Here is a 53,679-nt window from a genome sequence, read left to right as displayed (position 1 = left end):
CCGTCTCCGGACAACCCCCTGGCACTCATATTATCTGGAGTGAAATCATGGAAAACCGAAGGAAACCTGCGCCTACCGCCGCCACGCTCGACATAAACTGCGACTGCAAAGAAGCCGTGTAATGTTGAGCTCAACATTAACCTCGTTCGCGCGGTGTGATGTCGACGCGGACGTCGCCCCATTCCTCGGTCGGGATCTCGGCCAGGCGTCGTTCCATCAGGGCCTCGCCGGTGGAGACGATCTGGATGACGGCGGAATGGCCGGCCGCTAGGTCCTGCTCGATCGAGCGGACCAGCGTCGGCGTCTTCATACTGGTCAGCAGATGGCCGAAGAAGCGCTGCTTGGCGCTCTCGAAGGCCGAGCGCGCGGCCGACTTCGCCTGCCGGTTCAGCGTACCGCTGTCGCCGGTGATGTTGGCGGCCTGCATCGCCGCATCGAGATGATTGTGGATGATGGCGAAGGCGCCAGCATAGGCATCGTAGATGCGCGTCTGCTCGGGGGTGAGCTGGTGTTCGACCAGTTCGTATTCGACGCCGTCATAGGAGAGCGAGCGCGCCGTGTAGAGGCCGAGCGCGCGCAGGTCGCGGGCCAGCACCTCCATCGCCGCAACGCCGCCATTGTCGACGGCCTCGACGAATTCGGCCCGGTTGGCGAAGGGGAAATCCTCACCGCCCCACAGGCCGAGGCGCTGGGCATAGGCGAGATTGTGGACGGTGGTGGCGCCGGTCGCCGAGACGTAGACGACGCGGGCGTTCGGGAGCGCGTGCTGGAGCCGAAGGCCCGCACGGCCTTGCTGCGACGGGGCGACGTCACCCCGTTCTCCTTTGCCGCCACCGGCGTTCTGCATCGCGTGGGACTCGTCGAAAATGACCACTCCATCAAAGTCGGAGCCCAACCATTCGACGATCTGCTTGACCCGCGAAAGCTTCTCGCCGCGGTCGTCGGACCGTAGCGTGGCATAGGTGGTGAATAGGACGCCTTCGGGCAGCCGGATCGACGTACCCTGAGGGAAGCGCGACAGCGGCGTGACCAGCAAGCGTTCCATGCCGAGCGCCGACCAGTCGCGCTGGGCGTCCTCGCGGCCGTTCTCGGCCATTAAGGCGGCGTAGATGTCGAAAGCCCGGGCGACATTAGCGGAGGTGCCGACGTCGAGCAGGCAGGAATAGCGGGTGAAGAAAGCGGTCATAGCGGGCTCCGGAAACGAAAAGAGCCCGGCGCTCGGGCCGGGCTCGGAGTGGGTTCGGGGTGGTGCGGCTAGTAGCCGAACTGCCAGGATGGCCATGCTTGGCCGTCGTCGGCGGCGCGGATGGCGTCGGCGAGATAAGCGGGATCGCCTTCGACGACGACGGGGTCGCGCACCGGGGATTCGTCGATGATCGTCACGCGGCCGACGATCCCGTCCTCGATCTCGACAAGCACGGCAACGAGGTACTGGAAGACGACGCGGCGGGGCGACGGGTCGGATCGCGACATGGCGATGCTCCTTCGATCTGAGAAAGGACCGGAGCGGCCGAAGCCGCTCCGGGTGCTCGTCATTCGGCTGCGACAAGGTGCGGTTCGTCGTCGTTGGCCTCCGCCGTGACGTCCTCGTCGTCGCCGGCGAGGAATGCGGGCAGCGCCGCATCGTCGTCCTCGCCGCCAGCCTCGACCTCCGGCGTGGACGCCTCGGCATCGTCGATCGGGCGCAGCGGCTCGGGCAGCCAGCCGGTCTCGGCGAGCAGCCGCTCCGCCTCCTTGGCCATGTCGCCCTTCTTCAGGTGGTCGATGAGCTGCGCGGCCTGCTCGCCGACGCCCTCGCGAACCGCCTGCAGGATGCGGGGCTTGGTGACACGGTTGAGGTAGTTGCCGAAGGTCGGGCGCCAGCCGGCCTCCACCAGATCGAGCCCCGTCGCCTTAGTCAGGCGGTCCGCCTGGGCGAGCCGCATGTCGAGCGTGTGCTGCGACACGCCGCCGGCGCTGTGCGGGTTCGGCCGCTCATAGAGCGCGTTGACGCCGTAGCTGACGCAATGCGCCAGCAGCGCCATCCGGCTGGCGTCGTCCAGGCCCGCGAGCCAGTCCCACAGGGCATCGTCGTCCTTCGGGATGTCGCCGGCCCAGGCGGCGTGACGGTCCTGCACCGCGCGGGCGGACGGGCTGTCCTTCAGCCCATCGTCCTGCGCCGGGAAGAAGACGTGCTTCACCCCGGCCTCCATGGCGCCCGTATACATGCGGGTCATGAAGGTGTCCGACACCAGCTTGTGGAGCAGCGCGGTCATGGCGACGTGCGGGTTCTCCGCGACGGCGTTGCGCAGCGCCAGCGTGCGATAGGCCGTCAGCTCGATGATCAGGCGCTCGGGGAGCGGCTTGATCGCGTCGTCCTCGTCGTCGTCCGCCTCGACGGGCTGGCCGCCGATCGTGATGACGGCGCGCTGCACGGCCGGCGCACCCGGCTCGCTCGCGCGGCCTTCGGTCTCGCCCCCGTCGGCCCCGATGTCGGGTTCGGGAACCTCGTCTTCGGCCCGGACATAGCCGCGATCGATGGCGATGCTGCCATCGTGGGCGATGCTGATGAACACGCCCGCGCGGGCGATGTCGTCGGCCTCGAATCGCACGGGACGGGTTTCGAAGACCGACAGCGCCGTCTCGATCTCGCCGAGCCGCTGGTCGATCTCGTCGGGCAGCTCGTCGGCGCCTTCATATTCCGCCTCGAGCTTCTGGTATTCGGCGTTGAGCGCCTCGATCGTGGCCTGTTCCTCGGCAGTCAGGTCCAGCGGTTCGCCCTGCAGCTCGCGCAGGCCGCGCGTAGCGTCATAGGGGAAGCCGACCGCGACCTCGATCCACTTCCAGCCCTCGGCGGCGATCGTCTCGGCCGTCGCCTTCAGCTTTTCGCCGACCAGCCGATCGAGCAACGCCGCATCCTGCAGCCAGCCGCCATCGTCGGACTGGAACAGATCGCGCATGACGATGCCGCCTGCCAGCTCATAGGCCTCGACGCCGACGAAGACGGCACGCTTGTCCGAGGCGCGCACCGTCGTCTCGGTCAGCATGCGGCGGATCTGATACGGCTCCTTCGACCAGGCGTCCTTGATCGCGTCCCAGACCTTTTCCTGGCGGGCGTGGTCGTCAGTGACGGTGAAGGCCATGAGCTGGTCGAGCGTCATGCCGTCCTCCGCATAGACCTCATGCAAGGTGGGCGATGCGGCCGCGAGGCGCAGGCGCTGCTTGACCACCTGCACTGGCACGAAGAGCGCTGCGGCGATCTCCTCCTCGGTCTTGCCCTTCACCCGCATGTCCTGGAAGGCGCGGAACTGGTCCAGCGGGTGGAGCGGCGCGCGGTCGATGTTCTCGACCAGCGAGACTTCCTCGGCCAGGACCCCGTCGTCGCGCTTGCGCACGACGCACGGCACCGGCGCGATCTTGGCGAGGCGCTTCTGCTTGACCAGCAGCTCCAGCGCGCGGAAGCGGCGGCCGCCGGCCGGCACCTCGAACATGCCGGTCTCCTGGCCCTCGGCATCGACCACGGGGATGACGCTGAGGCTCTGGATGAGGCCGCGACGCGCGATCGAGGCCGCCAGGTCCTCGATCGAGACACCGGCCTTCACGCGCCGGACGTTGGACTGGCTGAGCACCAGCTTGTTGAAGGGGATGTCGCGCGAGGACGACAGGACGATCTTCTGAATTGCAGTAGCCATCGGGATTACTCCGCGACGGGCGGCCGAGAACCTCTCTCGACCTCCAACCCGTCACGAAAATCCGGTCCTCCCTCTCACTCTCTTCTGGCCGTCGCCCCGGGGCGCGGCGACCGGGCCGATCTGGATGCGTTCGCCGCGCAAAGCCTCTGGCATTGACAAAAGACGACTATAATAGTCGCCCTTGGCGGTGTGGCTGGAGAGGAAGACACGCGCGCCAGGTTCGCGTGTGTCCGGATCGCCCGGCGCTCGGGGCGATCGGAGGAAACGATGAACACGGCGGTGAAGGACGGCGCGCGGACGCCGTGGCGCGATTGGCTGGCGATGCTCGGCCGCAGGCGATCACGGCCGAGATTGTCGAAGGTCGAGCGCGCGCTGATCGGCGCCAACGGCAAGGCCCTGACGATGCTGGCGACCGCGCTGCAGGCGCGCGGCCATCTCGACGTCCGGGAGTTCTCCGAGCTGCTCGGCATTTTCAGCGTCGTGGTCGGCGAGGATGACGACCTGGAAGGCATGATCCTCGCCGTCTGGGCGGGCCTGCTGAAGGACAGCGTCTCGTCGTAAACGAGAGAAGCCGCAAAGCCGCAGGCCCGCCTCCACGGATTCACGCCTTTACGGATGGTTCGGGCCTCGCGCGGTGGACGGCGTGAAGCACGCGTTCGGCCGCGCGGATGCCGCCGGTTCGACGGGCCGCTTCGGCCCAGGCCGAGATCGGATAAAGGCCCTCGAACAGGATGTCGCGCTCGATGCCGAGGCCCATCGGCAGGCGCACGGCGATCATTTCGGCGAGGCTGAAGGAGCCGAGTTCGGGGTCGCCGAGATCGGCCAGGCCGAACAAGGTGTCGCCGTCCTCGTCAAGTTCGGTCGCCAGCCAGACGCCTTCGCCGAGCGGGTTGAAGAATTTGACCACGGGGATGTGGTCGGCGTCGCGGTTCCGGCCGTTGGCTAGGAGCTGCTCGCGCAGCTCTTCCGTCAGGAGGATCATGCGGCCCTCCTGTCGATCGCGGGTTCGGCCGACAGCGCGGCCCCGTCGGCCGGCACGAAGCCGAGCAGCCAATCGGCGGCTTTGCTCGCCTGGCTGGCGGCGCGGACGATGGCGCGATTGTCCTCGCGCAGCACCTCCAGCCAGGAGCCGATGTAATCGGCGTGCCGTACGGTCGGCACGATGCCGAGCGAGGCGCAGCAGAAGGCGGCGTTCATTTCGGCGACCAGCTCCTCGAACGCGTATTTCTTGGTGCCGAAGCCGCCGGTCATGTCGCGGCCGAGACGGGACGGATGGCCTGTGGCGTGACCCAGCTCGTGCAGCGCGGTGCGGTGCCAGTTGATCGGTTCAAAATAGGCCTGGGGCGGCGGGACCTGCACATAGTCGAGCGCCGGCACATAGAAGGCGCGATTGCCGCCGATGCGGAAATCGATGCCGGTGGCGCGGATCAGCGCCTCGACCTGCGGCTCGATCAGGCCTGGCGCCGGTGGCGGCGCGACAATCGCGACATCCTCCGGCAGGCCCTCGCACTGCGCGGCGTTGAACACCGTGAAGCGCTTCAGGAACGGGATCGCCTGGGCCTCGTCGCCGGTCTCGCGGGCGCGCCGCTTCTCGTCGTCGGGCACGAAGCGGTCGGCATAGACGACGGTCGTGCCGCGCTCGCCCTTGCGGACATTGCCGCCGAGCGCCAGCGCCTGGCGGAAGGTGAGCCAGCTCTGGCCGGCAAAGCCGTGCTCGATGACGGCGCCCCAGAGGATCAGCACATTGATCCCCGAATAATGCCGGCCGGTGGCGGCGTTCCTCGGCATGGCGAGCGGCGCCTTCGCCGCGGCGGTCCCCCAAGGCTGGACCCAGGGTACGCGGCCGGCCTCCAGCTCGCCGATGATCTTACCGGTGATTTCGTCGTAAAGGCTCGTCCGGTCCTGGCCGGCGCGAGCGGGTGCGGCTTTTCTGGACATCGCGGATCTCCGCGACGGGCGCCGGAAGCTCTCTCCCAGCTCTCAACCCGTCACGGCAAAGCCGGTCCGCACTCTCGCTCTATAGGGGGCGTTGCGGGGTGTCCCCGCAGAAGGGGTCGGCCGAGACCAAAGGCTCGGCCGCAGGGGAAGGCTTTCCCCTCCAGCGAGGATTACCTCCATGTTTATCTTGTTGGGTAAGCCGAACTTCACATCTAGCGACTATTATAGTCGCATCCCTAAGTGTCAGTTGAGTTGGGCGACGACCGTGTTGTTGCATATCCAGAACAAGATATTGCGGATGATCGCCAACAGCGAACCTGTGGCTGACACGGCGCGCGAACTCTGTGCCGAGATAGAGACACTGATGTCTGGCGTGATCTGCTCGATCCTGACGGTCGATCAAGCCGGACTTTTGCATCCGCTCGCGGCACCGAGTTTGCCTGCGGACTATTCTTCTGCGTTGGATGGGATGATGGTCGGCCCGGAGGTCGGGTCCTGCGGCGCGGCTGCTTATCTGCGCGAACCCGTCATCATTGAGGATATCCGACGTGATCCGCGCTGCGCCCGCTCCATGGGACTCATAGAAGGCCTTGGCGTGAGCGGATGCTGGTCCTTCCCTGTCGTGAACGCGGGCGGCGACGCCATTGCCGTCATCGGCTTTTACAGCGAGCAAGCGCGCTCGCCGAACGCTTCTGAGCGCGCGCTGGCGGAAGCCTGCGTCGATCTCTGTGGTCTTGCGCTTCAGCGGCATGAGCGAGCGGTCGACCGCGAGCGCCGCGCGAACATAGACGCGCTGACCGGACTGCCCAATCGTTCGGCCTACAACGGCGCGATGGCGCAGATTCCGTGTGACGTCCCGGGGGCCTGGGCCCTCTTCATTATCGACCTCGATAATCTGAAGATCGTAAACGACACGTTCGGCCACCTGGCCGGTGATGCGCTCATCAAGGCGGCGGGGACCCGGATCGCGCGGGCGATGGCGCCCGATGTCAGCTTCCGGCTGGGCGGCGATGAATTCGCCGTCATCATTCAGAACCCCGGCTCGCTCGCCGATCTGAATGCGGCGGCGGAACGCGTGCTGACAGAATTGGAGCGCAGCGCCGATTGCGAGGGGCATGCCGTGGCGCCTCGCGCGACGATCGGCGGTGCCGTCCTCGGTGCCTCCGAACGGACTGCCGTGGCGGTCAACGAGGCCGCGGATTTCGCGCTCTATCACGCCAAGGAGACCGGTCGCGGCGGGTTTGTGCGCTACTGGCCGGGGATCGGTACGCGGATCACGCGGCGTCGTGACGCGATACGCGATGTGGCCGATGCGCTCGCCGATGAGCGCATGGAAACGCACTACCAGCCTATTGTCGCTCTCGATACGGGCGAGATCGTCGGGCTCGAGGCGCTCTGTCGCATGCGCACCGTGGCGGGTGAACTCGTAAGTGCCCTCGCTTTTCGCGAAGCGACCAGTGACGCCCATATCGCTGCGGAGCTTACGCAACGTGTTGCGGTAACAGTTGCGCGGGACATCGCATTCTGGCGGGATCAGGGTCTGCTCGTCCAGCAGGTCGGACTCAATGTTTCGACTGCCGATTTCTACACGGGCAGCCTGGCTCAGAAACTCGAAGATGCCTTTGGTCGTGCTGGCGTGTCGCTCGGCGGCTTGGTCGTCGAAGTGAGTGAGGATGCTTGCATCGGGCGAAGTGATCGCGTCGTAACGCGAGAGATAGAGGCGTTGCGCGCCGCCGGCGTCCGCGTCGCGCTTGATGACTTTGGAACGGGACATGCGTCGCTGACGCATTTGCTGAACGTGCCGGTCGACATCATCAAGATCGATCAGGCCTTCATCGGCCGACTATGGCCGGACGATCCAAGCATGGTGATCGTCGAGGGGTTAATCGATATCGCGCGGCAGCTCGGCATTGAGATCGTGGCCGAGGGGATCGAAACAGAAGTTCAGGCGAGCCAGCTTTGGTCGATGGGCTGCAAGGTCGGGCAAGGCTTTGCGTTTGCCCGTGCGGCAGACCGCGACGCGACGTCGGCGTTGCTACGCCGCCATGCGAGCGGCTGTGAAGGTGCGACGCCGATCTTCGCCCGAAGTCCGTTGGATGCTTCGACCAGTCGTTTACGAACAGTGCGCAGCGCTTGAGCGCGGGAGGCTCGGCGCAGCCTAGCGGAAATCGCGCGTTTTGACTTTGATCGTGTCGATGTGAAGGTCGGGGATGTAGATATCTCGGGTCCGAAGCCCCTTTGGCGGTAGGCCGCGCGGGTCAGGCGTCGGTGAGCCGTGGTGAAACTCGTCCCCGCGACCATGTGGCAGCGGAAAGGCCGTGTCGCGCTCGCCCACGCTGACCAGTTCGGCGGAGAGATCGGTCAGCCTCTGGGCGACAAGGTGGACCACTTCACCCTCGCGCTGGACGCGCCCGCGGATCGCGATCATGCCGGCTGACAGGATGGTCCGGCGGTTCTGCTCGAAAACTTTAGGCCAGACGACGAGATTGGCGATGCCGCTCTCGTCTTCTAGCGTGATGAACATGACGCCCTTCGCGCTGCCGGGCCGCTGCCGCACCAGCACGATGCCGGCCGCCTCCAGCCATCGGCCGTCCTTTGCGTCCATCGCCTCTTGGCAGGAGACCATACGACGGCGGCGCAGCTCCGGCCGCAGGAACGAGACCGGATGGTCGCGCAGCGAAAGGCTGACATGGCGATAGTCCTCGACCACTTCGCCGCCGGCTGTCATCGGGCGCAGGATGACGGCCGGCTCGGCGACCTCGGGCACGATCTCCGCTTCGCGGGCCGACGCGGCGGCGAAGAGCGGCAGCGGCTCGTCGCGCAGAGCCTTGATCGCCCACAGGGCTTCACGCCGCGCAAGAGCGAACGGCTGGCGAAAACCGTCGGCTTCGGCGATCTGCGTGAGCGCCGCGACGGGTACGCCGGCCCGGCGCCACAGATCGTCGATGGAGACGAAGGGCTGGTCCGCCCTGGCCGTGACGATCGCCGCGCCGTGAGCGTTGGCGAGCCCTTTGACCATGCGCAGACCAAGGCGAACGGCGAACCGCTCCTCGCTGCCGGTGGGCTCGAGTGTGCAGTCCCATCGGGAGGCGTTGGCGCAGACCGGACGGATCTCGACGCCGTGATCGCGCGCGTCGCGGACGATCTGAGCCGGTGCATAGAAGCCCATGGGCTGGCTGTTCAGCAGCGCGGCGCAGAAGATTTCCGGGTGCCAGCATTTCAGCCAGGCCGAGGCGTAAGCGATCAGCGCAAAAGAGGCTGCGTGGCTTTCCGGAAATCCGTAACTGCCGAAGCCCTCAAGCTGCTTGAAGGTCTGCTCGGCGAACTCGGCCTCGTAGCCGTTGGTGACCATGCCGGCGATGAGTTTGTCGCGGAAATGCGAGACGCCGCCGGTGAATTTGAAGGTGGCCATCGACTTGCGAAGCATATCGGCCTCGCCGGGCGTGAAGCCGGCGCATTCGATGGCGACCCGCATCGCCTGCTCCTGAAAGAGCGGCACGCCGAGCGTCTTGCCGAGCACCTTCTCCAGTTCGGGCTTCGGATAGTGTACGGGCTCAAGGCCCTCCCGGCGACGAAGATAGGGATGCACCATATCGCCTTGAATCGGGCCGGGCCTGACGATCGCGACCTGGACGACGAGATCGTAATAGGTGCGCGGCTTCAGGCGCGGCAGCATCGACATCTGCGCCCGGCTCTCGATCTGGAAGGTGCCGAGCGTGTCGGCCTTGCGGATCATCGCGTAGGTGCGCGGGTCCTCGGCCGGAATGGAGGCGAGATCGAGATTGACGCCCTTGTGCTCAGCCAGAAGGTCCAGCCCCTTCTTCATGCAGGCCAGCATCCCAAGCGCCAGGACGTCGACCTTCATGAACTTCAGGGCGTCGATGTCATCCTTATCCCATTCGATGACCTGCCGGTCCTTCATCGCGGCCGGCTCGATCGGCACGAGGTCATCGAGCCTATCATGGGTTAAAACGAAGCCGCCAGGATGCTGGCTGAGATGGCGCGGCGCGCCCATGAGTTGGCGCGCGAGATCGAGCGTCAGGCGAAGGCGGCGATCGGCAAGATTGAGGTTCAGCTCTTCGACGTGCTTCTGTTCGACGCCTTCCTCCGACCAGGCCCAGACCTGAGACGACAGGGTGCCGATCAGATCCTCGGGCAGGCCTAGCGCCTTGCCGACATCCCGTAGCGCGCCCTTGGTGCGATAGCGGATGACAGTCGAACAGAGCGCGGCGTGGTCGCGGCCGTAGGTGTCGAACACCCATTGCATGACGATCTCACGCCGCTCATGCTCGAAATCGACGTCGATGTCGGGCGGCTCGCGCCGTTCCTCGCTGACGAAGCGTTCGAAGAGAAGGTCGTTGCGGCCGGGATCGATCGACGTGATGCCGAGGACGTAGCAGACTGCGGAGTTGGCGGCTGATCCGCGGCCTTGGCAAAGGATGTCCTTTGAGCGGGCGAAGCGGACGATCGAATTCACGGTCAGGAAATACGGCGCGTAGTCGAGCTTCTCGATCAGCCGCAGCTCATGCTGAAGCGCGGCAGCCACGCTGTCAGGCACGCCCTCCGGATAACGCTCGGCGGCGCCTTCCCAAGTGAGCTTTGCCAGCGTCTCCTGCGGCGTGAGTGCCGGATCGTCACGCTCCTCGGGATATTGATAGGCCAGCTCGTCGAGATTGAAACGGCATCGGTCGGCGATCTGCAGGGTTCTGGCAAGCGCCTCGGGGTAGCGGCCGAAGAGACGGTGCATCTCCTCGGGCGGCTTGATGTAGCGATCGGCGTGACGCTCCCGGCGGTCGCCGATCGTGTCGATCGTGACGTTGTGCCGAATGCAGGTGACGACGTCCTGAAGGATGCGGCGGGCGGGCTCGTGGAAGAGGACGTCGTTCGTCACCACGGTCGCGACCCGCATCTGGGCGGCCAGGTTCGACAGCTCGTGAAGGCGGAGCTGGTCGTTGGGCCGACGGCGCAGCGTCAGTGCCAGGTAGGCCCGATCGCCGAACGCATCGCGCAGGCGGCGCAGCCGAAGGCCGCATTCCTCATCGGCGAGATCCGGCACGAGCACGGCGATCAAGCCTTCGCCGTAGGCGACGAGGTCCTGCCATTCGAGCACGCACTTCGCCTTTCCGCCGCGCCGCTTGCCGAGCGACAGCAGCCGGCAGAGTCGGGAATAAGCTGATCGGTCGGTTGGATAGACCAGCACCGACATGCCGTCGCTGAGGTCGAGACGGCAGCCGACAATCAAGCGAACCCCGGTTGTCTTCGCCGCTTCATGAGCCCGGACGATGCCGGCGAGCGAATTCCGGTCCACCACGGCCAGGGCTTCGATCCCGGCAAGCGCGGCCTGGGCGAACAGCTCCTCGCAAGACGAGGCCCCCCGCAGAAAGCTGAAATGCGAGGTGACCTGAAGTTCAACGTAGCCGGGCTGGCTCATCCGAAGACCCCGTGAATGAACCAGCGGTGCGAGCCTGTGGCGGTGTCCTCGCCGTCGCCGGCGCGAAACAGCCAGTAGCGTTCGCCGGCGTCGTCCTCGACCCGGAAATAGTCGCGGACGGCGGCCAGCTCAGCATCACGCTTCCACCATTCGCCGAAGACACGCTCAGGTCCGTCGCCGCGCCGAAGGCGGCGGCGGATTCCGCGCCAGGTGAACGACACCGGCGGATGGTCGGGGAGCAGCGCCACGGTCTCGACCGGCTCGGGTGCCGGGAGGAGGCGCGACGGTCTCGGCCAATGACCGGGCCAACCCGCTCCCGTGTCGGCCGCCATCGCCGGGATACGACAGACAGACCGTTCCGGAACGTCGCTGGCGACGGGGGCAAGCCGATAGAGGGCGCGCTCGCCAACGCGGTTCATCAAGGTGTCGATGAGATCGGAGACGTCCGGGGTGCTCTCCTCGACCAGCGAACTGACGATCTGCTTGCGTTCGAGCGGCTCGGCGACGCTTGCGGCAAGCGTCATCACCTCGATGCCGAAGCCGGGCGAGATGGTCTCGATCTTGTCGCACAGAAGGCGCGTCAGCCGCTTCGCGTCGCGCACCGGCGTGGCCATGCCGACCCGCACCGCCTGGGCCCGGCTATCGACGCGGTGGCAGATGAGATCGAGCCTGCGTGCGCCAAGCCCGCTTTCCTCAAGGCGTTCGCAGAGCTGCGCAACAAGCTTGCCGATGTAACGGGCGATTGTCTCGGCTGCGCCGATCGGCTCGGCGAAGGCGCGGCGCACCTCGATGAGATCGGCAGGCCGAACCGGCTCAATGAGTTCGGCCGCAATGCCCAAGGCCTGGTCCAAGCGTCGGCCGAGTTCCGGGCCGAAGCGAAGCGTGAGCGGCGCGCGCGGCTGCGCCAGAAGATCGCCGACCGTTCGGAAGCCGAGCGTGCGCAGCGCCGCGACGGTGGAGGCCGGAATGCGTAACGCCTCAAGCGGCAACCGCTCCAAGACGGACGGGCCATGCCCCTCGGGCGCGATGACAACCGGCTGCGCTGAAAATCGGGCCAGCGCATGGGCCGCTCCCCAGGTGTCGGCGATCGCGCCTCTCGCGAAGATCCCGGACATGGCGAGGCGCCCGATCAAGCCGTCCAGCATGACAGTCTCGCCCCCGTGGAGATGATCAGCGCCGGTCGAGTCGATGATGAGGCCGTCGGGCGGATCGGGGGCGACGATCGGTGCATAGCGGAGAAGCCACACCGCGAGACGCTCAAGCGCCTCGGCGTCGGCAGCGGGATCGGCATCCTGCACGATGAGGCCAGGCACCAGCACTTGCGCCTTGGTGACGGGCATGCCGGCGCGCAGGCCGGTGGCCTGGGCCGCTGCATCCGCCGCCAGCACCACCCGCCTGTTCCCGTCGCGGCCAATCAGGACGAGCGGCGCCTCAGCCGGAGGCGCCGCGTCGCCAGCCTTCCGCCGCAGCCTGTCCGTGGACCAGCTCGGCAGGAAGAGCGAGACGACCCGTGTCATCGCACGCCTCCAACTCGAAATCTGCACTTTCGCCCGCTCGCGCGCGGATGAGTTCAACCAGCCAGCGGGCGCGGCCCACGCCGGGAACGGGTAGCGGCGTTGAGGGCATTACGGAGACGCGCCAGCGCGTCATCGCAGAGGTCGGTTGGCCGAAATCCGTCGCCTCTGTCTGTCGCCGCCAGCGCCGCAAAGCGATCCCGAGCGAGCCGGCGCCTTCGGCCGCCAGTTGCAGCCGTCTTGATGCTGTCATCGAAAGGCGGGCGACCTCGCCGATGACGGCCCCGAGGCCGCCGTGGCGCAATCCTTCTTCCATGCAGGCGAGGACGGTCTTGTCGTCCCCAGCTTCGAGGTAGATGACGCGGTCGCTCGCGAGCCCTGCCTGGGCAATGGCGGGCGCGAATAGGTCGGCACGCGTGATACACCAGAGGATTTTGCCTTTGGTGCGGGCCGCGAGGCCCGCGCTGAAGGAAGCCGCTGCGGCTCCGTCGACCGCTCCGTTGCCGCCGCCGGCTATTTCATGCAGCGCGCCGAGGGCAAGGCCGCCGCCGGGGAGTCGCGAATCCACCTCGGTGATCCCGAAAGGAAGGACCGATTTGGCGCGCCGGCTCCGGCCTTCGATCTTCTCGATCTGCGCGCGCAGGGACTCTATGGCGGGCTGGGGCCGCAAGTGCGTTCTTGACCTCCGAAGGCGGTGTAGTCATGTTCGCTATTTGTTCTGATTTTCGGGTCGTAGAGTCAAGAATGATTCTGCGGTCTTGCCAGCGCGGCGATAACGTGAAGCGGAGCTTCCGAGCCCCGGCGGGGGATCAGGCCAGGTGCGCTTTGCGGCGCCGCAGGATGGGAGCGAACTCCGCCAGCCCCTGCCGTTCGAGAATGTCTATGAATTCCGCAATGGATGGCGTCGTGCGTCTGAGGTTTTCGCGCGCTCTCGCGATACTACTGAGAAGGGCTTTCGGATAGGCTCGGTGCAGGGCCGAAAGGAAGGCGTCGGGCGACACAGCGGCGATTCCGTGAGGGGCGATCTGCGAAGCGGGGAAATCCTTCAGGTTCCAAGTGACGATCGTCTCGGCACCGCCAGCGATCGCGGCCGCAAGCACATGCCGGTCATCCGGATCGGGCAAGGAAAGGCTCGGAATCAGGCTCCGATGGTTGGCGACATTGGCGTCAGGCAGGACGGCTTTCATCATGTCGCGGGTGTTCTCGAAGCGCGTAACCGGCGTGCTGGGGGAATTGGCGGCCAGATTGCGTATCCATTCCGCGTGAATGTCGTCGGTCCAGCGCGCGGCGACTAAGCCATCGAAGGCGCACTGGATCAGGACATTGCGCAGATGGAAGGGATAAAGGACGCAGGCGTCGTAGACCGCGATGGGCGGTCTAGAGGCCATGGTTGACGACAAGATCCTCTGTGTCTTCGGCCAAGGCGTCCATCGCCTTCTGGCGAGCGTCCAGCATCTCCTTCAAGGCCAGCACGTCCTTCAGCGATGCCCGGCGGTGCTTTCCGACATAGCGGAACGGCAGATCGCCGATGTCCATCCGATGGACGACGAGCGGACGCGAGATGCCTAGGATCACCGATGCGTCGGTCGGGCTCAGCTCTTGATCTTCCGTGAGCACGGCGACCCTCTCGCCGTTCAGCAGGCGAGACAGCAGCGTCTCGACGGCGCTGATGGCGGCCGGCGGAAGGGACAGGGTCTGCTCCCGTCCATCGCGACGCCGCACATGCACCTCCACGTGATCGCCCTCTGCCAAGGATGGCAGAGGCGTCACGGTCTTGCGGTCGCGGTCGGACAAACCGGCGAACTGCACCACTTGGCTGGCCATGATCGTGTCTCCTGACCAGCCAATATAAGGGTTGCGGGGCTTAACTGCAATAACTGAAACCCCCATCGCGCGATCAAACTGCAAGCAACTGCTCCGAGTCCTCGGCCGTGTCCTGTTCGGTAGCGGCGGCCTTCTGCAGGAACCGCGCGAGGGCGGCTTTCCGGGAGTCGCGGTCCAGGGCGTAGGCCGTCTGTTTGAACTCGATCCCATCCAGAAGCCCCTGAATGTAGCCCGAGATAGTGTCGGCGGCCATGATGAGCGCGGTATCGAGCGTATGGATGTAGTTGCTCGTGACCGATCCCTTCGCATGCCCGACCAGCGCGGCGATCGTGACTTCGGTGAAGCCGAGATCGTTGGCGATACTGGCGAAGCTGTGCCGCAGGACGTGTGGCGTGATGTCGGCGAGCGCGGTGTCCGCGAATATCTGCTCCCAATGGTTAGGGAAGCTCCCGAACGCATTGTCATCACCCTGGCCGGGAAAGACGTAGGTGCCGGCCTGCTCCTTCCGGCGGTTTTCGAGATACTCCACGACTGGCAAGCCGATCGGACGGATCGAGCTTCCTTCCTTACTGTCGATCAGCCGGAGACAGCTTGAATCGGTGTCAGCCTCGCTCCAAGCCAAGGTGATCATCTCGGTCCGACGGCATCCGGTGAGCGCGAGCTGCCGGATGATGTCGACCGACAACTCATACTTCTCGTTCTCAGCAGCCTTGGTCAGGATGTCGCCGAGCAGGCGATATTCGGCCTCGGTCAAGCGCCGTCCGCGCACATTGTCCTTCGGGCGCCGGACGCCGTGGACGGGATTGAGGTCGATGATGCCTGCTTCAACCGCGTAGGTGAGGATGCCGCCGAACAGTCCGATCGTCCGGGTAGCCGTTCCGGCACCGCCGCGTACGATGGCGCGGCCGCGGAGCTTCTTCGTCTTGACGCTGCAGCGGGTCTTGCCGGCCATGATGTCTTTCAGGGCTTTCGTGATGTCGGCCTTCACGAGGTCCTTGACCCGTCGAGTGCCGAGCAAGGGCACGATGTGGCGCTCGATGCGTCCTGTATCCGAGAGGATCGTGCTCGCCTTCTTTGGCCGGCCACCCTTACCCAGGATGAGGCCAGCCTTGAGATCAGCGACGTAGAGGTCGCACAGCTCCTTGACGGTGATCGCCTTGTTGTCGAGCTGCTTCTCCTCGGCGGGATCTTCACCCTGAGCGATGCGGCCTAGTTGGACCTTCGCTTCCTGGCGCGCGCGCTCGGGCGTCCAGATGCCATGCAAACCGATGGTGAACCGACGCGAACGCTTGCCGAGGCGATACTGGATGACGTAGCTGCGCTTGCCCGACGTGAAGACGCGGAGGCCGAAGCCGGGGAGTTCGTCGTCCCAGATGACGTAATCTTTGGAGCGGCTTTCAGCGGCGTCAACGACCCTTTTGGTGAGCTTAGACATGGGCTTTCTCCGACCCGACAGCGCTCTCTCGCGTAAGCATCACGTAAGCAAGCGGGCGAAAACTGTGGCGAGACAGAGCGTACCTCCGGCGGAGGCCGAAATCAAATTCTTTAGCGATTACAGGGAGATAGGCGGCCATCGGCGGCTCCTGGCGTTTATTGGCGGAGCCAGCGATAATCCTCCGAAGGCAGAGGCCACAGGTTCGAATCCTGTCGGGTGCGCCATTTTTGTTTTGGAGCCTCGCATAAGCTCGGGCCGGGCGTTCGCCCTGGATCGGCTCCCCCGCACCCAGGCTCCTTCCGCGCCGGCGGCGCCTCCGCGGAGCAAGGGCGTGGATCCGCTCGCTCACCCGCCCCGCTCCGCTGCTTCACGCTCCTCGCGCGGGAGGGTCAGGCGGAGCAGCGCCGGCATCGCGACCAGCACCAGCGGATATTGCAGCGCCAGCCCCGCGATGATCGCCACCGCGAGCGGCTGCTGGATTCCCGATCCCTGGCCGATCGCCAGGGCGAGCGGCAGCAGCGTCAGGATCGCAGCCAGCGTCGTCATGGTGATCGGCCGCAGGCGGTTGCGGCTCGCCTCGCGCACCGCCTCGATCGGCGGCAGGTGGCGGCGCAGCGCCTCATATTCCGAGACGTAGAAGATCGCCATCTCGGTGCCGATGCCGATGATCATCGTCATCCCCATCAGCGCGGTGATGTTGAGGTCGAGCCCCGCCAGCCAGAGCGCAGTGAACACGGCGGTGGTCGAGAGCAGCGAGCAGCCGATGATGATCAGCGGCGTCGCGAAGCGGCGATAGAGTATCAGCAGCAGGATGAATTCGGCGATCAGCGCGGCGACGAACACGCGCGCCAGCCCCGCAAAGGCGATCTGCTGCTGCTGATAGAGCCCGCCCATCTCGTAGCGGATGCCGGGCGCAAGCACGCCGGGCACGTCGATCGCCTTGGTCACGTCGCCCACGGCCGCGCCGATGCCGCGCCCGGCAATGCGCGCGGTGACCGCCACCATCGGCTCGAGATTCTCGCGGCTGATCTGCGGCTGGCCGCTGACCGGCTGGAGCGCGGCGACGCGCGAAAGGGCGAAGACATGCCCGTCGGGCGCACGGATCGGCAACCGGGCCAGCTCTTCCTGAGTCAGCGTCGCCACGCCCGGCAGGCGGACACGCACGTCCACTGCCTTGGCAGGCTGCGCGATCGAAGTGGCCACCACGCCGGTCAATGCGCCGTCGAGCGCGACCTGCACGTCGCTCGGCGCGACACCCTCGAAGCCAGCGCGTACCGGATCGATCTTCACGTCGATCGCATCGCCGGCGAGCTGAAGCCCGCTCTTCACTTCGACCACGCCGGGGATCTTCCCGATCAGCGCCGCGACTTTCTCCGCCTGCGGACCGAGCAGGCCGGCATCGGACGCATAGAGCTTCACTTCGATCGGCTGCGGCACCGCGGTAAGGTCGCCGATCAGATCCTCCATCAGCTGCGCGACTTCGACCTCGACGCCGGGAACCTTCTGCGCCACATCCTCGGCCACGGCGTTCATCGCCTGCTCGGCCGGCATCGAATGGTCGGGCTTGAGCCGCACGAAATAATCGCCGTGATAGCTCTGGCCGAGATCGCCGCCCAGGCCAGTGCCCAGGCGCCGGGAGAAAGTCTCGACCTCCGGGTTCGCGCGCAGCAGCGCATCGACCTGGGCCATGCGCCGGTTGCTCTCGTCGAGCGAAGTGCCGGGCGGCGTGAAATAGTCCATTACGAAGCCGCCCTCGTCGACCTTGGGCATGAACCCGGTCGGCACGCTGGAATAGGCGATATAGCCGAGCAGCAGCAACGGGACGGCGGCGAGCACGAGCAGCCAGGGCCGGCGCATCGTGCCGTCGATCAGCTCGTCGTGCCGGCGCGTCATCCACCCTTCGCGGCCGGCATGCGCCGGCTCCCCGCCCTCGAACCTGAGCAGCCGCCGGGCGAGGACGGGGACGACGAACGCAGTCATCGCCCAGGAGATCGCCAGCGCCGCCGCCATGGTGAGCGACAATGCCTTGGAAAAGGCGCCGGTGACGCCGGTGAGGAAGGACAGCGGCAGGAAGACGATCAGCGTCGCCAGGCTCGACCCGGTGAGCGGCGCCAGAAACTCGCGCGCGGCGGGCAGGATCGCCGCCGCGCCGGCCGGCACGCCCGGCGGCGATCCCTCGCCCTGGGCGCGGCGGACGATGTGCTCGATCATCACGATCACGTCGTCGATGAGGAGGCCCACCGCCGCGGCGATGCCGCCCAGCGTCATGATGTTGAAGCTCATCCCCGCGATCGCCAGAACCAGCACCGTGGCCATCAGCGTCGCGGGAACCACGATCAGCGCGACCAGCGTCACTCGCCAGCTGCGCAGGAAGACGAGCAGCACGATCGCGGCGAGCACCAGCCCGATCAGCACCGCGTCGCGCACGCTGGCGAAGGACTGGCTGACCAGCTCGCTCTGGTCGTACCAGTTGCGCAACTGCACGCCCGGCGGGAGTTTGAACCGGGCGAGCCTGGCCTGCACGTCGCGGGCGATCTGCACCGAATTGCCGTCCGGCTGCTCGTAGATGTTGAACAGCACGGCCGGCTTGCCGTCTTCCGATACGCGCAGCCATTGCGGCAGGATGCCGTCCTGCACCGTCGCGACGTCGCGCACCCGGATCACGCCGCCGGGACTCGACTTGACGACGACGTCGCCGATCCGCTCGGGCGAGGCGATGGCATGGTCGGCGATCACCAGCGACAGCCGCCCGCGGTCCTGGACCTGGCCGACGGCGCTCAGGACATTGCCGTTCGCGATCGCAGTGGCGAGGTCGCTCATCGCCAGGCCATGGCCGGCGAGGCGGGCGGGATCGGCCAGCACCTGGACTTCCTGCGTCTCCCCGCCCTGGACATCGACCCGGGCAAGGCCGGAAATGCCCGAGAGCAGCGGGGTGATCTGGTAGCGTGCCAGGTCCTGGAGCTGGGTCGGCGACATCCGGTCGGAGACGAGCGCATAGGAGATGATCGGGAAGACCGTGGGGTCCATCCGGCGCACATTGTAGCGCGTGCCCGCGGGTAGCCCCGCGACGGCGCGCGCCATCGCGGCGTCCACCTCGAGCGTGCTCGCCACCATGTCGCGGCCCCAGCCGAAGTCGATCGAGATCTGCGCCGCGCCGCGCGACGTCTCGGAACGGACATTCTGCACGCCCGGCACCGCCCGGATCGCCTGCTCGACCGGCCGAGTCACGACGAGCGCCGTCTGGTCGGCCGGGCGGCTGCCCGCGTCGATGTCGACCACCACCCGGGGGAAGGAGACTTGCGGGAACAGGCCGATCGGCAGCGACAGGGCGGAGACCAGCCCCGCCAGGGCCAGCGCCATCGCGACGACGACGAACGCACGCGACTGGCTCGAGAGCAGCTTGCCGAAGCTCACTTCGCGGCGCTCGTCCGGACCGCGTCGCCGTCCGCGACCTGATAGGCGCCGTCCAGGATCAACGGCAGGCCCGGCGCGACCGGTCCGGAAACCACGTCCCGTTCCGGCGTCGAGGCCAGCAGCTGCACCGCCACCACGCGCGCCTTGCCGCCGGCAACCTGGAACAGCATCGCCTTGCCGCTCGCATCGAACGCCACTGCCTTGTGCGGCACGATCCAGCCATGCGCCTCGCCAGTGACGGTGGCGACACGTACCGCCTCGCCCGCCAGGAAGCTGCCGGCCGGATAGGCGATGTCGACATCGACCTGCCGCGTCACCGGATTGAGCATCGCATCGACCCGCACGACATGGCCGATGACGGTGCCGCCGCCTTCCAGCCGCGTCAGCCGCGCCTCGGCGCCGACGTGGATCCGATCGCGTTGCGCGGGATCGATGCCCGTGGTGATCACCATCGCGCCGCTGCGCGCCACCGTCGCCAATGCCGCACCCGGCTGGGTGCGGTCGCCCGCGGCCACCGGCATCGTCGCCACCACGCCGTCGAACGGCGCGCGGAACGTGATCGTTCCCGAGCCGGCGCCCTCGGCCCGCAACGCGCCGAGCTGGGCGCGCGCATCGGCGAGCGCTTTCTCGGCCTGGGCGAGCTGGTCGCGCGTCGCAAGTTGCTGGCCGAGCAGCTGTGCAGTGGAATCGCGCTGCGACGTGGCGGCCTTCACTGCATCGGCCGCCTGGGCATAGGCGCTGCGGGCCGTCGGCGCGACTGCGAAGACCAGCAGCGGCTGGCCGGATCGCACGGCGATCCCCGCCGTCACCAGCAGGCGCAGCACCTGGCCCGGCTGCGATATGCTGATCGTCTGCTGGCCGTTGCCCGACGCCGCCGCCGTGCCATAGGCCTCGACGAGCATCGGCAGGCTGCCCTGGAGCGGGCGCACCACCGTCACCAGGGTCGAGGGCTCCGCCCTGTTGTCGGGCTGGCCGGCGCCGCAGGCCGTCAGGCCGCTGGCGAGCGCGAGAGCGGCGGCGTGCCGCAGGGGATTCACTTCGCCGCTCCCGCCGTCCCCGGATCGGGGAAGCCGAGCGTGTCGACCGCGGGCAGGCCCGCGCCGATCAGGGTCTGGATGGCGACCTGCCGGTCGATCAGGGCAGTCTCGAGCGTCATCGCTTCCTGTTCCTTGGAGAATCGGGTGCCGAGGAGATCGACAAAGGCGCGTTCGTCGAGGTTCGAGGCAGCGAAGGCGGCCGCCGCGCGATCGGCGGCGCCACGCGCTTCGGCCAGGTCGTGGCGCGTGGCGGCGAGCTGGAGCGCGATCTGCGCATGCTCGGCGAGCAGCGCCCCGACTTCGCCGGTCACGGCCGCGAGGCGCGCGGCATATTCGCGATTGAGCTGCGCGCGCGTGGCCCGCGCGATCGCGATATTGCCCTGGTTCCGGTCGAACACCGGCAGGCCGATCTGGGCGTTGGGGCCGCCGTTGATCACCTTGGCATTGTCGCTGCTCACCGAGGCGCCGAGCACGAGATCGGGGAATTGCGACAGGATCGCCACGCGCAGCTGCTCGTCCTGCGCGGCATAGCCGGCACGCAGCGCGAGCAGGTCGGGCCGGCGCTGCGGGAGCGTCGCCAGCATCGCGCGGACCTCGGCGGGCTGGAAGGGCGGCAGGTCGATCGCATCCGCGAGCGGGAGCACCACGTCCGGTGCGATCCCCAGCAGCGCGTTGAGCTTGTGGCGGTTGGCGAGCTGCGCCTGGTCCTGCTGGAGCAAAGCCGCTCGCGCGGTCTGCAGCGCGGCGGCGCTGGGCGCCAGCGTGGCGAGCGTCGAATTGCCTGCCTCCAGCGCCTTGCGCCCGGCGGCCTGGCGCTTGGCCATCAGCGCATAGGCCTGTTCGAGCATCGGCCGCAGCCGCTCGCCGAGCACGATGTCCGCCGCCAGCTGCCGCGCCTGGCCGGCAACCTGCCATTCCTGCCAGAGCAGGTCGGCTTCGACCTGGTGCAGGCTGTCGCGCGCCGCGCGGCGCTTGGGCTTCAGCACGATGAGCGCCTTGATGTCCTGGGCCAGGCCCAGATTCCAGGCGGGCACTGATCCGGCGCCCGAAAGCAACGGCAGGATCGCGCCGGTCAGGCTGGGATTGGGCAGCACCCCGGCCTGAACCAGCTGCGCCTCCGCCACGCCGCGCCTGGCCCGCGCTGCCTGCAGGTCCGGATTGCGGGTGACCGCCAGCGCCGCGACGTCGCCGATGGTGAGCGAACGCGCGGGCAGATCGGGAATGGCGGCAAGCGCGGGCGCGAGCGGCGCGGCCTCGGGCAGCGGCGCCGGCGCATAATGCGCGCAGCCTGCGACCGTCAGTCCCAGACCGAGCAGCAACGGAATGCGGAGGCGAAGGGCGAAAGGCACGAAACCTCTGGGAATGGAGGGAAGGAGACGCCGCCGCCCCGCGACAGGGATGGGGCGGAGCGACGGCGTCCTGACCGACAACAGGAAGAATCGGTCAGTCGGGATGGGGCCCCTCCGCCACATTCTCGAGCACGCGGCCGGTCACTGCGTCGACGCCGACCTCGAAGGTCCCGGCGCCCGTCTTGATGTCGAAGGAATAGCGCAGGCCGCTGCCGCCCTTCTCGGCCTCGAGCTCGTGATCGGTGACCTTGCCCGGCCGCGCCTTGAGCGCGATCGCCTGGGCCTGGGCCAGGGTGAGGCGCGGCTTGGGCGCCTTTTGCGGCGGCGCCGCGAGCGCCGCAGCAGGCAGCGCGGCGGCACAGGCGGCCAGGATCAGGAGTCGGTTGGTGTCTCGCATCATCATGCTCCTCTGCCCCTGCCGCCACCCTTCTAGCCGGCGCGACATTGGCGGAGCTTGAGGCGAACATTGGGAATCCCCAACTTGCACCTCGGGCGCCACCGGGCATTGTCGGTGCGCCTGGACCAGGCTGGCATGGGCTGAATTCGTGAAGCTGCTTCTACTCGAGGACGACACCGAGACCCGCGTGCACATCGTCCGCCTGCTCGAGGCGGAGGGGCATGTCGTCGACACCGCCCGTACCGGCCCGGATGCGATCTTCCTCGGCACCACCGGCACCTATGCCGTCATCGCGCTCGACCGCATGGTGCCGGACGTGGACGGCCTGACGGTGCTGCGCGCGCTGCGTGCCGCGGACGTGCAGACGCCGGTGCTCTTCCTTACGGCAATGGGCGAAGTCGACGACCGCGTCGCCGGGCTGCGCGCCGGGGCCGACGACTATCTGGTCAAGCCGTTCGCCGCATCGGAGCTGCTCGCGCGCGTGGCCGCCCTTTCGCGCCGTCGCCCCGTCGCCGAAGTGGCGACCGTGCTGCGTGCCGCGGACCTGGAGATCGACCTGCTCAAGCGCCGCGTGACGCGCGCCGGCCGACGGATCGAGCTCCAGCAGCAGGAATATAAGCTGCTCGAATATCTCCTTCGCCACGAAGGGGAGATCGTCACGCGATCGATGCTGCTCGAGAATGTCTGGTCCTTCCATTTCGACCCGGGCTCGAACCTGATCGAAAGCCATATGAGCCGGTTGCGGGCCAAGGTGGACAAGGGGTTCGACCGCGAGCTGATCCACACGATCCGCGGCGCGGGCTATCGGCTCGATGCGAACCCCTAGGCTGCTCGTCAGCGGCGCGTTCCGCTTCGCGATCGCGCTTGCCCTGGTGTTCGCGCTCGGCGCGGTCGCCCTGCTCGTGATCGTCGAGCACTCCGTCTCGGCCTATGCGGTGGAAGCCGCCGGCGACGGGATCCTCGCCGAGCACGACGTGCTGGTGAACGAATTCGACGCGAGCGGCCGGGCCGAGCTGGTGGCCACCGTCAATCGCCATGCCCGGGCCGTACGCGAGGATCAGTTCCACTATCTGCTCGTCGATGCTGCCGGCGTCCGGCTCGCCGGCGCGCTCCCGGCCGCGGCGGCACGCACGGGCTGGCACGAATTCGACGTCCTGGACTCCGATCAGGGCGGTTCGGGCAGACCGGCGCCGGTAATGGCGTTCGGCTCCCGGCTCTCCGACGGTGCGCTCCTCGTCGTGGCGAACGACGTCTCGGACCTTCGCGACCTGCGCAGCGGCCTCAGGATATCGACCATCTCGTTCGGAATATTGATCTCGCTGCTCGCGCTCGCGGGCGGGCTGCTGGTCGGCACCCTGTTCCTGCGGCGGCTGGACCAGGTGAACGGCGCGATCGCCCGGATCAACGACGGGCGGCTCAACGAACGGCTTCCGCGCATCGGCATGGGGCCGGAATTCGACCAGCTTTCCACCAATCTCAACCGCATGCTCGACCGGATCGAGGCGCTGATGGACGGGCTGCGGCAAGTGTCCACGGACATTGCGCACGATCTGCGCACGCCGCTCACTCGGCTGCGCCAGCGGCTCGAACGGATGCAGCTCGGCACCGATTCCGCGCCGATCCCCGAACAGGTCGACGGCGCGATCGCGCAGATCGACGAGATACTCGGCATCTTCGGCGCGCTGCTGCGCATCGGCGCGATGGAGGCGCGCGGGGTGCAAGCCAGCCTCGCCACCGCCGATCTGAGCGAGATGCTGGAGCGCCTCGGCCAGATCTATGCGCCCGTCATCGAGGATGCGGAGCATGTGCTGCACGAAGCCATCGCGCCGGGCATCGCGGTGCGCGGCGATGTCGAGCTGCTGACCCAGGCCGTCACCAACCTGATCGAGAACGCGCTGCATCACACGCCGCCGGGGACGCGCATCGACCTCGCACTGGCGCGCGACGGCGACCAGGTCCGCCTGGCCGTCGCCGACGACGGGCCCGGCATCGCCGCCGCCGAGCGCTCGCGCGTGCTCGGCCGCTTTTACCGCATCGACACCAGCCGCAGCACGCCGGGCGCCGGGCTGGGCCTCGCGCTGGTCGATTCGATCGCCCGGCTGCACGGCGCGACGCTCACCCTGGCCGACAATGCGCCGGGTCTGCGCGTCGAGCTCCGCTTTCCGAGGCTCCCGGCCTGAAACTATCGCCAGGTCTTGCGGATGCTGAACCGAAAGGATCGGCCGAGCGGATCGAGATAGCCGCGCTGATAGGCGAGCGGGACCGAACCCGACCGATCCCGCACCTCGGGCGCGCGGTCGAGCAGATTGTCGATCGCGAGGAGGAAGCGCACGCCCTGGACCCAGGGATAGCTGCGCCGCAGCCCGTCCTGGCGATCGGGGAAGAAGAACAGCCGCAGGTTGAGCGTCACCGGCTCGTCGAAGCGCAGCTGCCCCGGCAGGCCGGGTGCGATGGTCTCGGCGCTCTTCCAGCTGGCGTTCGCGCGCAACCCGAAGCCATGATGGGTGGCGCTGAGCTGGGCATCCACGGCGTGGCGCGGCGCGCGCAGCCCCTCTCCGAGCAGGTTGTCGCCCAGCAGGTCGATCGGCGCCTGCCCGGCGGCGAGCACCACGCGATCCGACAGGCGGATCGTGTCATACACCGCGAATTGCAGCACCGTCCCGGCCGCGCCGAAATAATGGCCGCCGCCGAAGCCGCCGCCACCGGGCAGCTTCGGCCCCGCCCCCTTGCCCGGCGCGTCCCAGGACCGATTGAAGTTGATGCCGAAGCGCAGGCTCCTGCGCGTCTCGCGGGCGATGTTGAGCGGGCGGGCATCGACGCTGACGATCGCCCCGCCGCCGTCGCGCACGATCCGCTGCGGAAACGCCGCCGCCATCGCCGGCGAGATGCCGGGAAAGGCAAGGATCGCGTCGCGCGTCGCGACATCGGTATAGGCGGCGATGAGCGACATCGTCTTGCCCGGCTTGAACGTCGCCTCGGCCTTGAACAGCGAGCGGAGATCGTGGCGCAGCCCGGGATCCCCGCCGTCCAGGCGGACGGCGGTGATGCTCTGCCCGCTGGCGCTGTCGTAGAAGCGCACCCCGGGAGTCGCCGTGATCGGATCGCCAAGCTGGCGGATCGTCGGCGGTGCCGCTTCGCGGCTCCCCGCAAGCAGCACGCCCAGCTTCGGCCAGGGCGCCCAGCTCAGCGTCCACCCGCGATCGACCGGCACCGAGGCATCGGAATAGTCGTGCACGGCGAGATTGAGGCCGGCGGCGAGCGCGCCGATCGGGCTCGCCTTGCCGAGCAGGGGAAGCTCGATCGCCAGCCGGCCGTCGAACATCCGCCGCGCGAGCCGGCGCGCGAGCCCGTCCTCGTCGCGCGCGGACAGCCGCTCCCCGCTCGCTCCCGCCTTCACGCTCAGCCCGACATCGCCGGCGGGCACGGCGAACAGCTTCCCATTGGCGACGCCGTCGATCGCTATCGCATCGTCGATGCCGCGGCTGTTCCGCGCCGGCGCCGCGCCGTCCGCGCCGGTCCCGATCATAGTCGCGACATGGTCGGCATTGGCAGTGATCGACCAGTTCCAGCCGGAGAGCGAACCGTTGAACACGCCGCCCAGATGCCCGGTGTCGGTGCGCGTCGTGCGGGCGAGCGCGCGCGTCGGGTCCGACTGCATCGGCCCGAGCAGCGCCCGCGCGGTGAGGCGATCCGCGCTGGCATTGCCGGTGAAGCCCAGTCCGCCGTCCAGCGCCCGGGCGAACACGCCGTTCGCAGTGAACTGGCGCGTGAGCGGCACGAGAGTGCGCAGCGCCGCCTCGCCCGGCGCGCGGCCGGCGATGCCGCGCCGCGCCTCGGTCACGTCGTCGCCGACCTGATATTGCAGGTCGAGCGTCATCCGATTGTCGCCCGCGATGCGGACCAGGTTCGCCTCGGTGTTGAAGTCGTTGCGCGCACTCGCCTCGGCAACTCGGTCCTCGAGCTCGCCGGTCGCCGAGGCGAAGTTCGGCAGCAGCACGACGTTGATCACCTTCTGGTGCGCCGGATAGCCGAAGCGAAGCGCTGCTTCCTCGGGCAGCACCTCCACCCGCGCCACTGCTTCGGGCGGCAGGTTGCGGACCTCGGCGAGCGAGGAAATGCGCCGCCCGTTGAGCAGCACCACGCTGCCCTCGCCCGCTCGGCCCTGGGTGCCGCCGGCCTGAGCCGAGAGCTGCGCGATCACGTCGCCGAGCGTGCTCGCGCCCAAGGCCTGCACGGCGCCGGCATCGATCGACGTCTCCGGTGGAATCGGTCCGCCGACCTCGCCGCGCACGCGGTTGGCGGTCACCACGATCTCGTTCGGATCGCGCGGCGATGGAACACTGCCTTCCTGCGCCTGTGCCGCGCCGGCATGCAGCATCGCCGGCACGATGCCCAGGCAGAGAAGGCCGGCGCGCCGAACCGGCCGCCAGGCACGCGGTGCCGACGTCATGGATCCCCCTTGCAGTGTTCGCGCCGGCTTATGGTTCGCCCGCCGCCCGCGAAACAGGGGGCATTTCATTATAAGTTTGCAATCTTCGCGGCCCCGAAAGCCTTGCGCGCGCTCGTGCGCCAATCTGTCACAAATGTCCGCCAAGCAGGCCGGGCAAGCGGACGAGACCTCCCATGAACATATTGATCGTCGAGGACGACGCCGGGATCGCGCATTTCCTCCAGCGCGGTCTGCGACATCATGGCCTGGAGTGCGACATCGCGCTTTCGGGGCGCGCCGCGCTCGCGCTGCTGACGAGCCGGAACTATGACGCAATGGTCCTCGACCGGATGATGCCGGTGGTGGACGGCATGGAAGTGCTGCGCCGCAAGCCCGGCCATGTGCCGGTATTGATGCTGAGCGCGCTCGGCACGCTGGAGGACCGGATAGAGGGGCTCGACGCCGGCGCCGACGACTATCTCGTCAAGCCGTTCGACATCGGCGAGGTCATCGCGCGGCTCAACGCGATCGGCCGCCGCGCCAAGGGCACCGACCGGAGCGACATGCTGCGCGCGGGCGACCTGGAGATCGTGCTGACGACCTTCCGCGCGTGGCGCCGGGGCAAGCCGCTGCACCTCAACAAGAAGGAATTCGCGCTGCTCGCCGAGCTGATGCGCAATGCCGGCCGCCCGGTCACTCGCATGATGCTGATCGAAGCGGTTTGGGGCTATTCGTTCGAGCCCACGACGAACATCATCGAAAGCAACATGAGCAGGCTCCGCGCCAAGCTCACCGTGCACGGCGATCCCGATCCGATCGAGACGGCCCGGGGCTTCGGCTATACGCTGCACGTCGATGATGCTGCCTGACCGGCTGCGGCCCCGCTCCGTCACCGGGCTGGCCGGCCTGTTCGGCCTGGTCTGCGCGCTCGCGTCGGTGGCGATCGGCATGGCGCTCTATGTCCTGGCCGATCTCGCGTTCAATCGGGTGCAGGACGCCCGCCTGGCGCGCGAGAAGGCGCGGCTGCTGGCGCCGATCGACGGCCACGCGCCCGGCGCCGGGGACGTCGCCGCGCGCATCGTCGAGCGGATGCGCCGGCGGGAGATCGGCAGCATCGGGCACCGCCTGACCGACGCCCGCGGCACCCTGCTCGCCGGAACCGCGGAGCTGCGGGCGCCGCCCGGCCGGGACGGCGCGGTGCTGTTCCGCCAACCCGGCGAAGCCTGGGAGTCCGCGCGCGCGGCCCAGTTCGCGCTGGCGGATGGCGGCCGGCTCACCATCGTCGCCGAAAGCGAATCGATCGAGGATCTGGGCAAGAGCGTCTGGCCGCTGTTCGGCACGGCGCTGGCGCTCTCGGCGATCTTCGGCGCGCTGGCGAGCCTGCTCCTCGGCCGGCTGATCTCGGCCCGCCTCGCGGCGATCGGCACTACGGCCAATGCCATCATCGCGGGCGATTACTCCCGGCGCGTGCCGGTCGATTCGCTCGGCGGCACCTTTGCCGAGCAGGCCCGCACCTTCAATCGCATGCTCGACCGGATCGAGGCGCTGATGGACAATCTGCGCCAGGTCTCCAGCGACATCGCCCATGACCTGCGCACGCCGCTCACCAGGCTGCAGGCGACGCTGCGGGAAGCCGCCGAAGCCGGGCTGGCGGAGGAGGAACGCACGGCGCTCATCACTGCGGCCGATAGCGAATGCGACGGCATCCTGTCCCTGTTCGCGGCGCTGCTGCGCATCGGCGAGGTCCAGGCCGGCCGCCGCCGCGCACAGGTCGCCACCATCCGCCTGGACCCGCTGGTCGAGGACGTGGTCGAATCCTATGCGCCCGCCTTTGTCGACTCCGCGCGCACGCTGCGGCTGGAGGCATGCGAGCCCTGCTTCATCCGGGGCGACGCCGATCTGTTCAACCAGCTGCTGGTCAACCTGATCGAGAATGCGCAGCTGCACACGCCCGAGGGCAGCACGACGCAGGTCTCGCTGCGCCGCGACGGGGCTTCGGCCGTGCTGATGGTGCGCGACGACGGGAACGGCATTCCGGCGAGCGAGCGGCAGGAAGTGCTGGGCCGCTTCGTGCGTCTGGAACGCAGCCGGAGCACGCCCGGCCATGGACTGGGCCTCGCCCTGGTCGCCGCCATCGCCGGCTTCCACGAAGCGACGGTCGAGCTCGACGATGCCGGGCCGGGCCTGATCGTCCGCGTGCGATTTCCCGCGTCGGAGCAAGGCGCGACATTCTAATTTTGCAATGTAACGCTCCAGGCACCGTTTCGGACGAGACAAGTCACAAGACTGTCATTCGGCGAACCTAGCGCCACCCCTGCCAAGGCCGGCAACGCATCGCCGGCCCATATTGGGGTTGACTGGAACATGACTCGGAAATGCTGTGCTGCGGCGCTCGCCGTGGCAGGAATGCTTGCGCCCATCTGCAGCTGGGCGCAACCGGCGACGCACGCCGATTATCGGATCGTAGACCGGATCCCCGGCGCGGACGGCGGCTGGGACTTCGCCAGCGTCGACCCCGCAGCCGGCCGGCTCTATGTCGCGCGCTCCAACGGCGTCATGGCGGTGGACCTGTCCGACCGGAAGGTGACCGCCGCGCTGGCGCCTGCGCATCGCGCCCATGCCGTCCTGCCCCTGCCCGGCACCCGGGAGATCGTCGAGACCGACGGCGAGACCGGCCTGACTCGCTTCATCGACGCCACCACCGGCGCAGTGACGGCGGAAGTCGCCACCGGCGCCAAGCCCGACGCCGCCTTTCTCGATCCCGCCACCGGCCTGGTTGCCGTGATGAATGCCGGCGACGGCACGATCGCGCTCGTCGATCCCGTGCGCCATGCGCTGGCCGGCAAGATCCAGGTCGGCGGCGGCCTCGAGTTCGGCGTCGCCGACGGCAAGGGCCTGGGCTATGTCAATATCGAGGACAGGAACGCGATCGCCGTCATCGATCTGAAGGCGCGCCGCGTCGTCAAGTCGATCGCGCTGCCCGGCTGCGAGGGGCCGACCGGACTCGCCCTGGTCGCGAACGGCACCCGGCTGATCAGCGCCTGCGCCAACAAGGTCGCGATGATCGTCGACGTCGCCGCCGCCAGGGTCGCCGGCAGCTTCGCGATCGGCAGCGATCCCGACGCCGTGCTCGTCGATGCGGCACGCGGGCTCGCCTTCATTCCCTGTGGCGGCACCGGCACGCTGGAGGTCGTCGACATCCACGTCGCCCCGCACATCCGCCACGCCGGGACGATCCCGACCCAGGTCGGCGCCAAGACCGGCGCGATCGATCCGCGCGACGGCCGCATCTACCTGCCCGCCGCCACGCTCGCCGCGCCCGAGGCCGGCGCCAAGCGCGGCAAGCCCGTGCCCGGCAGCTTCGTCGTGCTGGTCCTCGCCCCCGTCCGCTCCTGAACGCCCCATCGAAACGGAGACCATCCCATGTTCCTGCGCACTCGCTTCACGCTGCTGCTCGCCGGCGCCTGTCTCGCGGTTCCGGTCGCGGCAAATGCCCAGCAGGCACCGGCAGCCAAGCCGGCCAAGACTTTCAAGCTGCTCCGCGCCGAGGATTTCCCGGCCGACGGCATCGTCCCGGCGCCGCCGGCCCGCGGATCGGACGTCGAGAAGCTCGAACTCGCCTATCTCCACGCGCTGATCGCCGGCACTTCGCCCGAGCGGATGGAGCAGGCGCGCCGGGACGACGCGCATGAGGACCCCTCGATCTTCGACCAGGCGATGGGCGTCAACCTGAAGACGCTGCCGGCGACCTGGGAACTGCTCGGCCTGGTCCATAACGACGCCAACCTGGCGGCCAACATCGCCAAGGAGCATTTTGCCCGGGTCCGCCCCTGGGGCATCGATCCCACCATGCCGAACTGCGATGCCGGCAAGGGCAAGCAGCCGACCCGCAGCTATCCGAGCGGCCATTCGACGCTCGGCTATTCGGTCGGCCTGATGCTGGCGACGCTGGCGCCGGCCAAGGCTGTGGCCGTGCTCGACCGCGCCCGCGACTATGCGCTCAGCCGCGAGATCTGCGGTGTGCATTTCCCGTCGGACACCGAGGCGAGCCATGTGATCGCCTCCATCGCCGTCGCGCGCATCCTTGCCAGCCCGGCCGCCGCCGCGCGCATCGCCGCGGCCCGCGCCGAACTCGCCCGCATCGCCCAGTGAATCTTTGCCAGTGAATCCTTGCCAGTGAACCTTTGAACGTCCCGAGGGGGAAACGACATGAAGCCTCAAACGCGCATCGCATTGCTCATCGCCGGCAGCCTTCCGGCGCTCGCCTGCGCCACCGCCGCCCAGGCCCAGACCGCCGCGGCGGCGGACGACGGCCAGACCAAGTCGACCAGCGCCAACGATGCCGGCCAGGCCAACGACAAGCAGTCGCTGACCTCGTCCGACATCATCGTCACCGGCTCGCGCACCGCGGAGAGCGCGCCGCTCACCGCGTCGCTCACCACCACCCAGCCGCAATCGGCGGTCAGCCGCGACTATATCGACAACACCACCCCGGCCGCCGACTTCAACGAGCTGATCGCGCTCACCCCGGGCGTCTCGATCACCGGCGCCGGCAACGGCTATGGCTTTGGCGAGACCAAGGCAGTGATCCGCGGCTTCCAGGACGGCGAATACAATATCACCTATGATTCGATCCCGTTCGGCGACACCAACAACCCAACGCACCATTCGACTGCCTTCTTCCCGTCGAACACCATCGAGACGGTCGTGGTCGATCGCGGCCCGGGCAATGCCAGCCAGCTCGGCCAGGCCAGCTATGGCGGCAACCTCAACATGTATTCGCGCGCGGTGAAGGACCAGATGGGCGGCCAGATCCAGGCGATCGCCGGCCTGTGGAACTCGTTCATCGGCCGCGCCGAATTCCAGAGCGGCGCGATCCAGAGCCTGGGCGGCACGCGCATCGTGCTCACCGGCCAGATCATGCAGTCGGACGGCGCGCTCACCTATTCCCCGGTCGCCGGCAAGAATCTCTACGGCAAGGCAGTCGTGCCGATCGGCGCGTCAAACACGCTCACCGTGATGAGCACCTGGAACCGCAACCACTATTACCAGTCGGACGTGGCCAAGGGCGCCACCTGCGGCAGCGCCGCCAAGGGCATCGCCGGCTTCGCCAATGCCGCGCTGGGCCCCGACGGCCAGCCGCTGACCCAGCTCAGCGGCACGAATTGCGCGGCGAGCTCGAACGTCGGCGTCTATGGCAAGAATTACGGGCTGACCAACGATCCCACCATGATGGACTATTGGCGCTACAACCGCACCGACAAGACCACCGATTTCTCGTATCTGCGCCTCCAGAGCGAGCTGGGCTCCGGCTTCTCGATGGACAATCGCGTCTATATGTACGGCTACACCAACAACACGCTGTCCGGGAACAGCGGCACGGTGGTGACCGGCTTCGCCGGCGCCGGCACGCCTGCCTCGCCCTATGTCGCGGTGACCAAGGCCGGCGACGTGCTCGGCTACAACAAGATGAACAAATACCGGGTGCTCGGCTATATCGGCCAGCTCAACTATAGTTTCGCGCTCGGCAAGATCCGGTTGGGCGGCTGGTACGAGCATGCCGATACCGATCGCCACCTGGTCGATCTCGACATGACCACCGGCGCGCTGTCGTTCAACGAGAAGTTCAACAACGGCAACGGCTCCGCCGCCCAGAACGCGCTGCCGTCGACTGCGCTGGCCGCGATCCAATATGTGCAGCATTCGAACTGGAGCCAGTACCAGCTGTTCGGCGAGTTCGAGATCCGTCCGATCGACAGCCTGGCGATCACGCCGGGCGTCAAATATGTCCACTTCACCCGCGGCGTCGACGCGCTGGTCAACCAGAAGTCGCGCAGCCCGATCGACACCAGCCAGACCTGGACCAAGACGCTGCCGTTCCTGACTGCGAACTGGGCGGCGATGACCAACTGGTCCTTCTACGCCCAATATGCGCAGGGCATGTACGTGCCCGACCTGTCGAGCTTCTATTCGACCTCGGGCTCGCTCTCGACCGCGCTCGATGCGCTCAAGCCGCAGACCACGACCAACTACCAGGTCGGCACCGTCTGGCACGGCGACAAGGTCTCGATCGACGTCGACGGCTATGTCATCAACGTCAACAACAAGATCGGCACCTGCACCACGGTCGGCTGCGACACCACGCTGCTCGTCAACATCGGCCAGGTTCGCTACAAGGGCGTCGAGGGACAGCTCAGCCTGATGCCGGTCCGCGGCCTCACCCTGTTCGCCAACGGCTCGTACAATTACGCGCGCAGCGTCACCACCGGCGCGCAGATCGCCAAGGCGCCGTTCGGTACCGCGGCGGCGGGCTTCGTGTATCGCGACCAGGGCTTCCGCCTGTCCTTCAACCAGAAGTACACCGGCCCGCAATATGCGACCGAGTTCAGCGGCAATCCCAATCTGCGCCTCTATCGCATCAAGCCCTACAGCGTCGGCGAGTTCGCGATGAGCCAGGAAGTCGGCGAGCACTTCCGGCTGGGAATAACCGTCCAGAACGTGTTCGACAGCCGCGCGGTCACTGCCATCTCGAGCAGTTCCTCGGGCGCGCCGACCACCGTTGTGAACGGCGTCAGCTATCAGAACGGCTATGGGCAGGGCGACCAGTTCAACTATCTGCCGCCGCGTTCCTTCCTGGTGGACGCGCGCGTCAAGTTCTGAGCGGAAACGGCGGTGCCCGGGATCATCGTCCCGGGCACCGCCGTCTAGCCAGGCAGCAGCTCGCCCTTGAGCTGCGCGCCCAGCGCCTCGGCGCCGGGGCCGACGATCAGGTGGAGGCGATTGCCCGAACCGGCCACGGCACGCACGCCCGCACCCGCCAGCGCGGCGACGTCGATGGCGGCCGGATCCTCGACGTCGATCAACACGCGCGTCGCATTGGCGGCGACGGCCCGGATCTTCGTCCCGGCGAGCGCGGCCCGGATGCCGCCGGTGTCGTGCCGCGCCGCTGCGATCGCCGGTGCGGGGGAGGCAGGCGCCGGCGCGGCGGCACCGCCGCCGATCGCGGCGCGCACTTCGGCGGCGACCTGGTCGGCGATCGGGCCGAGCACCACCTGCAACCCGCCGTCCCGCAGCCTGACCACGCCCCGCGCGCCGAGCGCCTTCAGGCGCGGCTCGTCCGCGACGCCATTGTCGGCAAGGACCAGGCGCAGCCGCGTGGTGCAGGCATCGACCGAGCGGATATTGGCCGCTCCGCCCAGTGCCGCGGCGATCGCAGCGCCCCGATCGGCCACGGCCGCGTCCGCCGCCACCACGTCGAGCGGCTCGCGGCCGGGAGTCTTGAGGTCGAACTTCCGGATGCACCAGCTGAAGGTGACGTAATAGACCACGGCATAGGCGATCCCGACCGGGATCAGCAGCAGCGGCCGGGTCGACAGGCCATAGTTCAGCACATAGTCGAACAGCCCGGCCGAGAAGCCGAAGCCGAGCTTCACGCCGAGCAGGTCCATCACCACCATCGCAATGCCGGTCAGCACGGCGTGGATCAGGTAGAGCACCGGCGCGAGGAAAATGAAGCTGAACTCGATCGGCTCGGTCACGCCGGTGAGCAGCGAGGTGAGCGCGAGGCTGAGCAACAGCCCGCCGACCGCCTTGCGCCGCTCGGGAAGCGCGTTGCGATACATGGCGAAGCAGGCCGCGGGCAGGCCGAACATCATCACCGGGAAGAAGCCTGCCATGAACGATCCCGCAGTCGGATCGCCCGCGAAGAACCGCTTGATGTCCCCGGTCGCGCCGTGGAAGTCGCCGAGCAGGAACCAGGCGATATTGTTGATGATGTGATGCAGGCCGGTGATCAGCAGCAGCCGGTTGAGCAGCCCGTACAGGAACAGTCCGAGCGAACCGGCGCCGAGCACCCAGTGGCTCAGCGCGTCGATCCCCGCCTCGAACCAGGGGAAGCCGAGCCCGAAGGCAGCCGCGAACACCAGCCCGGCCAGGCCCGAGACGATCGGCACGAAGCGGCGCCCCCCGAAGAAGGAGAGGTAATCGGGCAGCTTGATCGCGTGGAAGCGATTGTAGAGCAGCCCGGCAACGATGCCCGAGCAGATGCCGAGCGGCACGCTGAGCTTGGAGATTTCCTTGGCCCGCCATGCCGCCTGCTCCAGCGCCGCCGCCGAGACGAGATCGGGCGGCAGATGGAGCAGCACCTTGGCGCCTTCGGTGGAGACCAGATAAGTCACCACCCCGGCGAGCGACGCCGCGCCGTGATTCTCCTTGGCCAGCCCCACCGCGACGCCCGCCGCGAACAGCAGACCGAGGTTGGAAAAGATCGCATCGCCCGCCGCCGCGATGAAGGGGACGCCGAGCATGTCCGCCTGGCCCAGGCGCAGCAGCAGCGCCGCGATCGGCAGCACCGCGATCGGCAGCATCAAGGCGCGGCCGAGCGGCTGGGCCTTGGCGAGCAGGGTCGAAGGACTGAAGCTCATGCGGATGCTTCCATTGCAAGGGCGCGGACTTCGGCCGCGGATTGGGCGGCGCAGGCACGCTCGGCAAGCGCCTTGCAGGCGGTCAGGTCGAACCGGGCGACCGCGGCCTTCACGCCGGGCACCTGGGCCGGGGTGGCGCTGAGCTCGGTGATGCCGAGGCCGATCAACAGGGGCGCCGCCAGCGGATCGGAGGCAAGGCCGCCGCACATGCCGGCCCAGCGGCCGGCTTCGGCCGCGCCCCTGCCGACTTCGCGGACCAGGCGGAGCACCGCCGGGTGCATCGCGTCGATCCGCGACGACACCGATGCGTTCCCGCGATCGGCGGCAAGCGTGTACTGAGTCAGATCATTGGTGCCGATCGAGAGGAAATCGGCTTCCCGCGCGATCTGCCCGGCGAGCATCGCGGCGGCCGGAGTCTCGATCATCACGCCGAGGGGGATCGCCTCGGCCACGCCAAGTTCGGCGCGCACTTCGTCCAGCAGCGCGCGCACCGGCCGGTAATCGTCCAGGTCGGCGACCATCGGCAGCATGATCCGGCACTGGCCGGCGGGCACCGCGCGCAGGATCGCACGAAGCTGGATGCGCATCAGGTCCGGCCGGGCCAGGGTGAGGCGCACGCCGCGCAGGCCGAGCGCCGGGTTCTCCTCGGCATCCATCGGCAGATACGGCACCGGCTTGTCGCCACCGATGTCGAGCGTGCGCACGATCAGCGGGCGCTCGCCCAGCGTCGCGGCGATCGCCGAATAGGTCTCGCGCTGCTCGTCCTCGCTGGGCGCGGTGTCGCGCTCGAGGAACAGGAACTCGGTGCGCAGCAGCCCGCAGCCTTCCGCGCCGGCGCTGACCGCGGCGGAGGCGTCCGCGACCGAGCCGAGATTGGCGAACACTTCGATGCGGACGCCGTCCGCGGTGCGCGCGGAAACATGCGCGGCCGCCAGCTCGCGGGCACGGCGCTCGCGCAGAGCCGAGAGGCGCGCACTCGCCTCGGCCAGCGCATCGGCGTCGGGATCCACGGCGAGCGTCGCGGCATCGGCATCAAGGATCACCGGCGTGCCGTCGGCAATCGCCAGCACCCCTTCGCCCGCCGCAACCAGCATCGGCACGCCGGCCGAAGCCGCCAGGATCGCGACGTGCGACGTCGGGCCGCCCTGCGCGGTGCAGATGCCGGCGAGCCGCGCGGTGTCCAGGCCCAGGAACTGCGAGGGCAGCAGATCCTCGCCGAACAGGATGGCGCCCTTGGGCAGCAGCGGCGCGGCCGGCGCGGCGGCGCCGAGCAGCCGGCCAATCACCTGGCGCTCCAGATCGGTGAGATCCGCGATGCGCTCGATCAGCAGCGCATCCCCCGTGGCGCGGAGCGCGGCGGCGGCTTCGGCAGTCGCGGCGCGCCAGGCAAAACCGGCGCTGCGCCCCTCGGCGATGTGGCGGGCGGCACCGGCGGCGAGCTCGGGATCGGCAAGCAGCGCGCGATGCGCCTCGGCGATCTCGGCAGCAGCGCCGTGCGCGCCGTCCAGGCCGGCGGCAATGGCCGCAAGCGCGCCGGACAGTGCAGCCCGCTCGGCGGCGGCCCCCTTGCCGTCGACCGGCACGTCGAGATCGCGGCCGCGCAGCTGGAAAGCCTGGCCGATGGCGAGGCCGGGCGCGGCACGCACCGGCCCGGCGCCGGTGGCGACCGGCCTGGGCGCTGGCGCGTGCGCGGTCTCGTGGAAATCGGCGAGGACCAGCTCGGCAACTGCGTCGACCGCGGCCCGGGCGTCGTCGCCGGTCGCCACGATGCGTATCTCCGCGTCCCTGCCCACGCCGAGGCCGAGCAGCGCAATGGTGCTGCGTGCATTGGCGCTGCGATCGGCGGCGTGCAGCGCGACATCGGCGAGGAAAGGCTTCAGCGCGGCAGTGATGCGCGCGGCCGGCCGGGCATGGATGCCGTTGGCGGCAGTGACGCGCACGCTGCGCTCGGCAGTGATGCCGGACGATGCCGAGCGCCTGGCGGCGCTGCCATCGGGTACGACCCGCCCGATCGCACTGCCGGCTTCCACCGTGCGGCCGAGCGGCTCCAGTTCGAGCGCATAGCCCTGGCTCGCCAACACCACCGGCGTGATCAGCGCGCGGGCGGCGGCGGCCACTTCGTCCAGATCGAACGCGATCAGCGCGTCGCCGGCCGACACGCGCGCGCCCGGCGCCACTCTGGCCGCGAAGCCCCGGCCGTTCAGCGCCACCGTCTCCAACCCGATATGGAGCAGCAGCTCGGCGCCGTTTTCGAGCCGCAGCGTCACCGCATGGGCGCTTGCCGGGATCGAGATCACTTCGCCCGCGGCGGGCGCGCGCAGCACACCCTCAACCGGATCGACTGCGAAGCCGTCGCCCATCATCCGTTCGGCGAAGACCGCGTCGGGCACTTCATCGAGCGGGGCAAGCCAGCCCGCAAAGGGGGAAACCAGCGTGACCGCGTCGCTCACTGCACGAGCTCCACCGATTCCAGCGCCCACATCGGATTGAGGCCGCGGGCCGTCGTGCGGATGCACAGCGTCTCGTTGCCCGCGCGCACCGGGAACGGCGCGACCAGCCGGGTCAGCCCGGGATTGCCGGCCGCGGCGGCGAGCGGCAGCGTCGCGAGCAGCGGGCCTTCGCAGGTGCCGGCGCGGACTTCGAACTCGCCTTCGGGCGTCGCCGAGGGCGGGACCTTCACATGCGCGAGGTCTGCGCCGAGCTGGAAGTTGAACGGGATCTGCCCGACGGTGAGCGCGATCGCCTTCGCACCGCCCACGGGCGCGGCTTCCCATTGCCAGCAGGGCGCGAAAATATCGGTGAGGAACACCGCGCGCTTGCCGGCCGCCGGATAGTCATCCTCCAGCGCCAGCACGACCTTGTGCGAACAGGTCTTCAGATCCTCGTCGCTGCGGAACCGCACGCTGCGCGCGTCGAGCGGCTGGTCGATGGCGCCGCCGACGGTGGCGGTGGCGCGGAAGCTCGCGGCGCGCAGCCGGGTCGGCAGCGGCAGCGCGAGCGGCCCGGCATAGAGCGGCGAGGCCGCGGTGACCGGCGTGCCGTCGGTCGTGTAGCGGATCGGCAGGCCCGACTGGTTGGCCAGCGTCACCGTCACGCTCTTCTCGCCCGCCTTGTAGTCGAACGTGGGGCGCACCACGAAGGCGCTGGTGGCAGGGGTGAGGCCGAGCGGTTTCATCCGGTCCATCTGCGGCACCAGCCGGTCGACGAAATCGGCATAATCGCGCCCCTGCGCCTTCGACCAGCCGATCTCGGCGACGGCGCTGGCGCGGGGGAAGAAGTGCCAGGTGGCGCGGGCTTCGGTGCGGACATGCTCGGTCCACAGATTCGCCTGGAGGCCCAGGATATGGTGCTGCTGCTCGGCCGGGATCTCCTTGGGCGCCGGATCGAAGGCATAGACGGTCTTCAGGTCGATCAGGTCGCCGCGGCCGGGCGGCTCGTCGGGGCCATAGCCCTGGCGATGGTTGATATAGAGCGTCGGCGCGGGGCTCAGCACCGCGTCGTGCCCTGCCTTGGCCGCCGTGATCGCGCCTTCGATGCCCCGCCATGACGTGATCGTCGCGTCGGCGGGCACATCGCCTTCGAGGATCTCGTCCCAGCCGATCAGCTTGCGGTGATGCGCCTGGAGGAAGCCGGCGATGCGATGGACGAACCAGGCCTGGAGCGCCGTCTCGTCCTTGACGCCCAGCGCCTTCATCTTCGCCTGGATGGCGGGCGAACCCTTCCACTGGTCCTTCACCGCTTCGTCGCCGCCGACATGGATGTACTGCGACGGGAACAGCTCCATCACTTCGGTCAGCACGTCCTCGAGAAAGGCGAAGGTCTTGTCGTCGATATTGTAGAGCCATGGGAAGACGCCCCAGTCACTCTCGGTGCCCGGCGGGATCGGCGCGCCGGTGCCGAGCTCGGGATAGGCGCGGATCGCGGCGAGCGCGTGGCCGGGCATCTCGATCTCGGGCACGATGGTGATGCCCCGCTTCGCCGCATAGGCAACGATCGCGCGGATCTCGGCCTGGGTGTAGAAGCCGCCGGTCCTCGGCAGCCGCGGCGCGCCCGGCGCAGTGGCGGGATAGCGCCAGCCCGAGACGCTGGTGAGCTTCGGATATTTGCGGATCTCGACCCGCCAGCCCTGGTCGTCGACCAGGTGCCAGTGGAGCGTGTTGAGCTTGTTGACCGCCATCCAGTCGATCAGCTGGCGGACATAGGCAGGGGACTGGAAATGGCGGGCACTGTCGAGCATCAGCCCGCGCCAGGCGAAGCGGGGGGCATCGTGGATGCTGAGGCCGGCCGTGGTGACCGGGCCCTTGCCGCCGTCCTGAGTCAGCACCTGCCACAAGGTGACGGCGCCGTAGAGCAGGCCGGCATCGTCGCCGGCGGTGATGGTGGCGCCATTCGCGCCGATCTCCAGCGCATAGCTCTCCGCCTTGCCGGTGGCGGCGCGCACGAAGCGGATCGCCGGGCGCGGCGAAGTCGCGGCGGTGCGCAGCGCCAGGCCTCGCGAGAAGCGGAGCAGCTCGGCCAGGCGATCGGCGGCGGTCCGCGCGCCGGCATCGCCTGCCGGCACGACCAGCGCGGTCGACGCAGTCAGCGCGAAGCGGCCGGCGGCCGGGGTCATCTCGGCGGGAACGGGAAGCAGGCGCGGCAGCTGCTGGGCGGCGGCGGGCATGGCGGCGCAGAACGCGGCGGCGAGGATCAGGGCGAGGCGGCAGGAAATCACGCGGACGGCTCCCGGCTTGGATCGAGCGAGCTTAGGCGGTTTCGCCCCGCGCTCAATCGCGGCGTGCCCGGCGGGCAGGCGCCGCGGATAGGAAAAAGGGGGCGGATAAGAAAAAGGGGCGGCGGGTGGTGCGATCGCTCGTCCATCCGCCACCCCAGTGCACTACACCAAGCTGGAGATCAGAAGTTCACGTTGACGGTCGCGAGCAGCTTGCGGCCGGTCTTGTACACGCCGCGCGGCAGGCTCGGCGTGTTGGCATAGGCATAATATTGGCTGTCGGTCAGGTTCATGCCCGACAGAGTCAGCCCGACTTCCTTGGTGAAGTTGTACGTCGCCGACACGTCGACATTGGCGGTGTCGCGCACATACATCTGGTCACCGCGGTCGATGCCGGTGAAGTATTTCGAACGCCAGGTATAGGTCGCGCGCAGCGCCACCGGGCCGCTCTCGAAGAACGGGCTCAGGCTGGCCTGGTGACGCGAATTATAAGGCAGGTCGCCGCCAGTGCTCGCCTTGCCGTCCGAATAGGTATAGTTGGCCAGCACCCCGAAGCCGAGCGGGAAACTCTGCTGATAGGCGATAGCGAAGCCCTTCACCTCGGCCGAGCCCGCATTGAACGGGCGGCTGATCTGATAGGTCGTCACTCTTCCCTGCGCGGTGTTGAAATGCTGCTCCGGCGAAGTCCGCTGCAGGATGTAGTTGCTGATGTCCTTGTAGAAGACCTCGCCCGACAGGATCGAACGGGGCGCCAGATACCATTCGAGCGACGCGTTGAAGTTGTTCGACTTGTAGGGCTTCAGGTCCGGATTGCCGCCGCCGCCGGTGAGGATCTGGTCCGACAGCCAGAAGTAATTGGTCATGTCGGCATAGTTCGGGCGAGCGATCACCTGCGCCGCGGCAAAGCGGAACACGAGGTTCTTGTTCACATCGGCGATGATGTTCACGCTCGGCAGGACATTGTCGTAGCTGGTCTTGGTCGTCTGCCACACCCAGTCGGCCTGGGCATTGCACATCGCCCCCGGCTTGCAGACATAGCCCGCGCTGTCGGTCGCGGTATGGACGTAGCGCACGCCGAAATTGCCGCGGAAGCCGCCGGCGTCGAAATTCGCCTGGGCATAGAAGGCGTGGATCTGCTCCTGGATGTCCCAGTTGCCCGCAGTGAATTCCGAAGCGGCGAACTTGGACGGCGTCGGCAGGCCCGGGCGGCTCTGGACATAGTTCACCATCGAATTGCCGTCGATGATGAAGCGGCCGCGCATCTGGTCGTTGATGCCGTCGAAGCCGGACAGGTAATTGTCCCTGACGATGCTGGTGTTGAAATTGCTCGCCGGCACCGCCAGCCCGGTCAGCGCGATGCCCGCATATTCCTGGCCGGTCTCGTGCTTGCGATATTTGTAGCCGAGCTGGATGCGCTTCAATACGCCGTCGAACTTCAGGCCGAAGTCGATCTGGCCGTAGCGCTCCTTGTCGGTGGTCGGCTTGTCGACCAGGTTGCCGCTCCAGCCCGGATCGGTGACGAACGCCGCCGGATTGCCCAGCACATTGCTGCCATAGCTGATCGTGCCCGGCTTGTTCGGCGCGCCGCTGATGTCGACGGTGTAGTTCGCCTTGTTGAGGAACTCGAGGAACACCTGCTTCTTGGTGCCGCCATCGGCATCCGAGACGCCACCCTCGACATTGAGATCCCAGTGCACATCGTCCCAGCCGATCTGGCCATGGAAGGTCTGGGAATGCATCTCGGCGACGCGATACTGCGCATCGAGCACCGAGAGCGCGTTGTTGAAGGTCGCCGAGCGGACGATGCCGTTGTCCACGGTCAGGCCGGTCAGCGCGCCGGCGCTGTTCCAGACATTGCCCGGGAACGCGTACATCGACTGGTTGAGATTGTCGTAGGTCGCGTCGATGCGCAGCCAGTCGGCCGTGATCGTGAGCTGATCGACCGGCTTCCACTGCGCGGTCGCCGAATAGGTCAGGCGCTCGCGGCCCTGCGCGAAATAGGAAGTGCCGAACGCGTTCGGGAACTTCGCGCCCGGATTGGCGGTCAGCGTGCTGGCGCAGGTACCGGTGCAGTTGCCGGTATAGGTCCGCCCCGCGACCGGAACCGCAGGCGCGGCCAGCGAGCTGGTGTTGGCATCGTTGTTGCCCGCCCAGAAATCCGCGCTGATCGTACCGTAGCTCTCCAGGCCGTCGCGGCGCAGCCGGTCCTTGGTGCGCTGGAACGAAGCGAGGATGCCGAGGGTCTTGTCGGCATTGTGCCAGCTGACCAGCGCCGAGCCCTGGACGTCGCCCTTCTTCGAACGGTCATTGTAGAGATAGCTGAGCGAGCCGGCGACCACGAAGGGCTTCAGCTCGAGCGGCTTGCGGGTGAGCACGTTGACGGTGCCGCCGATCGAACCCTCGTCGATCCGCGGTTCGGGCGACTTGTAGACGTCGACGCGGTTGACGAGCTGCGGCGCGAGCAGCGCGTAGTTGAAGGTACGGCCCGGATTGTCGAGGATGAACCAGTCGGCCGAGGCGACCGTCTGGCCGTTCAGCAGCGTGCGGTTCAGCGCCGGATCGGTGCCGAGGATCGAGACCTTCTCGCCCTGGCCGAACGCGCGGTCGACGGTGACGCCCGGAACCAGCGTCAGCGCTTCGGCGACGTTGGTGTTCGGGAACTTGCCGACATCTTCCGACGAGACCGAGTCGATGATCGCATCGGCCTTGCGCTTGGCTTCGATCGACTGGGCGAGCGAAGCGCGGAAGCCGGTGACGACGATCTCGTGATCGTCGGCAGGCTGGGCGGCGGTGTCGCTGGTCTGTGCATGCGCGGCACCGGTGAGCAGCGCCATCGCGCTGGCCGTGCCGATAAGAAATCCCCGGATCCCCATCTCTCATCCCCTTGGTCAGAATGATTCTGAACTTGCTTATGATTCGTTGTGGTACGGCTCTGGCAGACCAGTCGCATACCAATATCCGTACCATTCCTCACTGTTGAGGGGCCGTCAAGACAGATTTTTACAGTGCGGTTACAGACCAGCGCAATTTTTTTGCTGACATGTGGTACGTTATTGGTACTAGTGTTGCATCCGGCACACAGCCGACCGATGATGGGGAACCGATGCCGCTGCTGGCGCAAAAGATCAGGCCGCTCGACGGAGCAGGCAGGGGGCCGCTCTACCGGCAGCTCGAGACCGCGTTGCGCGAGGCGCTGCGCGACAATCTGCTGAAACCCAACGAAGCGCTTCCCGCCGAGCGCGACCTGGCCGCCGATCTCTCGGTTTCGCGGATCACGCTGCGCAAGGCGATCGACAAGCTGGTCGACGAGGGGCTGCTGGTCCGCCGCCACGGCGCCGGCACCTTCGTCGCCGGCCGAGTCGAGAAGCAGTTCGCCAAGCTCTCGTCCTTCTCCGAGGACATGGCCTCGCGCGGGCGGAGCGTGCGCAGCGAATGGCTGATCCGCGAATCGGGCGTGGTCACGGGCGAGGAATCGCTCACCTTCGGGCTCAGCCCCGGCACCGCGGTCTATCGCTTCCACCGTATCCGCTATGCCGACGACGTGCCGATGGCGCTCGAATTCGCGATCATCCCGGGCTTCGGCCTTTCGGGGCTCGATGCAGTCGATTCGTCGCTCTATGCCGCGCTCGAGGCGACCGGCAACCGCCCGGTGCGCGCGCTCCAGCGGCTGCGCGCGGCTTTGTGCGACGCCGAGCGCGCCGCCCTGCTCGGCGTGGAGGTGGGGGCGCCGGTCCTCTATATCGAGCGCCGCGGCTTCCTGGCCGATGGCCGGGTGATCGAGGCGACCACCAGCTGGTATCGCGGCGACGCCTATGACTTCGTCGCCGAACTCGACATGCGGGGCTGAGCGGATGACCAACCCCGAATCGACCCGCATGTTCGCCGAGGCGGCCGAAGCCGGCGCGGCAGTGCGCCGGCAGCTCGAGCGGAACGCGGAAGCGGTCCGCGAACTGGGCGCCCGCTTGCGCGCCACCCGCCCGCGCGGCGTGCTCACCTGTGCGCGCGGCAGCTCGGATCATGCCGCCACCTTCGGCCGCTATCTGATCGAGACGCGGCTGGGATTGCTGACCACTTCGGTCTCGCCTTCGATCGCCTCGGTCTATGGCGTCGAGACCGATTATTCCGACATGCTGGCGCTCGGCATCTCGCAATCGGGCAAGAGCCCCGACATCCTGGCCGCCATGCGCGCGGCCAAGGAAAGCGGCGCCCGCACCGTGGCGATGGTCAATGTCGAGGATTCGCCCCTCGCCGCCGAATCGGACACGCTGGTGCCGCTCCGGGCCGGGCCCGAGATCAGCGTCGCCGCGACCAAGTCGTACATCGCCGCGCTCGCCGCCCAGCTCCACCTGGTGAGCGAATGGGCCGGCGACGAGGCGCTCAAGGCCGGCCTTGCCGCGCTGCCCGGCCAGCTCGAGACCGCCTGGGCGGCCGACTGGTCGCCGCTCGTCGCGCGACTGCACGGCGCGCGCGGCCTCTATGTGATCGGCCGCGGCCTGGGCTTCGGCGTGGCGCAGGAAGCCGCGCTCAAGTTCAAGGAGACCTGCGGCCTCCATGCCGAGGCGTTCAGCGCCGCCGAGGTCCGCCACGGGCCGATGGCCCTGGTCGGCCCCGGCTTCCCGCTGCTCGTCTTCCGCCAGGACGACGCCACTGCCGACGGCGTCGACGATCTGGTCGCCGATGTGCTCGCCCGCGGCGGCGAAGTGCTGGTGAGCGGCGGCGAGGTGCCGGGCGCGATCCATCTGCCGCACCCGGCGGCAGGTCCGGCGATCGAGCCGATCCTGCAGATCCAGGCTTTCTACCGCGCCGCCAACGCGCTCTCGATCGCGCGCGGCTTCGATCCCGATCGGCCGCCGTCGCTCGCCAAGGTGACCGAGACCATCTGATGCAGGCGCTGATCCCGACACGCGCGCTGGTCGACGGCGCGCTCCGCGAAGGTGTCGCCGTCCTGATCGACGGCGCCAGCATCGCCGGCGTGGCGCCGGCCGATGCGATTCCCGCCGGCGCCGAGCCGCGGCGGCTGGACGGCACGCTCGCCCCCGGCTTCATCGATACCCAGGTCAATGGCGGCGGCGGCGTGCTGTTCAACGACGCGCCGACCGTGGCGGGCATCGCCGCGATCGGGGCCGCGCATCGCCGCTTCGGCACCACCGGCTTCCTCCCCACGCTGATCAGCGACGATCTCGACGTCATCCGTCGCGCCGTGGCGGCCGTGGATGCCGCGATCGCGGCCGGCGTGCCAGGCGTGCTCGGCATCCATGTCGAGGGCCCGTTCCTCAACGTCGATCGCAAGGGCATCCATTCGGCCGAGAAGATCCGTCCGCTCGACGCGGAGGGGATCGCGGCACTGACCGGCCTCACGCGCGGCCGCACGCTGGTGACGCTCGCGCCCGAGCGCGTGGCCGTCTCGGACATCGAGCAGCTCGTCGCCGCCGGCGTGGTGGTCGCGGCGGGGCATACCAACGCGCGCTACGACCAGGCCAAGGCGGCGGTGGCCGCGGGCATGCGCGGCGTCACGCATTTGTTCAACGCCATGTCGCCGCTCGGCTCGCGCGAGCCGGGCATGGTCGGCGCCGCGCTCGATTCGGACGCGCTGGTCTGCGGACTGATCGTCGACGGGCATCATGTGAACCCGGCCACGCTGCGCCTGGCGCTGCGCTGCAAGCCGGCCAGCGGCTTCATGCTGGTGACCGATGCGATGCCCTCCGTCGGATCGGACGCGAGCGATTTCGTGCTGCAGGGCCGCCACATCACCGTCAAGGACGGCGCCTGCCGCAGCGACGACGGTACCCTGGCCGGATCGCACCTCGACATGGCAGCCGCCGTGCGCAACGCTGTTGCGATGCTGGGCATCGACCTGGCGACCGCAGTGGCGATGGCAAGCGCCAGCCCCGCGGCGCTGATGGGGCTTGACGACACACATGGCCGGATCGCGCCGGGCCATGCCGCCGATCTGGTACTGCTCGACGATGCCGGGCAGGTCGCCGCGACCTGGATCGGCGGGGCCTGAAGCGGGCCGGCCTCCGATCGACGCCGCGGTACCGCGCCGGCTTGCTCCCGGTCCCGCACGGGCGTAGCGCTGCCGGCATGACCGACTCCACCAAGGCGCTCGACTATGTCGAGGCGCATCTCGACGACAGCCTGGACCGACTCTTCGCGCTGATGCGCGTCCCCTCGGTCTCGACCGATCCCGCCTATGCCGAGCAGTGCCAGCACGCCGCGAAGCTGCTCTCCGACGAGCTGGCCGGGCTGGGCTTCGCCGCCCGCGTCGCGCAGACGCCGGGCCATCCGATGGTGGTGGCCCATCATGACGGCGACGGCCCGCACATCCTGTTCTACGGCCATTACGACGTGCAGCCGGTCGATCCGATCGCGCTGTGGAAGCGCGATCCGTTCGATCCGGTGATCGAGACGCGCGGCGACGGCGCGAAGCAGATCGTCGGCCGCGGCGCATCGGACGACAAGGGCCAGCTGCGCACCTTCGTCGAGGCCTGCCGCGCCTGGAAGGAGACGGCGGGCCGGCTGCCGTGCAAGGTGACGATCCTGTTCGAGGGCGAGGAGGAATCGGGTTCGACTAGCCTCGAGCCGTTCCTCCACGCCAATGCCGAGGAGCTGAAGGCCGATTTCGCCCTGATCTGCGACACGCTGATGTGGGATACCGAGACGCCGGGCCTCACCATCGGCCTGCGCGGCATGGCCGCGGGCCAGGTGACGGTGCGCGGGCCGTCGCGCGATCTCCATTCCGGCCTCTATGGCGGCCCGGCGCGCAACCCGATCCAGCTGCTCTGCACGATCCTGGGCGAGATGAAGGATGCGGACGGCCGCGTGACGCTCGCCGGCTTCTATGACGGCGTGCCCGAAGTGACGCCGGCGGTGCGCGCGAGCTGGGACGCGCTCGGCTTCGACGGCGCGGAGTTCCTCGGCGAAGTCGGCCTGAGCGTGCCGGCCGGCGAGAAGGGCCATGACGTGCTCGAACAGGCCTGGTCGCGGCCGACCGCCGAGATCAACGGCATCTGGGGCGGCTATACCGGCGAAGGCTTCAAGACGGTGATCCCGGCAGAGGCCCATGCGAAGGTCAGCTTCCGCCTGGTCGGCGCCCAGGACCCGGCCAGGATCTGGACGTCGTTCGAGGAGCATGTCCGCTCGCGCCTGCCCGCCGATTGCTCGGCGGAATTCACCGGCCGCGGCCCCGGCAGCCCGGCGGTGACTGTCTCCAGCGACAGCCCGCCGCTCGCCGCCACGCGCGCGGCGCTCGATGCCGAATGGGGCAAGGCGGCGCTGATCGGCTGCGGCGGCGGCATCCCGGTCGTCACGTCGATCTCGAAGATCCTCGGCATGGACACGGTATTGGTCGGCTTCGCGCTGACCGACGACAATATCCACTCGCCCAACGAGAAATACGACCTGAAGAGCTTCCACAAGGGCATCCGATCCTGGGTGCGGATCCTCGCGGAAATCGGCGAGATGGCGAAGGTGCCGGCCTGATCGCGCTGGCTCGAATCGGCCAGCTCGGCTAGGTTCGGGCCATGCGTGAGGGGGCTCGATTCATCGCTTTGGTGCTCGGCGGCGCGGCGCTGGCGGCCTGCCAGCCCGACGCGGCCAAGCCGGTGCAGAAAGCCGAAGCGAGTGAGGCGGCGGCGCCTGCCCCGGCCAAGCCGGCCGTGGAGGCCCCGCTGCACGACTGGCTGGTCGGCAGCTGGTCTTTCGAAAGCAGCTGCGCGTCGGATTTCATCGCGCACTATGCGGCCGATGGCAGCCTCGACAACAGCGGCGAGATGGGCGGCTGGGCGCTGGCCGGCAACATGGTGACCGAGACGATCCGCGAGCGTTACGACGCGGCGGCGAGCGACGGCGCCGAGAAGGTGAACCCGCCCGAGACGCGCAGCTACACGATCGAGCGCGCCGACCAGGATCACGGCACGATCACTTATCAGGGCCGCAAGGTGCCGATGCTGCGCTGTTGACGGCGCGGCCGCGAGGATCGATACCGGGGCCATGGTTCCCCTTTCGTTCGCCGGCCATGACCTGATGGCGCTCCCCGAGGGCGCGCTTTACTGGCCGGCGCGCAGGGCCCTGCTCGTCGCCGACCTGCATTTCGAAAAGGGCAGCTGGTTCGCCGCGCGCGGGCAGATGCTGCCTCCCTATGATTCGATCGCGACTTTGCACGCGGTCGAGGCGCTGGCGGTGCGGACCCGGGCGCGCGAGCTCTGGTGCCTGGGCGACAGTTTCCACGATTCGCAGGGGTGCGAGCGGCTGCCCGAAGATGCGCGCGCGCTGCTCGCCCGGCTCACCGCCCGGCTCGACTGGCGCTGGATCACCGGCAATCACGACAGCCTGCTGATCGCCCCCCTTGGCGGCACGATCCTGGAGGAAGCCGAGATCGACGGCCTGATCCTGCGCCACGAGGCCGAGCCGGCGGATCCGCGCCCCGAGCTCTCGGGCCATTTTCACCCCAAGCTGCGCCTGCGTATCCGGGGGCGGCAAGTGGCGCGGCGCTGCTTCGTCGCGTCGCCGACCAAGCTGATCCTGCCGGCCTTCGGCGCGCTCACCGGCGGGCTGGACGCGCATCACCCCGAGATCGTCCGCGCGGTGGGGCCCAGTGCACAGGCGCTGGTCGCGCTCGAGGACCGGCTGCTGCGCTTCCCGCTCGCGGCCTAGCTTCCCCGGCGCGGTTCGAGATCGGCGCACTCCACCGGGCCCTGCCCGATCACCTGGCATTTGGCCGGGCCGAGCACGCGGACCAGCCCACTCGATGTCGCGCTGATCTGGGCGTTATAGCGCACGTTCATCACCAGCGCGCCGCCGCTTCCCGACACGAGCAGCGCATCGGCGGTGGTGAACGCCGCAGCGTCGAGGTTGCTGGTGCCATAGAGCCGCACCCGTGTGTGCAGCGCATTGCCGGTCAGCGCCACCGTACCCGCGCCGGCCAGGGTGACGCCCAGATCCTGCGCATCGATCTTGCCGATATCGATCCGCCCCGCCCCATTGAGCGAGACGTCGAGCCGGTTGCCACGCATTTCTGCGATCTTCAGCAGCGCGCCGCCATTGGTCTGCACCACCCGCAACCCGGGCACGGTGACACGGATGCGGGCATCGCTCGCGATCTTGCCCGCGGCCGATTCCCAGCTCTGCGTGCCGGAATTGATGACCAGCGTGCCCGCTTCAACTCGCACGGCGACGCGATCGAGCGCGGCGCGATCCCCGGCGATCGTCACGCCCGGCGAACCGGGCGCCACTTCCACCGCGAACGGGCCGTCGATCCGCAGCCGGTCGAAGCCGGTGACCATCACGACGCGCTCGTCTCCCGGCGCGGCGGCACCGACAAGCAGCAGCAGGGGAGCGAGGGCGAGCCGATACATGGACGCACCCTTGCGCGGCTTCAGCGCCGAGGCAAGCTCAGGAGCAATGCGCCTCGCCCGAGCCCACCGCGCTCACCGAGCATTTCGCGCCGCCGGTGAGATTGACGTCGCCCGAGCCCGCGATCGAGACCGAGGCGCCGCCCCTGACCACACCGCGCAGGCTGCCCGACCCGATGACCGAGATGCTGGCGCCGGTGGCGGTCAGCTTGCTGGCATCGATGTCGCCCGAGCCGGCGATCGAGGCGTTGAGCCGGTTGACCGTGCCTGCGACGGTGAGGTCGCCGGAGCCCGCGATCGAGAGATCGGCGTCGGTGGCGGCAAGCGTGGCGATGCCGAGATTGCCCGAGCCGGCGATCGCGCCGCGGAAAGCGCCCTCGGCCTTGTCGACGCTCATGTTACCGGAGCCGCTCACGCTCGCACCATCGAGCTTCGGCAGGACGACATGGACCTTCGCTCCGCGGTCGTTGCTGAACGAGAAGCCGTTCCGGTCCTTGCGGCCGACGCGCAGCGTGCCGTCGACCACGCGAACCTCGAGCTGGTCGAGGACGGCCGTATCGCCCTCGGCGGTGACTGCGAACTGCGCGCCGCTGCGCACCTCGATATCGTCCGGCCCGCGCAGATCGACCTTGGTGAAGCCGGTCGCGTCATAGCTGCGCTTGGCGCCGACGCCGCTCGGCTTGACCGTGTGGCCTTCCTTCTCCCAGCTGGCATGGCAGGCGGCAGCGGTCGTTAGCGGCAGCAGGGCCAGGGCGATCAGAGCAGCGCGCATCGAAACTTCCTCCCGAAATCCATGTGTATTGGATACATAATACACCATCGATCAGACAAGGAAAAGGGGCGGTTTTCAAGGCCGCCCCTTGCTTCGGGTTCCGGACCGATCGGGGTCAGGCCGGAACCTTGTCCTTGTTGTGGATCGCCGCGGCCTTGCGCAGGATCTCGAGGATCTTCTCGAGCGCGGCCGGCTCGTCCACTTCCTCCATCGCCGCGAGTTCGCGGGCGAGGCGGCTGGCGGCCGCTTCGAAGATCTGGCGCTCCGAATAGCTCTGCTCGGGCTGGTCGTCGGCGCGGAAGAGGTCGCGGACCACTTCGGCGATCGACACCAAGTCGCCCGAGTTGATCTTCGCTTCATATTCCTGGGCGCGGCGCGACCACATGGTGCGCTTGACCTTCGGCTTGCCCTTCAGCGTATCCAGCGCTTCCTTGAGCGTCTTGTCGCTCGAAAGCTTGCGCATGCCCACGCTCTCGGCCTTGTTGGTCGGAACGCGCAGCGTCATCTTTTCCTTTTCGAAGCGCAGCACGTAGAGTTCGAGCTGCATTCCCGCGATTTCGGATTTCTGGAGCTCGATCACACGGCCAACGCCGTGCTTGGGGTAAACGACATAATCGCCGACATCGAAGGACAGCGCCTTGGCAGCCATGTGCGAGGAACCTTTCGTGATAACCGGCCCCGACGGGCTCGGCGTCCACCCCGGCGAATACGGGACGGGCTGATCGGGGCGACTTCTCTTTGCTTCTCCGGGCGGAGGCGAATCTTCCTCCGTCTCCGGCCATTTAACACGTTTGCAATAAAATTACCAGACCGAGTGCGCCGCTGTGCAGCGAAAATATGCAATTCATCGCAGGATTCCGGCGATTCCCTCGCCGCGGCCAATGTCGCGAACCTGTTCATATTGTGTCTGCCGCTCGCTGCCGGGCCGGACGACCCCAGGATCCGGCAAGGGCACGCGACCGATTCGGCGGCGCTGCACCGCAGCGTGACGCTTCCGCAACAATCCCGGACTCTGCTTCATGCGGAGCAAGGCAAGCGCCAGGGCCCATGCGCATCGCCCCCGGCCGATGCCACCCGACCAAGTGCAGCCGAGCCCGGCTGTTCACTGCAGTCGAATTGCCGGCTCCGCGGATGCCGGCAAGACCGGAACCTAGTTACCCGAGCCGGGCTCGGGCGAGAAGAACTGCTCGAACTTGCCCTCGACGCCCTTCATCGCATCGGCGTCGGCGGGCGCGTCGCCCTTCTGGGTGATGTTGGGCCAGGATTCCGAATAAGTGCGATTGAGCTCCAGCCACTTCTCGAGGCCGTTCTCGGTATCCGGCAGGATCGCCTCTGCCGGGCATTCGGGCTCGCAGACGCCGCAGTCGATGCACTCGTTCGGATTGATGACGAGCATGTTCTCGCCCTCGTAGAAGCAGTCAACCGGACAGACCTCGACACAATCCATGTACTTGCACCGGATGCAGGCGTCGGTGACGACATAGGTCATGGAAACTGGCCCCTTGGATCGAAGACGTGGGGGTCCTGCTATGCCTGTGGATTCGCTGCGTCAATCAATTGGCGCTTCCTGCGAGACGTTCTCAGTGACCACCAGGTCCTGATAGCAGGCGCGTCCTTCGCCCGGCGGGCCGCGCCGGGCGGGCAGCAGTTCGACCCGCACCACCCGGACCCTGCCATAGAGCGGGAAGGCCAGGACGCACCCCACCCGCACGGTGGCGGAGCTGCGCTCGACCCGGCGGCCGTCGATGCGAAGCGTGCCCCGCTCGGCGATGGCCTGCGCCGCCGAACGCGTCTTGGCGAGGCGCGACCACCAGAGGAACCGGTCGATCCGCATCACCCCGCCGTCAGCCATGTTTCAGCGCCTCGAGCGCCGCGAAGGCATTGTCGCGCGGCGGCGCCTTCGGCCTGGGCGGCGCGACCAGTCCCTGCCATATCCAGTGCTGCGGCGCACCTTCGGCGGATCGTGCGGTGCGGAAGCCGAGCTGGGCCATCAGCCGCGCCAGCGTTTCGGCGGTCAGCCCCATCGAAGTGGCGAGCGCCGGATCGGGAGCGAAGGGCTTGCGCCCCTGCCGGGCATCATGCGCGGCGCGGGCGATACGCTCGACCAGGTCGACGCGCACTGCCTGCGCGCCCAGCGGGCGATAGCCATGGACGAGATCGGCACCCGGGGCGGCGCGCGGCAGCACGGTGGCGCCGTCGCGCGGCGCCTCCGCCAGGTCCATCAATTCGCGCCGCCAGCGCGCCGCGCCGGGCTTGAGCAGGGCGGGCGCGAAGATGTCGAGCGTGCCGATGGTGACGCCGGCCTGGCGCAGCCGCTGGCGCGCCGGCGGGTCGAGCGCATCCACCAGCGTGGCGGCGGCGCGGCGCGGCAACAGCCCGCCGGCTTCGAGCAACGCGTTCGCGAGCGCGCGCAACGGCGAGCCGGCCGCCGGATCGCGCATCGCCGCGTCGAGCTTGCCCAGGACGGGAAGGCGCTTGCTGATCTGATCGGCGAACCACCGCTCGAGCCGGGCCTGCACCGCCGCCCGAGCCGGCGGATCGAGCACGTCGAGCGCGCGGTCCAGCCGGATGCGCGGTCGGGCGATGTTGGGCCCGGGCTCCAGCGCCGCGACCGCCACGCCGTTCCAGGTGAGCACCGACCCGGTCAGCGCGATCGCCCCGTCCTCGGCCCCGGCCAGCGCGGTCCCGCGCTTGCGATACTCGCCACCCAGCCGCTTCTCCGCCGCCGCCAGCAGCATGCGCTTGTCCGCGGCGCGCGCCTCGGGCGCGACCGTGAAGCGAAAGCCGGTAAGCGTGCCCAGCGCATGCTCTTCGACGGTCACTTCGCCTTCAGGCCCGATCGTCACCGGCAGGTTCGAGGCGTCGGCGCCGATCTGACGCAGCAGCACGGTGGTGCGCTTGTCGACGAAGCGCTGGGTCAGGCTGGCGTGCAGCGCATCGGAGAGCTTCTCCTCCACCGCGCGGGTACGCTCGGCCCAGTGCGCCGGATCCTCCAGCCAATCGGCGCGGTGCGCGATATAGGCCCAGCTGCGCGCCGCCGCGATGCGCCCGGCCAGCGTCTCGACATCCCCGCCCATATTGTCCAGCCGCTGGATCTCGTCGGCGAACCATATGTGCGGCACATGGCCATGCCCTTCGGAGAGATGCTCGAACAGCCGGCCGACGAACCGGCTGTGCGGCTCGGCCCCGAGCTTGCGGAAATCGGGCAGGCCGCACGCCGCCCAAAGCCGCCGGACCATCGCCGGCGAGCGCACGCGCTGGCGGACCCAGTCCTCTTCCGCAAGCCGCTTGAGCACCGCAAGGTCCACCGCCTCGGGTGCGGCGCGCAGCACCTCGCTCCGGGGCTTGGCTTCCAGGCTGGCGATCAGCGCCTCGATACTGGCGAAATCGGGCTCCCCCTCGCGCCAGTAGAGCTTCTCCAGCGGCGGCACCCGGTGCGCCTCGATTGCCAGCACTTCCTCCGGCGTGAAGGCATTGGGGCCATCCTCATGCAGCGCACCGAAGGTCCCGTCCCTCTGGTGCCGCCCCGCGCGTCCCGCGATCTGCGCCATCTCGGCCACGGTGAGCCGGCGCTGGCGGCGTCCGTCGAACTTGGAAAGCGAAGCGAAGGCGACATGGTGCACATCCATGTTGAGCCCCATGCCGATCGCATCGGTGGCGACGAGATAGTCGACCTCGCCCGCCTGGAACATCGCGACCTGGGCGTTGCGGGTGCGGGGGCTCAATGCGCCCATCACCACCGCCGCACCGCCGCGCAGGCGCCGCAGCGCCTCGGCGACGGCATAGACTTCCTCGGCGCTGAACGCGACGATCGCCGAGCGGCGTGGCAGCCGGGAGAGCTTCTTCGCCCCGGCATAGGAGAGCGTGGAGAAGCGCGGCCGGCCGATCACTTCCGCGTCGGGGACGAGCGCCTTCAGCATCGGCTTCAGGCTGTCCGAGCCGAGGATCATCGTCTCGTCGCGGCCGCGGGCGCGCAGCAGC

Annotated in this window: 40 protein-coding genes and 1 pseudogene (1 of these 41 cut by a window edge); 15 read left to right on the top strand and 26 right to left on the bottom strand. The window is 68.3% G+C overall.

Translation table 11 applies throughout. The features are described 5' to 3' along the window. Positions 1–145 precede the first annotated feature (145 nt). The 3 genes and pseudogenes from FFS08_RS11645 to FFS08_RS11635 form a co-directional block, all read right to left on the bottom strand. A pseudogene (locus FFS08_RS11645) lies at positions 146–1,078 on the bottom strand (strawberry notch family protein); the annotation flags it as partial. Between the two features lie 176 nt (positions 1,079–1,254). Next, positions 1,255–1,473, bottom strand: coding sequence for a hypothetical protein (locus tag FFS08_RS11640; protein WP_137862065.1), 219 nt, complete (start codon positions 1,471–1,473; stop codon positions 1,255–1,257). Between the two features lie 59 nt (positions 1,474–1,532). Beyond that, the gene (locus FFS08_RS11635) at positions 1,533–3,671 is read right to left on the bottom strand and encodes a ParB/RepB/Spo0J family partition protein (RefSeq protein ID WP_111467819.1); all 2,139 of its coding nucleotides are present in this window, start codon (positions 3,669–3,671) and stop codon (positions 1,533–1,535) included. A gap of 267 nt (positions 3,672–3,938) precedes the next feature. Here FFS08_RS11635 and FFS08_RS11630 point away from each other — a divergent pair, with 267 nt between their 5' ends. Beyond that, the gene (locus tag FFS08_RS11630; RefSeq protein ID WP_099957458.1) at positions 3,939–4,232 is read left to right on the top strand and encodes a hypothetical protein; all 294 of its coding nucleotides are present in this window, start codon (positions 3,939–3,941) and stop codon (positions 4,230–4,232) included. A gap of 40 nt (positions 4,233–4,272) precedes the next feature. On the opposite strand, the gene FFS08_RS11625 is transcribed toward FFS08_RS11630, so the two are convergent. Then, positions 4,273–4,653 carry a DUF2958 domain-containing protein gene (locus FFS08_RS11625; RefSeq protein WP_099957459.1) on the bottom strand — a complete coding sequence of 127 codons (381 nt, stop codon included), beginning with the start codon at positions 4,651–4,653 and terminating at the stop codon, positions 4,273–4,275. After that, on the bottom strand, positions 4,650–5,609 hold the full coding sequence (locus tag FFS08_RS11620) for an ArdC family protein (protein WP_111467820.1): 960 nt from the start codon (positions 5,607–5,609) through the stop codon (positions 4,650–4,652). Before FFS08_RS11620 ends, FFS08_RS11625 begins: the two co-directional genes overlap by 4 nt. A gap of 178 nt (positions 5,610–5,787) precedes the next feature. Here FFS08_RS11620 and FFS08_RS11615 point away from each other — a divergent pair, with 178 nt between their 5' ends. Continuing rightward, complete coding sequence (locus FFS08_RS11615) at positions 5,788–7,746, top strand: bifunctional diguanylate cyclase/phosphodiesterase (protein WP_212741996.1); 1,959 nt, start codon at positions 5,788–5,790, stop codon at positions 7,744–7,746. Positions 7,747–7,767: 21 nt separating this feature from the next. Here the strand turns inward: FFS08_RS11615 and FFS08_RS11610 are convergent, their stop codons facing one another. The 10 genes from FFS08_RS11610 to FFS08_RS11565 form a co-directional block, all read right to left on the bottom strand. Beyond that, the gene (locus FFS08_RS11610) at positions 7,768–11,040 is read right to left on the bottom strand and encodes an error-prone DNA polymerase (protein WP_111467821.1); all 3,273 of its coding nucleotides are present in this window, start codon (positions 11,038–11,040) and stop codon (positions 7,768–7,770) included. Continuing rightward, a complete protein-coding gene (locus tag FFS08_RS11605) occupies positions 11,037–12,557 on the bottom strand; it encodes a Y-family DNA polymerase (protein WP_111467822.1) in 1,521 nt (506 codons plus the stop codon). The genes FFS08_RS11610 and FFS08_RS11605 overlap by 4 nt, the downstream gene beginning before the upstream one ends. Next, positions 12,472–13,224, bottom strand: coding sequence for an ImuA family protein (locus FFS08_RS11600; RefSeq protein WP_111467823.1), 753 nt, complete (start codon positions 13,222–13,224; stop codon positions 12,472–12,474). Before FFS08_RS11600 ends, FFS08_RS11605 begins: the two co-directional genes overlap by 86 nt. Positions 13,225–13,363: 139 nt before the next feature. Continuing rightward, entirely contained in the window at positions 13,364–13,942 is a 579-nt protein-coding gene (locus tag FFS08_RS11595) for a PIN domain-containing protein (protein WP_111467824.1), read from the bottom strand. Continuing rightward, positions 13,932–14,378, bottom strand: coding sequence for a MerR family transcriptional regulator (locus FFS08_RS11590; protein WP_111467825.1), 447 nt, complete (start codon positions 14,376–14,378; stop codon positions 13,932–13,934). The genes FFS08_RS11595 and FFS08_RS11590 overlap by 11 nt, the downstream gene beginning before the upstream one ends. A 73-nt stretch (positions 14,379–14,451) precedes the next feature. Next, a complete protein-coding gene (locus FFS08_RS11585) occupies positions 14,452–15,813 on the bottom strand; it encodes a tyrosine-type recombinase/integrase (protein WP_111467826.1) in 1,362 nt (453 codons plus the stop codon). A gap of 345 nt (positions 15,814–16,158) precedes the next feature. Further along, positions 16,159–19,173 carry an efflux RND transporter permease subunit gene (locus tag FFS08_RS11580; RefSeq protein WP_212741999.1) on the bottom strand — a complete coding sequence of 1,005 codons (3,015 nt, stop codon included), beginning with the start codon at positions 19,171–19,173 and terminating at the stop codon, positions 16,159–16,161. Positions 19,174–19,223: 50 nt separating this feature from the next. Beyond that, entirely contained in the window at positions 19,224–20,264 is a 1,041-nt protein-coding gene (locus FFS08_RS11575; protein ID WP_249341030.1) for an efflux RND transporter periplasmic adaptor subunit, read from the bottom strand. Next, complete coding sequence (locus FFS08_RS11570) at positions 20,261–21,613, bottom strand: TolC family protein (protein WP_249341029.1); 1,353 nt, start codon at positions 21,611–21,613, stop codon at positions 20,261–20,263. The genes FFS08_RS11575 and FFS08_RS11570 overlap by 4 nt, the downstream gene beginning before the upstream one ends. Positions 21,614–21,707: 94 nt before the next feature. Beyond that, the gene (locus tag FFS08_RS11565; protein ID WP_212741995.1) at positions 21,708–22,010 is read right to left on the bottom strand and encodes a PepSY domain-containing protein; all 303 of its coding nucleotides are present in this window, start codon (positions 22,008–22,010) and stop codon (positions 21,708–21,710) included. Positions 22,011–22,158: 148 nt separating this feature from the next. On the opposite strand from FFS08_RS11565, the gene FFS08_RS11560 reads away from it, so the two are divergent. Both FFS08_RS11560 and FFS08_RS11555 read left to right on the top strand, forming a co-directional pair. Continuing rightward, on the top strand, positions 22,159–22,836 hold the full coding sequence (locus tag FFS08_RS11560) for a winged helix-turn-helix domain-containing protein (RefSeq protein WP_137862061.1): 678 nt from the start codon (positions 22,159–22,161) through the stop codon (positions 22,834–22,836). Beyond that, positions 22,823–24,190: a sensor histidine kinase gene (locus FFS08_RS11555; RefSeq protein WP_137862060.1), complete on the top strand. Its 1,368-nt coding sequence runs from the start codon at positions 22,823–22,825 to the stop codon at positions 24,188–24,190. Before FFS08_RS11560 ends, FFS08_RS11555 begins: the two co-directional genes overlap by 14 nt. A gap of 2 nt (positions 24,191–24,192) precedes the next feature. Here the strand turns inward: FFS08_RS11555 and FFS08_RS11550 are convergent, their stop codons facing one another. Further along, positions 24,193–26,460, bottom strand: a complete 2,268-nt coding sequence (locus FFS08_RS11550) for a TonB-dependent receptor (protein WP_137862059.1) — start codon at positions 26,458–26,460, stop codon at positions 24,193–24,195. 173 nt (positions 26,461–26,633) lie between these two features. On the opposite strand from FFS08_RS11550, the gene FFS08_RS11545 reads away from it, so the two are divergent. From FFS08_RS11545 to FFS08_RS11525, 5 genes are all read left to right on the top strand, one after another. Beyond that, the gene (locus FFS08_RS11545) at positions 26,634–27,308 is read left to right on the top strand and encodes a response regulator transcription factor (RefSeq protein ID WP_137862058.1); all 675 of its coding nucleotides are present in this window, start codon (positions 26,634–26,636) and stop codon (positions 27,306–27,308) included. After that, a complete protein-coding gene (locus tag FFS08_RS11540) occupies positions 27,295–28,674 on the top strand; it encodes a HAMP domain-containing sensor histidine kinase (protein ID WP_137862057.1) in 1,380 nt (459 codons plus the stop codon). The genes FFS08_RS11545 and FFS08_RS11540 overlap by 14 nt, the downstream gene beginning before the upstream one ends. 171 nt (positions 28,675–28,845) lie before the next feature. Further along, positions 28,846–29,835, top strand: coding sequence for a YncE family protein (locus tag FFS08_RS11535; protein WP_137862056.1), 990 nt, complete (start codon positions 28,846–28,848; stop codon positions 29,833–29,835). A 27-nt stretch (positions 29,836–29,862) separates the two neighbouring features. Beyond that, complete coding sequence (locus FFS08_RS11530) at positions 29,863–30,591, top strand: phosphatase PAP2 family protein (RefSeq protein WP_137862055.1); 729 nt, start codon at positions 29,863–29,865, stop codon at positions 30,589–30,591. A gap of 57 nt (positions 30,592–30,648) precedes the next feature. After that, positions 30,649–33,099, top strand: coding sequence for a TonB-dependent receptor (locus tag FFS08_RS11525; protein WP_137862054.1), 2,451 nt, complete (start codon positions 30,649–30,651; stop codon positions 33,097–33,099). 44 nt (positions 33,100–33,143) lie between these two features. On the opposite strand, the gene nagE is transcribed toward FFS08_RS11525, so the two are convergent. The 4 genes from nagE to FFS08_RS11505 all read right to left on the bottom strand — a co-directional run bounded on the left by nagE (position 33,144) and on the right by FFS08_RS11505 (position 42,446). Beyond that, positions 33,144–34,862: an N-acetylglucosamine-specific PTS transporter subunit IIBC gene (nagE, locus tag FFS08_RS11520; RefSeq protein ID WP_137862053.1), complete on the bottom strand. Its 1,719-nt coding sequence runs from the start codon at positions 34,860–34,862 to the stop codon at positions 33,144–33,146. After that, positions 34,859–37,312: a phosphoenolpyruvate--protein phosphotransferase gene (gene ptsP / locus FFS08_RS11515; RefSeq protein WP_249341028.1), complete on the bottom strand. Its 2,454-nt coding sequence runs from the start codon at positions 37,310–37,312 to the stop codon at positions 34,859–34,861. The genes nagE and ptsP overlap by 4 nt, the downstream gene beginning before the upstream one ends. Continuing rightward, positions 37,309–39,576, bottom strand: coding sequence for a beta-N-acetylhexosaminidase (locus tag FFS08_RS11510; RefSeq protein ID WP_249341027.1), 2,268 nt, complete (start codon positions 39,574–39,576; stop codon positions 37,309–37,311). The genes ptsP and FFS08_RS11510 overlap by 4 nt, the downstream gene beginning before the upstream one ends. Positions 39,577–39,755: 179 nt before the next feature. Then, a complete protein-coding gene (locus FFS08_RS11505; protein WP_137862052.1) occupies positions 39,756–42,446 on the bottom strand; it encodes a TonB-dependent receptor in 2,691 nt (896 codons plus the stop codon). Positions 42,447–42,676: 230 nt separating this feature from the next. Between FFS08_RS11505 and FFS08_RS11500 the strand changes: the two genes are divergently transcribed. The 6 genes from FFS08_RS11500 to pdeM all read left to right on the top strand — a co-directional run bounded on the left by FFS08_RS11500 (position 42,677) and on the right by pdeM (position 48,228). Beyond that, the gene (locus tag FFS08_RS11500) at positions 42,677–43,420 is read left to right on the top strand and encodes a GntR family transcriptional regulator (protein WP_086127602.1); all 744 of its coding nucleotides are present in this window, start codon (positions 42,677–42,679) and stop codon (positions 43,418–43,420) included. A 4-nt stretch (positions 43,421–43,424) separates the two neighbouring features. Next, positions 43,425–44,456, top strand: coding sequence for an SIS domain-containing protein (locus FFS08_RS11495; RefSeq protein ID WP_137862051.1), 1,032 nt, complete (start codon positions 43,425–43,427; stop codon positions 44,454–44,456). After that, on the top strand, positions 44,453–45,580 hold the full coding sequence (nagA, locus tag FFS08_RS11490) for an N-acetylglucosamine-6-phosphate deacetylase (RefSeq protein ID WP_502702024.1): 1,128 nt from the start codon (positions 44,453–44,455) through the stop codon (positions 45,578–45,580). Before FFS08_RS11495 ends, nagA begins: the two co-directional genes overlap by 4 nt. A gap of 77 nt (positions 45,581–45,657) precedes the next feature. Further along, a complete protein-coding gene (locus FFS08_RS11485; RefSeq protein WP_137862049.1) occupies positions 45,658–47,055 on the top strand; it encodes a M20/M25/M40 family metallo-hydrolase in 1,398 nt (465 codons plus the stop codon). A gap of 41 nt (positions 47,056–47,096) precedes the next feature. Further along, on the top strand, positions 47,097–47,534 hold the full coding sequence (locus FFS08_RS11480) for a hypothetical protein (RefSeq protein ID WP_137862048.1): 438 nt from the start codon (positions 47,097–47,099) through the stop codon (positions 47,532–47,534). Between the two features lie 31 nt (positions 47,535–47,565). Then, a complete protein-coding gene (pdeM, locus tag FFS08_RS11475; protein WP_137862047.1) occupies positions 47,566–48,228 on the top strand; it encodes a ligase-associated DNA damage response endonuclease PdeM in 663 nt (220 codons plus the stop codon). On the opposite strand, the gene FFS08_RS11470 is transcribed toward pdeM, so the two are convergent. From FFS08_RS11470 to FFS08_RS11445, 6 genes are all read right to left on the bottom strand, one after another. After that, positions 48,225–48,929 (bottom strand): GIN domain-containing protein, encoded by a 705-nt coding sequence (locus tag FFS08_RS11470; protein WP_137862046.1) that lies wholly within the window; start codon positions 48,927–48,929, stop codon positions 48,225–48,227. The two genes, pdeM and FFS08_RS11470, sit on opposite strands and share 4 nt — an antisense overlap. A gap of 37 nt (positions 48,930–48,966) precedes the next feature. Continuing rightward, positions 48,967–49,698 carry a head GIN domain-containing protein gene (locus FFS08_RS11465; RefSeq protein WP_137862045.1) on the bottom strand — a complete coding sequence of 244 codons (732 nt, stop codon included), beginning with the start codon at positions 49,696–49,698 and terminating at the stop codon, positions 48,967–48,969. Positions 49,699–49,813: 115 nt separating this feature from the next. Then, positions 49,814–50,347, bottom strand: a complete 534-nt coding sequence (locus FFS08_RS11460) for a CarD family transcriptional regulator (protein ID WP_086127610.1) — start codon at positions 50,345–50,347, stop codon at positions 49,814–49,816. A gap of 501 nt (positions 50,348–50,848) precedes the next feature. Beyond that, positions 50,849–51,187 carry a ferredoxin FdxA gene (gene fdxA / locus FFS08_RS11455; RefSeq protein WP_137862044.1) on the bottom strand — a complete coding sequence of 113 codons (339 nt, stop codon included), beginning with the start codon at positions 51,185–51,187 and terminating at the stop codon, positions 50,849–50,851. A 60-nt stretch (positions 51,188–51,247) separates the two neighbouring features. Then, positions 51,248–51,550, bottom strand: a complete 303-nt coding sequence (locus FFS08_RS11450; protein ID WP_137862043.1) for a S4 domain-containing protein — start codon at positions 51,548–51,550, stop codon at positions 51,248–51,250. Beyond that, on the bottom strand, positions 51,543–53,679 hold the 3' portion of the coding sequence (locus tag FFS08_RS11445) for a helicase-related protein (RefSeq protein ID WP_137862042.1). It continues 341 nt past the right edge of the window; only the last 2,137 of its 2,478 coding nucleotides appear in the window; its start codon lies off the right edge, out of view — the gene reads right to left on this strand; the stop codon is at positions 51,543–51,545. Before FFS08_RS11445 ends, FFS08_RS11450 begins: the two co-directional genes overlap by 8 nt.

Source organism: Sphingomonas sp. 1F27F7B (assembly GCF_005503355.1).
Taxonomy (GTDB): domain Bacteria; phylum Pseudomonadota; class Alphaproteobacteria; order Sphingomonadales; family Sphingomonadaceae; genus Sphingomonas.
Note: the sequence above shows the minus strand (reverse complement) of the source record. Positions and strands in the feature narration are given on the sequence as shown.

What these genes read in the sequence shown, in the direction of transcription:
- FFS08_RS11640 (WP_137862065.1), bottom strand. Translation starts at nt 1,473, where the DNA reads ATGTCGCGATCCGACCCGTCGCCCCGCCGCGTCGTCTTCCAGTACCTC.
- FFS08_RS11635 (WP_111467819.1), bottom strand. Translation starts at nt 3,671, where the DNA reads ATGGCTACTGCAATTCAGAAGATCGTCCTGTCGTCCTCGCGCGACATC.
- FFS08_RS11630 (WP_099957458.1), top strand. Translation starts at nt 3,939, where the DNA reads ATGAACACGGCGGTGAAGGACGGCGCGCGGACGCCGTGGCGCGATTGG.
- FFS08_RS11625 (WP_099957459.1), bottom strand. Translation starts at nt 4,653, where the DNA reads ATGATCCTCCTGACGGAAGAGCTGCGCGAGCAGCTCCTAGCCAACGGC.
- FFS08_RS11620 (WP_111467820.1), bottom strand. Translation starts at nt 5,609, where the DNA reads ATGTCCAGAAAAGCCGCACCCGCTCGCGCCGGCCAGGACCGGACGAGC.
- FFS08_RS11615 (WP_212741996.1), top strand. Translation starts at nt 5,788, where the DNA reads ATGTTTATCTTGTTGGGTAAGCCGAACTTCACATCTAGCGACTATTAT.
- FFS08_RS11610 (WP_111467821.1), bottom strand. Translation starts at nt 11,040, where the DNA reads ATGAGCCAGCCCGGCTACGTTGAACTTCAGGTCACCTCGCATTTCAGC.
- FFS08_RS11605 (WP_111467822.1), bottom strand. Translation starts at nt 12,557, where the DNA reads ATGACACGGGTCGTCTCGCTCTTCCTGCCGAGCTGGTCCACGGACAGG.
- FFS08_RS11595 (WP_111467824.1), bottom strand. Translation starts at nt 13,942, where the DNA reads ATGGCCTCTAGACCGCCCATCGCGGTCTACGACGCCTGCGTCCTTTAT.
- FFS08_RS11590 (WP_111467825.1), bottom strand. Translation starts at nt 14,378, where the DNA reads ATGGCCAGCCAAGTGGTGCAGTTCGCCGGTTTGTCCGACCGCGACCGC.
- FFS08_RS11585 (WP_111467826.1), bottom strand. Translation starts at nt 15,813, where the DNA reads ATGTCTAAGCTCACCAAAAGGGTCGTTGACGCCGCTGAAAGCCGCTCC.
- FFS08_RS11580 (WP_212741999.1), bottom strand. Translation starts at nt 19,173, where the DNA reads ATGGCGCTGGCCCTGGCGGGGCTGGTCTCCGCCCTGTCGCTGCCGATC.
- FFS08_RS11565 (WP_212741995.1), bottom strand. Translation starts at nt 22,010, where the DNA reads ATGCGAGACACCAACCGACTCCTGATCCTGGCCGCCTGTGCCGCCGCG.
- FFS08_RS11555 (WP_137862060.1), top strand. Translation starts at nt 22,823, where the DNA reads ATGCGAACCCCTAGGCTGCTCGTCAGCGGCGCGTTCCGCTTCGCGATC.
- FFS08_RS11550 (WP_137862059.1), bottom strand. Translation starts at nt 26,460, where the DNA reads ATGACGTCGGCACCGCGTGCCTGGCGGCCGGTTCGGCGCGCCGGCCTT.
- FFS08_RS11545 (WP_137862058.1), top strand. Translation starts at nt 26,634, where the DNA reads ATGAACATATTGATCGTCGAGGACGACGCCGGGATCGCGCATTTCCTC.
- FFS08_RS11540 (WP_137862057.1), top strand. Translation starts at nt 27,295, where the DNA reads ATGATGCTGCCTGACCGGCTGCGGCCCCGCTCCGTCACCGGGCTGGCC.
- FFS08_RS11535 (WP_137862056.1), top strand. Translation starts at nt 28,846, where the DNA reads ATGCTTGCGCCCATCTGCAGCTGGGCGCAACCGGCGACGCACGCCGAT.
- FFS08_RS11530 (WP_137862055.1), top strand. Translation starts at nt 29,863, where the DNA reads ATGTTCCTGCGCACTCGCTTCACGCTGCTGCTCGCCGGCGCCTGTCTC.
- FFS08_RS11525 (WP_137862054.1), top strand. Translation starts at nt 30,649, where the DNA reads ATGAAGCCTCAAACGCGCATCGCATTGCTCATCGCCGGCAGCCTTCCG.
- nagE (WP_137862053.1), bottom strand. Translation starts at nt 34,862, where the DNA reads ATGAGCTTCAGTCCTTCGACCCTGCTCGCCAAGGCCCAGCCGCTCGGC.
- FFS08_RS11505 (WP_137862052.1), bottom strand. Translation starts at nt 42,446, where the DNA reads ATGGGGATCCGGGGATTTCTTATCGGCACGGCCAGCGCGATGGCGCTG.
- FFS08_RS11500 (WP_086127602.1), top strand. Translation starts at nt 42,677, where the DNA reads ATGCCGCTGCTGGCGCAAAAGATCAGGCCGCTCGACGGAGCAGGCAGG.
- FFS08_RS11495 (WP_137862051.1), top strand. Translation starts at nt 43,425, where the DNA reads ATGACCAACCCCGAATCGACCCGCATGTTCGCCGAGGCGGCCGAAGCC.
- FFS08_RS11485 (WP_137862049.1), top strand. Translation starts at nt 45,658, where the DNA reads ATGACCGACTCCACCAAGGCGCTCGACTATGTCGAGGCGCATCTCGAC.
- FFS08_RS11480 (WP_137862048.1), top strand. Translation starts at nt 47,097, where the DNA reads ATGCGTGAGGGGGCTCGATTCATCGCTTTGGTGCTCGGCGGCGCGGCG.
- pdeM (WP_137862047.1), top strand. Translation starts at nt 47,566, where the DNA reads ATGGTTCCCCTTTCGTTCGCCGGCCATGACCTGATGGCGCTCCCCGAG.
- FFS08_RS11470 (WP_137862046.1), bottom strand. Translation starts at nt 48,929, where the DNA reads ATGTATCGGCTCGCCCTCGCTCCCCTGCTGCTGCTTGTCGGTGCCGCC.
- FFS08_RS11465 (WP_137862045.1), bottom strand. Translation starts at nt 49,698, where the DNA reads ATGCGCGCTGCTCTGATCGCCCTGGCCCTGCTGCCGCTAACGACCGCT.
- FFS08_RS11460 (WP_086127610.1), bottom strand. Translation starts at nt 50,347, where the DNA reads ATGGCTGCCAAGGCGCTGTCCTTCGATGTCGGCGATTATGTCGTTTAC.
- fdxA (WP_137862044.1), bottom strand. Translation starts at nt 51,187, where the DNA reads ATGACCTATGTCGTCACCGACGCCTGCATCCGGTGCAAGTACATGGAT.
- FFS08_RS11450 (WP_137862043.1), bottom strand. Translation starts at nt 51,550, where the DNA reads ATGGCTGACGGCGGGGTGATGCGGATCGACCGGTTCCTCTGGTGGTCG.